This window comes from Sphingomonas sp. Leaf30, from assembly GCF_001422525.1.
GTDB classification, from domain to species: domain Bacteria; phylum Pseudomonadota; class Alphaproteobacteria; order Sphingomonadales; family Sphingomonadaceae; genus Sphingomonas; species Sphingomonas aerolata.
Genome location: NZ_LMKZ01000016.1, coordinates 257,697 through 306,194, shown reverse-complemented (window position 1 = coordinate 306,194; position 48,498 = coordinate 257,697). Strand labels below are relative to the sequence as shown.

Annotated in this window: 30 protein-coding genes and 4 pseudogenes; 9 read left to right on the top strand and 25 right to left on the bottom strand. The window is 64.7% G+C overall.

What is annotated here, in order from left to right; genetic code table 11:
• Positions 1-1,404: 1,404 nt before the first annotated feature.
• Complete coding sequence (locus ASE89_RS21610) at positions 1,405-1,722, top strand: hypothetical protein (RefSeq protein ID WP_031439398.1); 318 nt, start codon at positions 1,405-1,407, stop codon at positions 1,720-1,722.
• Between the two features lie 7 nt (positions 1,723-1,729).
• Here ASE89_RS21610 and ASE89_RS21270 read toward each other — a convergent pair whose 3' ends face one another.
• The 5 genes and pseudogenes from ASE89_RS21270 to ASE89_RS13095 form a co-directional block, all read right to left on the bottom strand.
• On the bottom strand, positions 1,730-2,125 hold the full coding sequence (locus ASE89_RS21270) for a hypothetical protein (RefSeq protein WP_236701782.1): 396 nt from the start codon (positions 2,123-2,125) through the stop codon (positions 1,730-1,732).
• Positions 2,126-2,517: 392 nt separating this feature from the next.
• Complete coding sequence (locus tag ASE89_RS13110) at positions 2,518-3,480, bottom strand: glycoside hydrolase family 43 protein (RefSeq protein ID WP_056678452.1); 963 nt, start codon at positions 3,478-3,480, stop codon at positions 2,518-2,520.
• Positions 3,481-3,742: 262 nt separating this feature from the next.
• Positions 3,743-4,389 (bottom strand): annotated as a pseudogene (locus tag ASE89_RS13105) (IS481 family transposase); the annotation flags it as partial.
• Between the two features lie 163 nt (positions 4,390-4,552).
• Positions 4,553-7,543, bottom strand: a complete 2,991-nt coding sequence (locus ASE89_RS13100) for a TonB-dependent receptor plug domain-containing protein (RefSeq protein WP_443024347.1) — start codon at positions 7,541-7,543, stop codon at positions 4,553-4,555.
• A gap of 131 nt (positions 7,544-7,674) precedes the next feature.
• The gene (locus ASE89_RS13095; protein ID WP_056678448.1) at positions 7,675-10,749 is read right to left on the bottom strand and encodes a glycosyl hydrolase family 28-related protein; all 3,075 of its coding nucleotides are present in this window, start codon (positions 10,747-10,749) and stop codon (positions 7,675-7,677) included.
• Positions 10,750-10,910: 161 nt separating this feature from the next.
• Between ASE89_RS13095 and ASE89_RS13090 the strand changes: the two genes are divergently transcribed.
• Positions 10,911-11,456, top strand: a complete 546-nt coding sequence (locus ASE89_RS13090) for a gluconokinase (protein WP_056678445.1) — start codon at positions 10,911-10,913, stop codon at positions 11,454-11,456.
• Here the strand turns inward: ASE89_RS13090 and ASE89_RS21605 are convergent.
• The 4 genes and pseudogenes from ASE89_RS21605 to ASE89_RS21460 form a co-directional block, all read right to left on the bottom strand.
• A pseudogene (locus tag ASE89_RS21605) lies at positions 11,453-12,137 on the bottom strand (FadR/GntR family transcriptional regulator). The gene ASE89_RS13090 and the pseudogene ASE89_RS21605 overlap by 4 nt on opposite strands.
• A 123-nt stretch (positions 12,138-12,260) precedes the next feature.
• Positions 12,261-12,332 (bottom strand): annotated as a pseudogene (locus tag ASE89_RS21600) (hypothetical protein); the annotation flags it as partial.
• Between the two features lie 109 nt (positions 12,333-12,441).
• Positions 12,442-13,060, bottom strand: a pseudogene (locus ASE89_RS21465) (GntT/GntP/DsdX family permease); the annotation flags it as partial.
• 2 nt (positions 13,061-13,062) lie between these two features.
• Positions 13,063-13,527: a GntT/GntP/DsdX family permease gene (locus tag ASE89_RS21460; RefSeq protein WP_269082966.1), complete on the bottom strand. Its 465-nt coding sequence runs from the start codon at positions 13,525-13,527 to the stop codon at positions 13,063-13,065.
• A gap of 269 nt (positions 13,528-13,796) precedes the next feature.
• Between ASE89_RS21460 and ASE89_RS13075 the strand changes: the two genes are divergently transcribed.
• Both ASE89_RS13075 and ASE89_RS13070 read left to right on the top strand, forming a co-directional pair.
• Complete coding sequence (locus ASE89_RS13075; protein ID WP_056678442.1) at positions 13,797-14,045, top strand: helix-turn-helix domain-containing protein; 249 nt, start codon at positions 13,797-13,799, stop codon at positions 14,043-14,045.
• Between the two features lie 48 nt (positions 14,046-14,093).
• Positions 14,094-17,093 carry a glycosyl hydrolase family 28-related protein gene (locus tag ASE89_RS13070; protein WP_056678440.1) on the top strand — a complete coding sequence of 1,000 codons (3,000 nt, stop codon included), beginning with the start codon at positions 14,094-14,096 and terminating at the stop codon, positions 17,091-17,093.
• Between the two features lie 86 nt (positions 17,094-17,179).
• Here the strand turns inward: ASE89_RS13070 and ASE89_RS13065 are convergent, their stop codons facing one another.
• Positions 17,180-18,154, bottom strand: coding sequence for a hypothetical protein (locus tag ASE89_RS13065; protein WP_236701779.1), 975 nt, complete (start codon positions 18,152-18,154; stop codon positions 17,180-17,182).
• Positions 18,155-18,187: 33 nt separating this feature from the next.
• Here ASE89_RS13065 and ASE89_RS13060 point away from each other — a divergent pair, with 33 nt between their 5' ends.
• Complete coding sequence (locus tag ASE89_RS13060; protein ID WP_056678433.1) at positions 18,188-19,849, top strand: carboxylesterase/lipase family protein; 1,662 nt, start codon at positions 18,188-18,190, stop codon at positions 19,847-19,849.
• A 201-nt stretch (positions 19,850-20,050) separates the two neighbouring features.
• Here ASE89_RS13060 and ASE89_RS13055 read toward each other — a convergent pair whose 3' ends face one another.
• From ASE89_RS13055 to ASE89_RS13040, 4 genes are all read right to left on the bottom strand, one after another.
• Positions 20,051-21,361, bottom strand: coding sequence for a gluconate:H+ symporter (locus ASE89_RS13055; RefSeq protein WP_056678430.1), 1,311 nt, complete (start codon positions 21,359-21,361; stop codon positions 20,051-20,053).
• A 343-nt stretch (positions 21,362-21,704) separates the two neighbouring features.
• Positions 21,705-22,487 (bottom strand): 2-oxo-tetronate isomerase, encoded by a 783-nt coding sequence (otnI, locus tag ASE89_RS13050; protein ID WP_056678427.1) that lies wholly within the window; start codon positions 22,485-22,487, stop codon positions 21,705-21,707.
• A complete protein-coding gene (locus ASE89_RS13045; protein WP_056678425.1) occupies positions 22,484-23,773 on the bottom strand; it encodes a glycerate kinase type-2 family protein in 1,290 nt (429 codons plus the stop codon). The genes otnI and ASE89_RS13045 overlap by 4 nt, the downstream gene beginning before the upstream one ends.
• Positions 23,773-26,016 carry an alpha-amylase family protein gene (locus ASE89_RS13040; RefSeq protein WP_056678421.1) on the bottom strand — a complete coding sequence of 748 codons (2,244 nt, stop codon included), beginning with the start codon at positions 26,014-26,016 and terminating at the stop codon, positions 23,773-23,775. Before ASE89_RS13040 ends, ASE89_RS13045 begins: the two co-directional genes overlap by 1 nt.
• A 248-nt stretch (positions 26,017-26,264) precedes the next feature.
• Between ASE89_RS13040 and ASE89_RS13035 the strand changes: the two genes are divergently transcribed.
• Together ASE89_RS13035 and ASE89_RS13030 are read left to right on the top strand one after the other, a co-directional pair.
• Positions 26,265-27,908, top strand: coding sequence for an L-lactate permease (locus tag ASE89_RS13035; RefSeq protein WP_056678418.1), 1,644 nt, complete (start codon positions 26,265-26,267; stop codon positions 27,906-27,908).
• 35 nt (positions 27,909-27,943) lie between these two features.
• Positions 27,944-28,750, top strand: a complete 807-nt coding sequence (locus ASE89_RS13030) for a 2-keto-4-pentenoate hydratase (protein ID WP_156363486.1) — start codon at positions 27,944-27,946, stop codon at positions 28,748-28,750.
• 138 nt (positions 28,751-28,888) lie between these two features.
• On the opposite strand, the gene ASE89_RS13025 is transcribed toward ASE89_RS13030, so the two are convergent.
• The 4 genes from ASE89_RS13025 to ASE89_RS13010 all read right to left on the bottom strand — a co-directional run bounded on the left by ASE89_RS13025 (position 28,889) and on the right by ASE89_RS13010 (position 35,603).
• Entirely contained in the window at positions 28,889-29,683 is a 795-nt protein-coding gene (locus ASE89_RS13025) for an FCD domain-containing protein (protein ID WP_056678413.1), read from the bottom strand.
• Between the two features lie 70 nt (positions 29,684-29,753).
• Positions 29,754-31,922, bottom strand: a complete 2,169-nt coding sequence (locus ASE89_RS13020) for an alpha-amylase family protein (protein WP_056678410.1) — start codon at positions 31,920-31,922, stop codon at positions 29,754-29,756.
• Between the two features lie 25 nt (positions 31,923-31,947).
• Entirely contained in the window at positions 31,948-32,835 is an 888-nt protein-coding gene (locus ASE89_RS13015) for a 2-hydroxy-3-oxopropionate reductase (protein ID WP_056678406.1), read from the bottom strand.
• 29 nt (positions 32,836-32,864) lie between these two features.
• Entirely contained in the window at positions 32,865-35,603 is a 2,739-nt protein-coding gene (locus ASE89_RS13010; protein WP_236701778.1) for a TonB-dependent receptor plug domain-containing protein, read from the bottom strand.
• Between the two features lie 1,003 nt (positions 35,604-36,606).
• Here ASE89_RS13010 and ASE89_RS13005 point away from each other — a divergent pair.
• Positions 36,607-38,046 carry an MFS transporter gene (locus ASE89_RS13005; protein ID WP_236701777.1) on the top strand — a complete coding sequence of 480 codons (1,440 nt, stop codon included), beginning with the start codon at positions 36,607-36,609 and terminating at the stop codon, positions 38,044-38,046.
• Positions 38,047-38,260: 214 nt separating this feature from the next.
• Here ASE89_RS13005 and ASE89_RS13000 read toward each other — a convergent pair whose 3' ends face one another.
• The 5 genes from ASE89_RS13000 to ASE89_RS12980 form a co-directional block, all read right to left on the bottom strand.
• Positions 38,261-38,443 (bottom strand): hypothetical protein, encoded by a 183-nt coding sequence (locus tag ASE89_RS13000; RefSeq protein WP_056678399.1) that lies wholly within the window; start codon positions 38,441-38,443, stop codon positions 38,261-38,263.
• Complete coding sequence (locus ASE89_RS12995) at positions 38,440-39,543, bottom strand: PepSY-associated TM helix domain-containing protein (protein WP_056678396.1); 1,104 nt, start codon at positions 39,541-39,543, stop codon at positions 38,440-38,442. The genes ASE89_RS13000 and ASE89_RS12995 overlap by 4 nt, the downstream gene beginning before the upstream one ends.
• Positions 39,543-41,654: a TonB-dependent receptor gene (locus ASE89_RS12990; RefSeq protein WP_236701775.1), complete on the bottom strand. Its 2,112-nt coding sequence runs from the start codon at positions 41,652-41,654 to the stop codon at positions 39,543-39,545. The genes ASE89_RS12995 and ASE89_RS12990 overlap by 1 nt, the downstream gene beginning before the upstream one ends.
• A 424-nt stretch (positions 41,655-42,078) precedes the next feature.
• Complete coding sequence (locus ASE89_RS12985; protein ID WP_236701774.1) at positions 42,079-43,740, bottom strand: MFS transporter; 1,662 nt, start codon at positions 43,738-43,740, stop codon at positions 42,079-42,081.
• Positions 43,741-43,799: 59 nt separating this feature from the next.
• Complete coding sequence (locus ASE89_RS12980; RefSeq protein WP_056678386.1) at positions 43,800-44,210, bottom strand: MarR family winged helix-turn-helix transcriptional regulator; 411 nt, start codon at positions 44,208-44,210, stop codon at positions 43,800-43,802.
• A 76-nt stretch (positions 44,211-44,286) separates the two neighbouring features.
• On the opposite strand from ASE89_RS12980, the gene ASE89_RS12975 reads away from it, so the two are divergent.
• Positions 44,287-46,044 (top strand): chloride channel protein, encoded by a 1,758-nt coding sequence (locus ASE89_RS12975; protein ID WP_443024349.1) that lies wholly within the window; start codon positions 44,287-44,289, stop codon positions 46,042-46,044.
• Here the strand turns inward: ASE89_RS12975 and cobA are convergent.
• Both cobA and ASE89_RS21255 read right to left on the bottom strand, forming a co-directional pair.
• Positions 45,989-46,831: a uroporphyrinogen-III C-methyltransferase gene (gene cobA / locus ASE89_RS12970; protein ID WP_082451490.1), complete on the bottom strand. Its 843-nt coding sequence runs from the start codon at positions 46,829-46,831 to the stop codon at positions 45,989-45,991. The two genes, ASE89_RS12975 and cobA, sit on opposite strands and share 56 nt — an antisense overlap.
• On the bottom strand, positions 46,821-48,498 hold a 1,678-nt coding region (locus ASE89_RS21255; protein ID WP_236701773.1), incomplete at its 5' end, for a molybdopterin dinucleotide binding domain-containing protein. The genes cobA and ASE89_RS21255, both read right to left, overlap by 11 nt.

Below are 48,498 nucleotides of genomic sequence, written 5' to 3'. Positions count from 1 at the left end.
CGAAGATTGAATCAGACCGCCGACACCACTGCAAGGCCGACTTTTTCAACACAATCGCCCACTTGCAGACATTCAAGGCGCATGTGAAGTTAGCGTCGATGGAGGGTGTCTGTGAATGTATCGGCCAGTTCTCGAGCAGCTAATCTCGGACGCTGGCGTCCGGCCCTCTGGGCTCTCCTTGGAGGCTTACTCCTCCTTCCGGCCATCGCGATGGTGTTCACTGACGAGGTGCGTTGGACAGGTGCGGATTTCATTGCGGCTGCCTCCATTTTCGCCGTTGTCGGCTGTGCGATTGAGCTAATTGTTCGGTTCGTTGACCAGTCGGTCTTACGGATGGCTCTCGTTTGTGGAGTCATATTAGCTGCGTTGGCGATCTGGGCCGATGGTGCAATCGGCATCCTCTAGCTTGTGTATCCGGACGGCGACTTTCCACCAATTATTGCCGTTCAGCGGTCAGATGTGTGGAAAACCCGGTCGCAAATACGACTGTACGACAAACAGGTGTTTTGCGACGCCTGGGTGAACCGGCTGGGGCTTAGCGCATCTAAGTCCGTTCGATGTACCGCCCTCCGAATGCAGCTTCAGCGGTGCTGTTTGAATGGGTGCCGTATGGTCCTGTTTGGTTAGGGCTTCAGCCGGACTAGGCGAGGAAATTGACTAAAATTCGATACGCCGTTTTTTTACGTAAAACTGACCAGCCTGAGGCGGTGAGCTAAGGGCATACCCTAAAAGCACTGTGATGAAGACGGACGTTTCGCACCGGCTTGGATCTCGGGCAGGGGGGGGAGCGCGCGGTATCCCGTTAAAGTTCGTGCTATCAATGACACCGTTTCTGCAAGGCTGGTCGTGCGACGGCGTCAGCTAGGTGATCATGCCGTCCGAGGCATGTCGGTTAACGACGCCGTCACTGCCCTGACGTCCTGGATGTCCGATGCCTTCGTAACTGCTGCCATCAGATCGACGTCCGTCAGATCGCGGTGATCGATCCACCATTTGGCGTCAGTGACCCGAAGGCATGCGCTACAGTCGGCGTCGCTGTTTGAGTTGGTTAGCGCTGCGAGCCGCTTGGTCCTGATCGTCGACGCCCATCCGATTTGCCGATCGGTCCCCGCTAGCGGCGGAAGAACAAGGTGTGAGACAGCGGCGCTGCTCAACGCTGCCGCAGCGACCTCCTCAGCCCGCTTTTTCGCAACGAAGCAGTCTCGACAGGTAGTCGTCTTCAGCCACTTGGCCTTACGTTCCTGCTGGCTTTCAAAGCCGGTAAGATGATGAGCCTGCTCATGACCGCAGGCATGAATGATCCGCTGTTCCATGGCATGGATGATGCCCGTTCGTGGTTTGTGCGCAACGCCAATGAGTCAGGTTGAATCAGAATCGCGGCCAGTGGCTGACGACTGAACAGGAATGTCCAGCCAACTAAGCTGGCGCAACGCCGTCAGCGTTCACCAGATTTCGGCCAACCAGTGTGCCGATGAGCCGGACGCGCTTTTCTACCAGATCTACGGGGGTACGATGCAATTCCAGCTCGTAGCGGCCACCGACATCGCGGCGAAGATAGAAGGCTCCGCCATCGCGGACCAACGTGCCTATCTCGTTGATCCGCGTACCAATCGCTATCATCGCTATGTCGTCGCTCCGTTGATGATCATGCAAAATTGCGGGCGATCCTTGGGGCAGCCGATGCTCCTTGGTAGTCCCATGATCCTGCTAATTCATTCCTGACCGGTCTCTAAAGACTGATATTCCGCCGCGCCATTTCAACGAATGCCATATCCCCGATTGGTGAGCGGGGCTCGGCTTTAAAGATGTCAGCCAAATCGAGCAGATCCTCGTTGGAAAGGTCCGCGATCGAGGCTTCGATCTCGGCAAGGCGCCGCACGGCGTGATCGCCGCGATCGGCGACCCGCTTCATTCTTGTCTTGAGCATGCCGCCTTTTATCATAAACGTCGCGGGGGCGGCAGGGGCATTTACGGCCGGTTGGCTGAGGTAATTCGGCCAAAAATGCCTGCTATCTGCAGGCGGAAGAAGCTTCTTTGATGGAGAACCGCACCGCGTTCTGGCAGCAGATTCCAAAGCTGCAGGAACGCACAGCTTCAAAGAGCGAACGGCGCCATCGCGGTGCATGCGGACTGCCCGCATTTGCGGTAAAACTGGTGGAGAGCCGCCCGTCCGCTTTCGGGAAGCGAACGGCGTAGGCAGACGTTCGTTCAGACAGCCGGGCAGGAGGCTGCCCCGTCCGTATCTGGTAGAAGCCGGAACGGCCACTTTTGAGCAGCGACCTAAAGTGAGCGGACGTTCGTTGGCGCAGCTCAGGCGGTGGCTATGGCCCCCACGGAACAGCGTCAGCAAATCTTGCAATTACCGTTGTACCGGAAAATGCCTTCGGCCACTCCGTGCCGAAGGCGATATGAGTCATCGCGTCGCCAAGCTGTGCGCGGGTCAAATAAACCAAGCGCCGGTCAAAACAGGCTTAGCAGCTCCACACGCGGTATCACAGCTTAGGCATCCCAGTTCGATCAACTTATCGCGTCGGCGAAGGCGCGGGGCACCCGGATCACCGTGCCGTGGCGCGCGCTGTCCGGAAAGCGGATGCGCGCCGTTTCGTCCTGCCAATTCACAAAGTCTGTAGTCGACGCCGCGCCGAAATGACCCTTTTCGTAGATGTCGTAATAGACGAGGTACCGGTCATTCAGCCGAATGGCGGTAGGGCCTTCGGTCATGGTGCCCGTAAACGGGGCGCTGACCGAACCGAACGGGCCGGTCGGAGAGGCGGCGGTACGGCTTACCAGCCAGCGCCGCTGTTCGACGTCGTGGGTCTCGTCCTTGTAGATCAGCCGATAGCCGCCACCGTCCAACGGGAGCAGGGTGAAGTCGATCGAGTCCGTACCGGGGTCGAACAAAAGCCTGGTCGGCGTGAATCGCCGGAAGTCCCGCGTCCGGGTATAATATGGCCGCAGCTTCAGCCCGTCGAAGCGCGCGCCGGGCGTTGCGCCGAACCTGCCATCGATGCTGCTCGACCACATGATAACGAACTCGCGCGCCGTTGCGTCATAGGTCATTTCGGGCGCCCAGCTGTTCCGGACACCGTGAAACGCGGTCATCACCGGGATGGTCTGCTGCTTCGACCAGCGGACGAGATCGCGCGACGTGGCATGGCCGATGACCGCGCCGAACCAGTCGCTGGTCCAGACGAGATGCCATAGCCCGTCCGGGCCCTGCGACAGGTGCGGATCGCGCATCAGCCTGTCCTGCCCGATGTCGGGTTTGAGGAAGCCGCGCCCGCCGCCCAGCGCGGTGAACACATAGCCATCGTCGCTGCGCGCGAGCTTCAGCCCATCGCGGCCCTCGTCCTTGTCGGTAAAGTAGCTAAGCAGAAAAACGCTATCGTCGGGCTGCCGTGCAAAGACGGGCAGCGTCGTTCCGACCATGCCTATACCCATGCCCGCCAGAACCGTGCGTCGCGTCAGCTCGTACGTCATGTGCTCTCCTTCTTCGTACACCGGGGCGATCTTGCGCCGTAGGCATCACTTCGGTGCGGTCGGATACCCTACCGTCGCGTCGGTACAAGCGCCTTGCGGATCGGCTCTACCCAACGATCCTTGTTGATGTCGTACAGGATGAAGTCGCTGTCGAACTGCTAATAGGCCCAGGGGAAGCCATGCGCCTCGGCTTCGCGGCGGACGGTCGCGGTGTAACGGGCGCGGGCCTGTCGTAGCGCATCTGACGCGACCAGGCGGTGTTACGGTTGCGGGGCTGCTCAGCAAACTGGATGCCCCCTTCGACTTCGCTCAGGACAGGATTGTCGGTCAGGATCGTGTGGATCCGGTACGGCGCCGCTTTCAGCAGGTGCTTAAGGAACTCCACGCCGTTCGCCTGTCAGCCTTGTCGACGAGCTGGGTGACGGCGAACTTGCTGGTGCGGTCGATGCCGACGAACAGGTAGAGCTTGCCTTCGGCGGTCTGAACCTCGGCGATATCCATGTGGAAGAAGCCGATCGGGTAGCGCTTGAAGCGCTGTCGCTTCGGCTTGTCACCCTCAATGTCCGGCAGACGGGATATGCCATGCCGCTGCAGGCAGCGGTGCAGCGCTAACCGTGTCAGATGCGGGATCGAGGGCTGCAACGCATAGAGGCAATCGTCGAGTGGCAGGAGTGTGTGGCGCCGGAATGCGACAACCGCTGCCTCCTCGGCTTGGCTCAAGGGCGTGGAGTGAGGGGCCTTCGGCCCGGTCTTCAAATCCTCAACCGTCGCCCGCTTCCGCCATTTCGCCACCGTCTTTGGGTTGATCCCGAGCTCTCGGCTCAGCGTCGAGAGCGAAGCTTGCGATCGCTGTATTGCTGCTCGGACAGCGTGCGTGGTCGTGGCGCTCCCGTGACGAACTTGTCCCATATGGCGTCCTTCCATTCCAACGAAAGGATCGCACCATCAAACCGTGGAATCAAACACCTAACAGTCGGTATCCGTTGTTCGATGATGCCGGCCACAATATAAAAGGACGGGCAGGCCGGCGTAGTGCCGAACCTGCCTGAGTGCTCCCCGGTAAGGGGGGGCATCAGAAGTTGAAACGAACGCCCGCCCGGTAAATACGGCCAAGCGTTTCGTAAAGAGCCGGATTGACGTCGAGACCGGTGTTAGTCTGCGGCGACGGAGTCGGATCATTGTCGAAGACGTTGTCGACCTTGCCATACAGGCTGATCTTATCGGTAATGTTGAACGCTGCGCCAAGATCCAGGTAGAAATCGCCCTTCATTCGGTTGGTGTTGACGGTATTGAAGTTACCGGTCGAGACCGGGCAATCCGTCTGGCAGACCACGTAGTTATTGTTGAAAACGCCGTCCGAGAACCAACGCTCCTGCACGGTCAGCGTCAAGCGGCCGCTATCGTAGGTCTGCGTCGCCAGCCACTTCCAGTCCGGGATGGCGCCCGTGTTGGCACCGGCATCATCGCGTCTTGCGACACCGGCAATCCCAGCGTCGACGATGAATTCGCGAACATGCGTGCCGAGCGCGCGTATCGTGAAGGCGCCCGGCAGGCCAAGCGGCCGCTTCCACTGGTAGCTTGCCTCGAGGTTGAAGCCGCTCGTCTTCCACGACGCCAGGTTGAACGGCTGAACGTTGACGAAGTTGGTACCTTGCGCGCCATCCAGTTGGAAGCCACCGCAAAAGGCCTGGTTCCCCTCAAAGCAGAAGCGGACGATTTGATCGGGCGAAAGCGTGGACACGACCCCGTTGAGCTTGATCTGATAATAGTCCACCGACAGACTGAGTCCTGGCAGCCACGACGGGCGCGAGTAGACGACGCCGAGTTCGGTATCGCGCGCGGTTTCGGGCCGGAGGTTCGGGTTGCCAACCGTATTCTGGAAGACCTGTACCGCGACGTTGCGGAACGGATCGTTGAAGCTCGGCAGCGTCGTTACGGTCGGTGCGGCGAACAGCTCCGACAGGTTCGGTGCGCGAACGTCGCGGGACGTGACGGCCCGCAGCGTGAGGCCATCGACCGGCGTGCTCCAGGTGCCGCCGACCTTCCACGCCCAGATGGTGCCCGACGTGCTGTAGTCGGTCACGCGAGCGGCGCCGTTCAGGTTGGCGCGACCGAGCCCGTCGCTGTTCCACAGCGGCAGATTGACCTCGAGAAAACCTTCATAGACGTGGTACTCGCCGGTGCCGTTCTTGTAATTGCCGGCGGCCCAATTGCTGCCCTGCGCCGAGTTCAGCAGCGGATCGGCGGGGTATAGCGCGCTGTTCGGGCTGATGTCGGTCATGCCAGCGCCGTACGCGTCGCCGCGTACCTTGTAGTACTCGCGCCGGTACTCACCGCCGAATGCCACGGACAGGGGACCTGCCCACAGGTCGAACGGTTGCCCGGAGAAGTTGAGGCTCGCCACGTCCTGCTTCAGAGTCGTGCGCTGCAGCGGGCCTGCCTGGGGCATGATGTAGTCGAGCGCCGCCTGACTGGGTGCGAAATTGCCGAAGATGTTGATCGGCTGACAGCCGAGGGCACGGGCAGCCGGATCAGCGCAGACGACGGCGCCATTCAGCACCACCGCATTGGTCGCGGCGACGTAGCGCGGCTGAAGCACGATACGATCAACGTCGATGGCGACTTTGGTCGTGCCGTGCTGATAGTAAGCGTCATAGTTCCAGTTGGATTTGCCAAGGTTGAACGCCCCCTTGGCGCCAATGACGAAGCGGTACTGGTCGCGATCGGTCTGGACGAGCTGGTTCGGAAGCTGGCCGTTGCTCGTGCCGAAGTTGAAGGAGGTGATCCCGGCGGCCGAGCACCGATCGCGGATGAGCTGCGGCAGGAACGGGTTGGCGCATTGTACCGTCAGGTTGGGACGGTTGTATCCTGGGCTCGGCTGGTTGTTGGTGCGGACCTGCGCGATGTTGACGGTGCCGTAGATCTCGCTGTTCGGAGCGAATTCGTAACCGATCCGGCCATAGCCGTTGATGCGCTCTAGCTGGGATTTCAGCGACGCGCTCGAACCTGGTGCGCCAGACAAGTCGCCGCCGACACAGAAGGCGTTGCCCGGATAGCAGTTTGATACGCGTCCGTTGCCGAGCGGTCTACCGCCTGACCCGTAGTGGAAGTTGACCGGCGTGCCGTTCGCGTCGAACGCAATGCCCTGGAGCGGACCGTTGTTGATCAGGCCGTACTTCGCATACTGGTACGGCTGCGCGAAATCGGCATAGGTAAATTGCGGTCCAGGTCCGCTGGTGATCCCGGAATTGAGCAGTGTCGAGGCGCGGTGCCAATCGCGGCTGCCGGCGAGATCTGTGCCGTAACTGCCCGGGCCCACGCCGCCTTCATGGTCGTATTCGCCACTAACGATCAGGTGCAGGCGATCGCCGAACAGCGACGTACCATAGGCCGCCTGGACGAGCGCTGTCTCGTCGTCACCATAGTTGGTGATGCTGCCGAGGACGTTGCCCTTGAAGCCCTTGAAGCGGGTATCGGTGATGAAGTTGACCACGCCGCCGACCGCGTCCGAGCCGTAGGACGCCGACGCACCGCCGTTGACGATGTCGACGCGCTTCACAAGAAGCTGCGGGAACATGCTGATGTCTGGCACGCCGGTCACGTTTGCGCCGACGACGCGCTGGCCGTCGAGCAGGGTCAGCGTGCGGATCGGCTGGAGCCCGCGTAGCGAGAAGGAGCTGAGCCCCTGCGTGCCGCTGGAGGTGCTGAAGGTACCGGTTGACGCGCCAGTCGAACCCTGAAGCGACGGCAACTGTTGGATGGTGTTAAATATGTTCGGCTGCGCGTTATTAGCGATCTGTTCCGCACCGATGACGGTAGTGGGCGTCGGTGCATTGAACCCGTTGGCGACGATGCGGCTGCCGGTGACCGTGATCTCGGACGTGTCCTCCGCCTGAGTCTGAACGGGCTCGGCTGGAAGCGTGGCCGGGGCCTGCTGCAGCGCGGCTGTCGCGACCTTCGATGTAGTCTGCGCGAATGCCGGCGACGCGACAAGCGTGAAGGCCAGGGCAAACAGGCTTGGCGCGTTGCCGAGGCGGCAGCGATCAGACGAGAAGCGGTACATCATCCATCCCCCAAGATTTATGCTGATCGGTACGTCGCCTGCACGGGCCCGCACTCTTGGATTGGCGGTAGCGGATAGCCGCCGGGTCGACATCTACGACCTTAGTCGCAGGCATCGCAGGCAAGGTCGTATCAAGGGCGTGCCGCGTACAGCGCGTGATGCGTGAGGATGTACAGCGTCCGTCTGTCCTCCCCGCCGAACAGCAACTGGAGCGGCCGATCGGGCACATCGATCCGGCCGATCTCGCGACCAGCGGCGTCGTACACGAACACGTGTCCGTTCGCGACGTAGACGCGACCGTCGGAACCGGTCGCCACGCTTTCTCCGCCCCGTGGTGCAAAGGGCTTGAGGTCGCGCACTGCTCCGCCCGGCCCGAGCAGCCCGGTGTAAGTGCGGTTCTCCGACGCGTTGGCGATATGGATGCGATCGCCGACGCGACCGGTCACCCAGCCATAGGTGTCGAGCGAGTCGGAGAAACGCCAGCCGAGCTGGTTGGCCGGGCCCTGCTGCCAAACGCGATAGGCGGGCAGGACGAGGCTTCCATTCGGGGAGACATATTCGCGCGGTTTGGGCACCGCCACGTCGCGCGCAAACATTTCCGCCAGCGTCGTGAAGTGGTCGCGCGTCGGATCATATTGGTCGCGGAACTCGCCGTTGTTCCAGACGCTGCCGGGCAGCGCCACCCGCGCCTGCGACCGGCCGGTCACTGCGGTTGGCACGATCGTGCGTACCGCGTTCGGCTTGTCGGGATCGATCGCGTAGACCGTGCCTTCCGGTCCGTCGGATGAGAGCACCATCAGCGTGCCCGACGCGTCCACCGCCAGGTTCACGGCATCAAGCGGCGCATCGGCAATCACCGACAGCCGTTCGCTCTCGCTCCAGCGATGGATGCGCTGATGGTGTCGGTCGATGAAGTAGAGCTTGCCGCCCGCATCTACTGCGCCGCCGCCGATCGAGTAGAAGCCGTCGGCCAATTCGCTGACGGGTGCGATCGATGACGTCGCCGGGGTCGCGGTCGTCGCATCGGTAATGTCGAGCACGGCGAACTCCCGTTCGCGTACGTCGCCGCCGCGCGTGACGTCGGTGATCGCGTTGGCATAGGGGAACTTGCTCGCGCGCAGATAAGTGCCACAGCCGGCCGCATCGCAGGTCGCAAAGCCGCTTTCCGCATTTACGTGGACGTTCCGGAAGCGAATGTCGGTCGAACCGTAAAGCTTTACCGCCGCCGATGCGGGCTGGATCGAGCGCGTGACGCGGTAGCCGTGGAAGTTGGCGAACAGGATGTTGCGCGCGTTGCGCACTTCCAGTGCGATCGCGTTGCGGCTTTCGCCCGCCTCCTCCTCCGTCTGCGGTGCGAAGAACTGCCAGTTCCGGACGCGATCCAGTACGATCTCCGCGCGGACGTGATGCTCGGCAGACATTTCGTAGACGTAGCCGGGCGTGCTGGTGTCGGAAACGTAGAGTCCGGCATTTGCGTAGGTGTTGGGCGTCCACAGCCCGTTGAACGTGCCGCCGCCGCCGTCGGTGACCCACAGGCTGGCGAACTGGCCGTCCCAGCGTTTTCTGACATCGGCGTCGGCGGTGTGGTTGGCGTTGTACGGCTCGAAACGGCTGCCGTCGGCAAGCGTGGTGCCGTGCCCGCCCTGGAACTTCACGTCATCGACCAGCGAGCGTTCCCCCGCACGCCACAGCATGGCGGTCGCGCGCGGATTGATGCCGCCGGTGGACAGCCCGAAGCCGCTGACGATCGCGTCGCCGCCCTTCGCGCTCTCGATCATCGCCTTAGGCGAACCAACGCCGCGATAGTCGGGCAGGTCGTCAGGGAGGCCGATCTGCGTCATGCCGGGATGCAGCCCGATCAGCACGCTGTCAGGCCGTAGCTTCAACGTATTGGTGACGCGGTAGAAGCCGGCGGGGAAGTAGAGCACCCGGTGCCGGTCGATCGCCCGCTGGATCGCGGAGGTGTCGTCGGCGCTGTTGTCGCCCTTCACGCCCAGCGTACGCACGTCGACCCAGGCGGACACGGGCGGTAGTGCGCGGATTGCCGGGTCGCGCCGCTTCGGCAGCCTGGCGATCGCCGCCGCGGTGATGCGTGTCTGGTACGTGCCCGGCTGGTTGAGCCCGGCGACCGTCAGGCCGTAAGTGAACTCCGCCACGCGGTACCGTTGGCCGCGTCCTTCCACCGTGCGTCCGCTATCGCGGAAGCGGGCGAACACGGGCGTGTTGGTGGCCAGCGCGTTGGCGAAGCCGATTTGCGTGAGAACGGAGTTTTCGTTGCTGATGACAACGCCGGCCTCCGAAACATTCTCGAACCGCACATCGCTGCCCCATAGCGATTCGCCGTAACCGCGATCGATGTCGATCCCGACCGGTGTGTTGCGGATCACGGTGTTTACGAGGGTAAGGCGCGCCTCATGCTCACGGATCGCGGCATCGCGCTGTCCGTCGAAGGTAGCGTCGAGCAGGGTGTATTGCCAGGCGGGGGAGGTCTTCTCCGCGAGGATCCCGTAGCGGCCGCCGAAGAAGCGCAAGTTCATGCCGATGTTGCCGACCTGGTATATGCCTGCGAGCGCGGAGCCGAGGCGAAAGTCGATGTGGGCAAGGTAGGTGTGCTGCGCGGTGTGCTGGCGCACGCCGGTCGCGGCCGGATTTCCCTCGCCGATCTCGAAGTCGACATTGGAGAGCGCGGAGTAGAAGGTCCCCGAATTGGCGTCGGCGATGCTGGCATCGAACGGCACGCTGGTGGGAGGCGGAACCGGAACGACCGGCGCGCCCTTGATCGGGTTACCCCAATTGTCGAGCGTGGTGCCGCGCGGGTTATTGCCGGCAAAGAACACCATGCTGCCGACGCCCTGCTGAAAACCGGGGGTCTTCGGCGCCAGCAGCAGCACGGGCCGCGTACGCCCGACCCCGAACAGGCGCACGCCCGGCCAGATGTACAGAGTGCGCGTGATGCGGTGCCGTCCCGCGGGGAGGAAGACGATTCCGCCACCCGGCTTCGCTGCGGCAGCGTCGAGCGCCTGCTGGATCGCCGTGCTGTCGTCGGTTTGGCCGTCGCCGGTTGCCTTGACCGTGATCGCCCGCGGATCGTTCGGTGCCGACTCGAACGCCGACGACGAGCGGACAGGCTGGGCTGTGCCGGGGGTGCCGAGGAGCAGGACGGCGACCACAACACCGCCCCGGATCGTACTTGCCACGTTGCCCATCACTCGTTCCCATTCATCGCACGTAACGACCCTCTTAGCATGGTGCCTTGACCGTGCGACTGCGACAAAGGTCGCGATGGTCACCGCGCGCGGCAGCTTGCACTACCTCGCCGGAACGAGGGCCGAGCCCTGCGATTAGGGCGAAAGCCAGGAAGAAGGACGTGCTACCCCTGTCAATCCCCGCTGCCCTGCCGCGCTGCGCCATCGTCGTCATGGGAGTGAGCGGCTGTGGCAAGTCGACCCTGATGCAGGATCTCGCGGCGCACCTCGCCTGCGCTGCGTTCGAGGGAGACGACTTTCACGGCGCGGCCAACGTGGCGAAGATGCGGGCGGGCCACCCGCTCGACGATTTGGACCGCTGGCCGTGGCTTGACCGGCTCGGCGCAGCGATCGGCGCTGCGGTACGCGACGACGGGCAGGCGGTCGCCGCCTGTTCGGCGTTGAAGCGCAGCTACCGGAGCCGGCTGGAGCATGCCGCGGGCGTGCCGCTGCTGTTCGTGCTGCTCGACGGCGGGCGCGAGGAAATCGCCGGGCGGCTTGCCCGCCGCACGTGCCATTATATGCCCGCAAGCCTCCTCGACAGCCAGTTCGACGCGCTCGAAAGTCCCGGTCCGGACGAGCGCGCGCTGATACTGCCCAGTTCCTGGTCGGTCGAGAAACTGCGCGATGCGGTGCTGCACCGGGCGCGTAGCGACGTCGCTGCCTAGGGCATCAGCCGCTTGCGCCTCTGCCACAGGTGCCAAAGCATCGCCAGCGCCGTGCCGTCACCGCCCTGCGTTCTGATCGCGTCGACGATCGCGTCGTGTTCATCGGTCATCGCCTCGATCACGTGGGGTGGACGCGTGCGGGAAATGTCAACGCCGGCGCGCAGGATATGTATCACCCTGTCCTGCAACTGATCGAAGATCGCGACGAAGGCGTCATTGCCGGTTGCCTCCAGGATCGCACGATGGAGCAGCCAGTCCTCGTCATGCGCAGGCGCTCTGGACAGAAGCGCGCGGCGTAGCGCCGCCATGCGCTCCTCGATCAACGCAAGGTCATCAGTCGAGCGGCGCTACGCCGCCAGCCGCGCGCCCTCGGCTTGCACCAAGAACCGCACTTCGTAGGTGCCGAGCATCGCCGCCGGCCCGTCGAGCGGCATATAGGCACCGAGCCGTTCGGAGGGCGGCGCGTCACGTAGGAGCCTGCACCACAGCGCGCTTCCCGTGATGCCATCGGCGGCGAGCCGCACCAGCGCTCCGCGCACGATGGTGCGCAACATGCCGAACGTTTTCGCCAGCCGCGCCTTCGACGGCAGCCGGTCGCCTTTCGCCGGGCGAAAGATTCGCTTGCGTGATCATTCTGACAATAGCCGTATAGGCGCGATCCGCCAGCCTTTCCCCCTTCACGACCGCTCGTCCGCGGACGTCGCATCGAGACTGAACCCGGTCATATGATGTAACTGAGCCGGCGACCATGACGAGACCGGCGACCGAGATGACCGTTTCGAGCAGCGACCAAGTGCGGAACGTATCGGCGGTGCTGGTGCCCATATCTCCCTTAACCAGCCAAAACCCCGGATCGTTGACGTGGCTGAAGAACACCGATCCCGCACCGATCGCTAGCACGACCAACTCGGGGGGAGGGCTCCGACGCGGCAACGACGCCGGGCATAACGCCGACCGCCGTAATGGTCGCGACCGTTGCCGAGCCGGCGGCAAGCGGGATGCCAACGGCGACAAGCCAACCGAGCAGCATGGGCGAGATCGAGTCCATCATCACAACACGCGCGAGCAGGTTGGAGAGGCCTGCGCTGACCAGCACCTGCCTCAGCGCACCGCCTGCGCCGATCGCCAGCAGAATCGCGCCAGCTGCCCCCATCGTCTCGTGCCAGATCGACTCCTGAGTCGCGGCCTCGCTGATGTGCCGTCCAAACAGCAGGGTCAGCGCGAGCAGGTTGGTGATCAGCAGCGCGAGCGCCGGGTTTGCCACCGCGGCGAGGACAACCGAGCCTTCCAGACCTGGTATCAGCTTGCCCAACTTGCCCGAGGCGATCAGCACGATCGGCAGCAGGACGATGAACAGCGCGCGGCTATGCGACGGGGCGACCAGATCCGTCACCGGATCACTCAGCACCGGTTCTGTCAGACGTATGCCGGGCGCTACAACCCGGGCCAGCACCGGTCCGGCGAGCACCGCGATCGGAATTGCGATCAGCACACCGTACAACATGGAGACCGAGATTCGCGCCCAGCGCCTCGACCGCAAGCAGCGGACCGGGGTGCGGCGGGACGAGCGCGTGTACGACTCCAAGGCTGGCGAGCGCCGGCATGATTAGCGCAGCTTTGCAGCGGCTCGCGCGGCGGGCGTGCTGCCGCTGGTCATTTCCTTCGCGGCGGCGACCACGATCGGCAGCAGCAATACCAACCCGGTTTCAAAGAAAAGCGGCGGGCCGATGACGATCGCGATGCCGAGCGTCGCCCATGGTGCTGCGCGCGGGCCCGTGATGCGGAGCGCGCTGCTTGCCAGCGCGACCGCCACGCCCGACAGGTGGAGCATCGCACTAAGCGACAGGCCGAGCGCGACGACCAGACCGGTGCGGCCGACGATGTCGCCGACACCCTTTTGAACCGCCTTCGTAGTGTCCGCGAGCGGCATCGCGGCGAACAACCCGACGGCGAAAGCGCCGCAAAGCAGTCCTATGAAAGGGTGCAAACGACCGCGCACGATCATCACGATCGCGAGTGCGATACCGGAAATCGCCGCCGCCACCAGTTGCAGATCACTGCCGCCGGTCACCAAGCGCGCCCACAGATGCTCAGCTTTGACACCACTATGCTCCCCCTGGGACACTTGCTGCGCTCTCGTGGCCCAAGTTGTCCAACAGGTCTTGAGAATACACGTGAAAAAAGGCTTGAATATGCCTGTCGTAGCTGGACATACTAGAATCTGTCCAACCGATTCCGGATCAACCGGAGCGTAGTGGACGCCCCCGTCGGCACATACGACGGCACGTCAGGTTTTGAACGACGAGGGAGGATGGGATGATGGGTACCAGTCAGGGAGCAATGGCAGCGCTCGCGGCAACGATGTTGCCAGCGTGTGACGACGGTATGTCGGTGCAGCTGACGCCGAAGCAGGTGAAGGTGCTGCGGGGCGTCCGTTCTGGACAGGCTAACAAGCAGATCGCCTATGACCTCGGCATCGCGGAAGCGACGGTGAAGGCGCACATGACGGCGCTGATGCGCAAGCTGAACGTGCACAACCGCACACAGGTGGCGATCGCGGCGGAATCGTTGATGCTCCGCGGCGCCTGATTTTCCCTACAGCGGTCGTAGCCGCCCATCATATTACGGAGCACTCCCATGAAGGCGTCCGGCCTGCTGTTGATCGCGCTTGTTCTCGCGCCCGTTCCTGCCTTGGCACAATCGACCTCGGTCTTTCTGACCGCTCCCGACGATCCCCGCGCCGTGACGGTAAAGGGCATCGGCGACGGGCGCGCGGACGATACTGCTGCGATCCAGCAGGCAATCGATGCCGTCGCCGCAGACCGGCAGCGGGGGGGAGGCGGCGTCGTCTTTCTACCCTCGGGTCGCTACCGGATTTCGCGAACCGTGTTTCTGCGTTCCGGGGTGCGGATGTTCGGTGTCGGACCGACCCGCCCCGTGCTCATTCTCGCGGACAACACGCCTGGCTTTGCCAAGGGCATTGGTGCGATGCTGAGCTTCACGGGCGAGGACCAGTACCGCGCCGGCAAGCCGCCCGTGCCGCCACCCACCAGCGTGCCCTTCAGCGACACGACCTTCGACGCGACCTCCACCACCTTCTATTCGGCGCTGGCGAACGTCGATTTCGAGATCGGCGACGGGAATGCAGGCGCGGTTGCGGTTCGCTTCCGGGTCGCGCAGCATGGTTTCCTGCGCCACGTCGACTTCCGCCTCGGTTCGGGCTTCGCCGGGATCTACCAGGCGGGAAACGAGGCGGACAACCTGCGCTTCTTTGGCGGTCGCTACGGGATCGTGACCGAGAAGACGTCACCCGCGTGGCAATTCACCTTGATCGATTCGGAGTTCTCCGGCCAGCGCGACGCCGCGATCCGCGAGCATGAAGTTGATTTGACGCTGGTCAACGTAACGATGCGCGACACCCCGGTCGGGATCGAGATCGACCGCGGCTATTCCGATTCGTTGTGGGGCAAGAACGTCCGGTTCGAGAACGTCAGCCGTGCCGGCGTCGTCATCTCCAGCGAACAGAGCGCCTTCACCCAGATCGGCTTCGAAAATGCGGTCGGCGTGAACACGCCGGTGTTCGCACAATTTCGTGAGAGCGGCCGAACGATTTCCGGCAAGGGCGCCGGTTGGCGACTCAGCGACTTCTCCCATGGGCTAAAGGTGTCCCGCATAGGCGAAATGGGCAAGATCGCGACCGACATCACCATGACTCCGCTGGCAGCGCCGCCCCCGCCGATCGCGCCGGCGCTCCCCCTGCTGCCGCCCGTCAGCGAATGGGCGAATGCCCGCACGCTTGGTGCGAAGGGCGACGACCAGACCGATGACACCGCCGCGCTCCAGCGTGCGGTCAATGCGCACCGCGTCGTCTATTTGCCGACCGGCCGATACCGCATCACTGACACGCTGAAACTCAGGCCGGACAGCGTGTTGATCTCGCTGCATCCGAACCAGACCCAGCTCTACCTCCCGGATAACACGCCGCGTTTTGCCGGGGTCGGCGGGGCCAAGGCGATGGTCGAGAGTGCAAAAGGCGGCGACGCAATTGTCTATGGCCTTGGGCTTTACGCCGGGGGCGTGAACCCGCGCGCCTCCAACATCATCTGGCGCGCTGGCGAGCGATCGATGATCAACGACGTTCGAATCCATGGGCCGGTTGTCTACACCAATGGCAAAGCCCATGGCGGCGGGATCGATCCCGAGGCGCGCTGGGACGGGCAACAGGCCAGCATCTCGGTCACTGACGGCGGCGGCGGCACCTTCGCTGCGATCTGGACCCCGAACGGGCTTGCCTCCACCGGCTTCGCCGTGACCGACACCAAGACTCCGGGGCACGTCTACGAGCTCTCGGCGGAGCATCACTTCAAGAACGAGATCGTGCTGCGCAACGTCGAGAATTGGGAGTTCCTGGCGCCGCAGACCGAGCAGGAGGTGCGCGACGGCGTGTACGCGGTCTCCACCGAGTTCCACAATAGCCGCAACATCCTGTTCGCCAACTATCACGGGTATCGCGTTACGCGTACCGCAAAGCCGATGGATACCGCCGTGCGGCTGGTCAATTCGGGCGACATCCGCTTCCGCAACGTCCATGTGAACGCCGAGAGCGCCTATGCGCATTGCGACACCGAAGGGTGCGGCACCTACGTTCGCGCAAGCAAGTATCCGTTCGAAAACGCCATAAAGGACATGACGTCCGGTCAGGAAGTTCGTGAGCGCGAGTTCGCGAAGCTGGACGTGCCCGCCGGCAGCGCGCGCCCGGCGACGGTCACGGGTGTTCCGGTGACGCCCGGCGTGACGAAGCTGGCCGATGGCTTTTACTCGATCGCGGGCGGTGCGGTCGATACGCAAGGCAAGCTCTACTTCATTGACCGGTTCCATCAGCGCATCCACGGTTGGTCGACGTCAGAAGGGCTCACCACCGTCAGCCAGGCGACGCTCGATCCGGTGAACCTGACGGTCGACCGGTCGGGCCGCCTACTCGTGCTGTCGGGCGCCGGGCGCGACGGCACGGTCTACAGCATCGACCCCAAGGCGCCCGACGACGTTCGCACCATCGCCGCCACCGCACCCCGCGCTGGCAGCGCGGTCGCGCTCCCGGTTAACGTCTGGGCAAACGGCGAGTTCGCTGATCGCATCGATCAGAAGACCTACGAATACCCGCGGCTCTCCAGCTTCTTCACCAGTAAGATGGGCGAACCGAAGCGTCAGGCCTATGTCTCGCCCGACGGCTCGGTTGCGATCCCCGCGTTCCGGGTGTGGAACCAGGGTCCAGACGATCACCAGGGCTGGCGCTGGTCCGACACGCTCGACAGCTACGGCCTTGTGACCGCGCACGCGGGCGAGCGCGTTTACCTGACCAACGCGTCGGAGAACCTGACGTACAGCGGCCAGGTGGCGGCAAGCGGAGCGCTTGGCGACCTGCGCATCGTTGCTCCGCGCGGTGGCGAGAGCGTGGCGCGCGGTTCCACGGGCAACCTCTATGTCGCGAATGGGCAGGTGTGGGTCTATGACGCGAACGGCCGGGAAGTGCGGCGCATCGACATTCCCGAGCGGCCGCTACAGGTGCTGATCGGCGGCCCGGACCAGCGCACGCTGTTCATCCTGACCCATCACGCGCTCTACTCGGTTGGCATCTGAGTGGACCGGGCGATGGCTGCCAGCGAACGGCGTGCGGAGGCGGTGACAGGAGCGGTCGTGTGCTTTAGGAAGCGGTTACGCATATGTCAGAAGTTTTTCCGCTCCAGAGTTAGCCGCGGATCGTTGCAGAGGCCGCATGCGGGGCCGGTGAATCGCGCTCCGGCGGCCTTTGTCCCCTTCAGCTTCCAGTCGAGCCATGTCGTCACGACTTCGGCGCCAACGCCGCCATGCGGTTGCATGTAGGTGCCGCCATGACCGACCGGGATGTTCACCATTGCCGCGGGAATGTTCCCCAATCGCCGGTAGTCATCGGTGCCGTTGGGATAGGCAATGTCGGTCGGGCCGCCCAGGATATAAAGGACCGAGCCGTGCAGCGTCTTTAGCAGCGCCTTATCCGATACCACCCCTCTCAACGGGTTGGTCCCCTCGGGGAAAAAGCCGCTGTTCATGATGACCGATGTCGTGACGCGCAGGTCCTGCGCGGCGTTCAGCGCCTGTAGGCCGCCGCAGCTCCAGCCTGACACTGCGATCCTGTCGGTCGCAATCCGGCCCTCAAACGGGCTGCCGGCGCGGCGGTTCTCACGCTGTGCCCAGTCGATCGCGTCGGTGAGCAGGCGAGTTTCAGTTTCGGTCGTCAGCTTCGCACCGGGCTGCGGCGGGGTAGGGACCGCAGGCCGGGCGCCGAGCAGGATCGTACCAGAGGCTATTACCAGATATCCATGTGACGCGATCTCGAGCAGATGGTTGCGCGAACTGGTGCCGTCGGAGCTGCATCCGCCATTGCCGAACACGTAGATGGGCAGCCCGTCCGAGCGCGCCGGTGCAAGATCGGTCGGGCGATAGACGACGTGGTTCGGAAGGTCGTCCCGCGCTTCGAATATCGCCGGATAGGGGCCGCTGCCGCGTTCTACTTCCTGGCTATGGACGATCGAACCGATCGATACCCCTGCAAACGCGAGCAAAAAAGGCACAACACGCATACGATATTCTCCCGACCTTTCGCACATCTTGTATGAGTATTGACGCGGTGGATAGCCGCTTTTACGCTTTGCTTCAGACACGCCCGAAACGAGGCAGCGATAGGAGAGCAGGATATGGCCGGACCGCTAATCGACCGTCGACGTGCATTGATTGCATCGGTGGCGTCAGGCTTCGGACTGGCCCTGCCTATGGCGCAGGCACAAAGCATTGGCACCTTGTCGCGCAGATCTACGCGGGACGGCACGACGCCGCGCAGCGCAATTGCCAAGACGCGATATGGTCCTGTGCGCGGCTATGTCGCTGGCGACGTTTTCACCTTCAAGGGCATTCCTTATGGGCAGGACACCGGCGGCGAAAACCGTTGGTTGCCCGCCAAGCCACCGCAGCCGTGGACCGAGCCGTACAATGCGCTCGTCTATGGCGCGAACAGCCCGCAAACGACGCATAGTTTCCGCGCGGTCGAGCATACGTTCCTGCAGCAATGGGACGACGGCTTCCAGGGCGAGGACATGCTGAAGCTGAACGTCTGGACGCCATCGCTTAGCGGCAATCGCCCGGTGATGGTGTATTTCCATGGCGGCGGCTTCGCTTTCGGATCGTCGTACGAGTTGGCCTCGCACGACGGTGCGCAGATGGCACGGCATCACGACGTGGTGCAGGTGTCGATCAACCATCGGCTAAACGTGCTGGGATTTCTCGATCTCGTCGAGGTGGGTGGATCGGCCTATGAAGAGTCGGTTAATGTCAGCATGACCGATTGCATCGCTGCGTTGCGCTGGGTGCAGGAAAACATTGCTGCATTCGGCGGGGACCCGGACACGGTGATGATCTATGGCCAGTCGGGCGGCGGGTCGAAGGTCACTACACTGCTCGGCATGAAATCGGGCAAGGGGCTGATCCACCGGGCCGCGGCGCAGTCGGGTGGCGGCGGCGCGTTACCGACGGCGGAGCAGTCGCTGGAATATTCGCGGCGACTGGTGAAGCACCTCGGTATCGCGCCAAACGACATCGCTGCGTTGCAGAAAGTGGCATGGGCTGACCTTTCCGCCGCAAGCAGCACCGTGGCCGGTGAAATCAACGAGCCGATGGTGCGTAGCTTGGGCGGGCCGCCGGCAACACCGCGGGTGGGCTGGGGGCCGACGCTCGACGGCAAGGTCATCGAAGTCCGGTCGTTCGCCGATGTCGCGCCCGAGGTCTCGCGCAATGTGCCCATGCTGATCGGCAATACCAGTGAGGAGGGTATGCGATGGGGCTCGAACCCCAGCGAAGCCGAGTGGCGCAAGGACCTGACCGGGCAACTCGGCGCTGCCAAGGCCGACGCACTGATTGCATCAATGAGAAAAGCCCACCCGGAAAAGGCGGTTCGCACACTGTCCTATGGGGTGCAGAGCATCGCCTATCGCAATCGGGTTCAGGATATGGTGCGCCTCAAACACGTGCAGGGCGGCGCCCAGGTCTATCAATATCTGTTCCAGTGGCAGTCGCCACAGCTCGATGGATTGGCGGGAGCGTGGCATACTGCCGACCTCGCCTTTTGCTTCGACAACACCGCGCGCTGTGAACAGGGCACCGGCAATACCCCCGAGGCGCAGCGATTGGCGCGAACCATGGCGGGGGCCTGGGCGACCTTCGCGCGAACGGGCAATCCGAGCCAGCCGGGGCTGAAGTGGAGCCCTAGCGACCCGGTCCGTTGCCAGACGATGGTGTTTGACGACCAATGCCGAATGGTCGACGATCCCGAAGGGGGGTCCCGGAGAATATTGTTAAGCGCGTGAAGCTCAAACCCTGTTTTTCGTGGGGTTGGAGTGCCTGCTCCACTGGCGATCATTGCCGCATTTTGTAGCATGGATGAGCGGCGGGTTCCGAGAAGCGGGAGCGTCCGTCTGAATGTCGCCTATTGGGTCAGAGCGCAATGTGGGCGATGCGCCCGAGACTAAAGGGCCAGGCAAGTCACCTAGGAGCTCATCTCGGAATTATCATACCACCAAGCTGAGCAGCAGCGTGAACAAAAGCCCGAAAACTCCGACCAGCGTTTCCATCGCCGACCAGGATCGGAACGTCTCGGCCAGGCTCAGGCCGAAATATTCCTTGAACATCCAGAAGCCCGAGTCATTGACGTGGCTGAACATCAGGCTGCCCGAGCCGATCGCGAGCACCATCAGGTTGGGATCGACGCCGTGCGCGGCGATCAGCGGCTGGACGATGCCGGCCGCGGTCAGGCCGGCGACCGTGGCGGACCCCAGCGCCACCCGGATCACCATCGCGAGGCCCCAGCCCAGTACCAGCGGCGGCAGGCTCAGTCCGCTCAACCAGCCGGCCAGTGCGACGTCCGCGCCACCATCGACGAACACCTGCTTCAGCGCACCCGCGCCGGCGACGATCAGCAGGATGCCGGCGATGTCCTTCACTGCCTCTCCACTGCCCGTCGACAGCCGCGTCAGCGACGTGCCCCGCGCGACGCCGAGGATCAGCATCGCGGCCAGCACGGAGATCAGCATCGTCACCACCGGGTTGCCGCCGAACGCGACCCAGCCCGTTGCAACCGGCGGGAGCGCGGGCAGCGTCATCAGGACGGTTGCGCCTGCGAGCAGCACGACCGGCAACAGCGCGATCGCGAAGCTGGCGGTCGCGTTCGGCAGTTTCACGACGACCTCCGGCGTATCGGCGGAGGGGCGGGGATGCGCCGTCATGCCGCGCAGGCTGCGGGCGAACAGCGGTCCGGCGATCAGCAGCGTCGGTATCCCGACCGCGAGGCCATAGATCAGCGTCAACCCGATATCCGCGCCGAACATCCCCACCAGTGCGGTCGGCGAGGGATGCGGCGGTAGGAAGCCGTGCGCGATCGACAGTCCGGACAGCATCGGCACGGCGAGATACACGGTCGGCATGCCCGAACGGCGTGCGACCGACAGGATCAGCGGCACCATAAGGACGAAGCCGACATTGTAGAAAAGGGGTATGCCGACGATGAACCCCGCCAGCGCGAGCGCCAGCGTGATCGGCCCGCGCCCGACAGCATGGATCAACGTATCGGCGATGCGCTGCGCGGCGCCGCTGTCCGCGACGATCCTGCCGAACATCGCGCCGAGGCACAGGATTGCGGTCAGCGACCCTAGCATGTCGGCGATTCCGCGGGTCAGCGATCCTGCAACGCGGTCGAGCGGCAGGCCGAGCAGCATCGCCGCCGCCAGTGCCGCGATCAGGAACGCGACGAACGGGTGCAGCTTTACCACCGAGATGAGCAGCACGAGCAGGCCAACGGCAAGCGCCACCGCGAGGATGGTCATGGCGTGTCTCCTGCACGGGCAAAGGGGTTTTCTGCTGGCTCGGGCGACCGTCGCGGTCCTACGGCAGCGGGGGCGGGGCTCTCGTCGACGAGCGCGTACGCGACGATGTCTTCGGCGCCGTAAGCCAGATACTGGTCGTGCGACCATCGCAGGTCGCCGGCGCGCGCGAACTTCCGGGGACCATAGCGGCAGCGGACCGCGACTGCCGCATCATCGGCTACCGGACATCGTCCCCCGTTCCAGGGGTGCCAGGAGTCCGCGATGCCGGCGTCGTCAATGGCCATCCTCCATCCCGCGCGATCGTCGTTGGGCGCTTGTCGGGGCCGACGTGCCGTAAATCAACTCAGCCGAGATACCGTCCGGCCCAGCCCAAGCCGGCGACAGTCGCCGTCGCGGGCGCATATTCGCACCCGATCCATCCCGTGTAGCCGAGCGTGTCGATCTGTTCGAGGAGCCACGGAAAGTTCAGTTCGCCGGTTCCTGGCTCGTGCCGCCCCGGATTGTCGGCGATCTGAATATGGCCGATGCGCGGCAGCAGGCGCTCGATCGCGCGGGCCACGTCGCCCTCCATGATCTGCATGTGATACACGTCGTAGAGTAATTTGACGTTGTCGCGACCCACTGCGTCCATCACGTCCAGAACGGCGGCCGTGGTGTCGTAGAAATAGGTCGGGATATCGATCCGCGTGTTGATCGGCTCGAGCACCAGCGTGATACCGTCGCCCGCGACCATGTCGGCGGCGATCCGGACGTTGTTGATCAGGGTGCGGGTCCAGACCTCCCGGTCCGCGCCGGGGGCGATCTTGCCCGCCATGACGTGGAGTGTCCGGCATCCGGTCGCGCGCGCATAGGCCAGCGCCGTATCGATGCTCTGGCGGAACTCCTCGACGCGTGCCGGGTCGGCCGCGATGCCGCGCTCGCCAGCTGCCCAGTTACCCGGCGGCAGGTTGAACAATGCTACCATCAGGCCGTGTCGCAGAGCAGCTGCCGCCACCGCCTCGGCGGGCTCGCCATAGGGCGACACGCATTCGATCGCCTTGAAACCGGCCTTGGCGGCGGCGGCGAACCGGTCGAGGAACGGCAGGTCGGTGAACAACATGGTCAGGTTGGCGGCGAGGCGGGTCATGCGTGGTCCTCCGATGGCAGCACGAGCACCGCCCTGAAATCATTGACGTTGGTACAGGTGGGGCCGGTGACGAGCAGATCGCCGATCGTCGCGAACAGCGTGCCGCTGTCATGCGCGGCCAGATACGTGTGGGCATCGAGACCGATCGCTGCGCACCGGTCTATCGTATCGGGGGCGATCAGCGCGCCGGCGGCCTTGCTGGCGCCATCCTCGCCGTCGGTGTCGCCTGCCAGCGCCCAGACGCCGGGCAGTCCCTCGATCGAACACGCCAGTGCGAGCGCGAATTCGGTATTGCGTCCGCCTCGCCCAGGGGTCTTTCCCGCCAGCGTCACGGTGGTCTCGCCGCCGGACAACAGGACGGTCGGCGTGGGTACCCCGCGGCGTACGAGCGCGGCCATTTCCTGGCCCAGCGCCTGGCTTTCACCCTCCAGGTCATCGCCGAGCAGGATGGGATGAAGACCCAGCGCTCGGGCAGCGTCCGCGGCTGCGTCGAGGGCGGCAGCCGGCGTTCCGATCAGGCAGGCATCATGGTCGCCGCTGGAGAGTATGGCTCGCTCCACAGTGAGCAGCCGGGCGGAAACCGCCGCCGGAAGCTGGTCGCCGAGCAATGCCACGACATGCCGCAGGTCCATGTCGGCGGTGGGATCGGGGATCGACGGACCCGATGCGATCGCCGCCATGTCGTCGCCGGGAATATCGCTGATCCCGAGCGTCACGACGCGGGCCGGATGTGCCGCGGCCAGCAGCTTGCCGCCCTTGATCGCGGACAGGCGGCGGCGAACGACGTTCATGGTGCGGATGTCGAGCCCGGAGGCGAGCAGTAGGCGGCTGACCTTCTGCTTGTCCGCCAGCGTGATGCCCGGTGCCGGCAGCGCCATGACCGACGATCCACCGCCCGATATCAGCACGAGCACTAGATCCTCAGGCCGCAGCCCGGCGACCGCTGCGAGGATTTCGCGCGCGGCGGCCTCGCTGGCGGTATCGGGTACCGGGTGCGCCGCCTCGCGTACCATGATGCGTCCGGCGGGCATGCCGTAGCCGTACGGCACGACGACGATGCCCGACAGGTCGACGTCGGGCCAGGCCGCATCGACCGCCGCCGCCATCGACGCGGCCGCCTTGCCTGCCCCGACGACGATGCAACGTCCCTGCGGTTTTCGTGGCAGATGTTGCGCCAGCACGCGCGCGGGGTCCGCACTCGCCACCGCCACGTCGAAGAGATGGCGCAGCGCGTCGCGAGCGGTCTGGTCGGTCCACGGGCTCAGCTTGGCGATCGGTTCCGCCATCACGCCAGATCCACCGCGACGACTTCGTGTATCTTGATCTGCGGCACCTCGACGATCAGGCGATCGCCCTCCCGCCGGAACGTCGCGTCGCGTTCGGCTTCGAGCAGGCGCACGCGGCGCGAGGTGGCGCCGCGCGGCAATTGCAAGCTCACCTGATAGGGGCCGGCCGGCAGCACTTCGCGCATATAGCCACGCATCGCCATCGGGTTGGTCAGGTTGACGAGATGCGCCGCCAGCGAACCCCGTTGTCGCCAATAGCTGATGTCGAGCAGTCCGGGGCCCGTCACCGCCATCGGCTGCGGCCCATCCGCGGCCCAGACGACCGCGTTGCGCAACAGCGCGAGATGGTCACCGGTCGAGTTTTCCCAGAACGTCCGATCAAGATCGAACGGAAAATAGACGACCCGGCCTTTGCCGAACCGGCGCGCATACACCATCGGCTCGTCGGTCGTCCGCGTCGCGGTATAGACCTTCTCCATCGGCAGGTCGGGATAGCTCGGGACCAGCGTGAACGCGGCGGGCAGGCTGGCGCCGCTGGGCCGGACGTGCACGCGCTTGGTGCCGGCGATGATGCGCGGCGTATCGTCCAGTCCGACGGTCAGCGGACCCGGTCCTCGCACGGTCAGATAGCTGTTCTGGACGCGGCGATCGATCGTGCCGTCGAAGTCGCAGCCGAACAGGTCGGCGAGGCCGAAGTTCGCGCGGCGCTTGCCCCATTCGTCGTACAGCGCGGTTTCGTGAGTCGCGACGATCGCGCCGCCGCGCGCGACATAGCCGCGTAGCGCCGCGCATTGTGCTGTCGACAGCGCCGCGATGTTGGGCAGCACGATCACCTTGTACCGATCGATCGCCTCGGGCTCGAGCAGCCGTTCGTCGACGAACGCGAAGGGTACGCGCGCTTCCACCAGCGCCTGGTAAAAGCCGTTGGTAGCATCGTCGGAACTGCCGCGCAGCGACTGTGCGTCCTGCGGCCCACCCGAGCCGCCGTCGGCGCGCTGCACCTCCTCGACATAATAGGTGTTGGTCTGCGACGAATGCAGCATCGCGACCTGCGCGAGATTGTCGGTGTTGCGGAAATACGCCTCGTGGCGGGCATGCCAGGCATAGGATTCGGCCACTGCCGGCACCCAGCGCTTGTCGAACACCTCCGCCTTGAATTTGGTCATCCACGGCCGGAAGCCGTGCGCCAGCCCGTCGTGGAGGTAGGCCCGGATCTCGGTCGGCGCTTGCACCGAATCCATGAAGCGATAGGGGGTCGCCGTCTCGCCCACCGCGAAGATGCCGCTCATCGGCCGGTCGGGCATCAGGCAGGCGGTTTCCTTGGCGCTGCGTCCGTTCAGCCATGCCGGCGCGTTGCCGCTGCGCGCCTGGCGATCCGCAAACAACGCGCGCGCGGTGCGGCGCAGGCGACGCGGATCGAGCCGTCCCCAGGTTCCGGGCGTGAAGAACGCCTGCGGATTGACCGCGGTGACGGTCCGTCCCCACAGCGCCAGCTGCTCGTACCGGACCTCGTCGTCCCAGACGAGATAGGCGCGCACCACCGGGTCGCTCACGTCGCGGAGCGCGGTGGGAAGCGCGAAGCCGCTCGCCGCCTTGAATTTGGTCTTGCAGACGGCGCAGTGGCACAGCCCGGCGCCGCCCGCCCAGCGATTGCCGAACAGTCCGTCGACCGGATAGGTGCTGACGATCTCGCGCAGCACTTGCGGCATCCAGTCGAACGTGACCGGGCCATTGGGGCAGGTGAGATACAGATCGCGGTCGGTCGGATGGCGCTTGGGCTGGCCGGCGGCATCGCGCGCCACCCATTCGGGATGCGCGGCCAGCGCGTCGGCGCGCATCGCATGCGGATCGACGCGGCCGAGCACGCGGATGCCCATCGCCTTGCACGCGTGGACCAGATCGCCGAACATGTCGCCGGTGCCCAGATACGGGCTGCGATAATGATAGGGCACCTTGGTCGGGTAGAAGGCGGTAACCCCGCCCGCGCTCAGGCACACGCCCTGCGTGCTGGTGCGTTTGAGGAAATCGAGCCAGAAACCGATGTCGTAGCGACCGGGATCGTCCTCGGTCGCGCAGATCTGGACCCAGCGCATCGGGCCCCATTCCCATCCTTCGCCCGTCGCGGTCTTGGTCGCTTGTCCGAACGCGACTCCAGGGAGGGCCGCCCCGACGCCGAGCGCTGCCGCGCCGATCACGGTACGGCGGTCGATACCGTCCAGGCGCTCCGGCTGATTGCCGACCATTGCATCTCCTCCCATGGCGTATTCTTCTCTTGGATAATCTTTATTACCACGACATGCCGCGGCTCTTCAAGCCGGATTTGACCGACGACCAGCAGGGTAATCGAAATATGCAATTACAACGTTCTCAATTCGATGCCAACGTGGGGTAATACAATCTTGGCTATATATACTATCCAATTGAACTAATGGTCATCGCGCCTTAGGACCATGCGATCGATGCCAGAAGGCACAGTAGGAGAGGAGGACGAATGTTCCGCCAGTTAGTCACCCCGGTCGCTGATAATCTGGCGCTGTCGTTCCTGGCCGCCGCTCTGCCCATCGTGGTCGTGCTCGTACTCCTCGGGATCGTGCGGCGTCCCGCTTGGCAGGCGTCCATCGTCGGCGTCCTGGTCGCGTTGGTCCTGGCGGTGACGGTGTGGCGGTTGCCGGCGGGGTTGGCGCTGAACAGCATCTTCGCGGGCGCGACGTTCGCGGCGTGGCCGGTGATGTGGATCGTGCTCAACGCGCTGCTTCTATACAACATCGCGGTGGTCACCGGCAGTTTCGATGCGTTCCGTGCCTGGATGGTCCAGCATCTGCCCAACGATCGGCGGGTGGCGCTGGTCGTGGTCGGGTTCTCGTTCGGGTGCCTGCTGGAGGGCGTCGCCGGGTTCGGCACCCCGATCGCGATCACCAGCGCGCTTCTGGTCGCGCTCGGCTTTCCCGCGATCGAAGCGATCGTCTTCACCCTCATGTTCAACACCGCACCCGTCGCGTTCGGCGCGCTCGGCTCGCCGATCATCACGCTGGGGGCCGTGACGCAACTGAACGACGTCGCGCTCGGTGCGATGGTGGGCAGGCAGCTGCCGTTGATCGCCCTGTTTCTCCCCTTCTACGTGATCGCGGTCTATGGCGGCATGAAAGCACTCCGCGGCGTATGGCCGGTCCTGCTAGTGGCGGGTGGATCGTTTGCGGTGATGCAGTTCCTATCTGCGAATTTCCTCGGCTATGCGCTGACCGACGTCCTGTCATCGCTGTCGTCGCTGGTCTGCACTTTGGCGTTCGTGAAGGTCTGGCGGATCAAGCCCGATCCCGCGTTCGCGCTTCGCGGCCCCGTTACGGCATCGCCAGACACGGCATCCCCAGAAATGGCATCGAGCGCGACGCCCGCGCCCGCCGTTCCCGGCAACAGTCTGAAGGGCTGGCTGCCGTGGCTGGTGCTGTCGGTCACCGTCATCCTGTGGGTACACTTGAAGGTTAACCTGATCGGCGAAGTCAAGGCGGCGTGGCCGGGGCTGCACGAGGCGATCTTCATCACGACCTATGGCAAGCCCTATGCCGCGATCTGGTCGTTCCAGCCGCTGGCCACCGGCACCGCGATCCTGGTCGCCACGATCATCACCGCGCTGCTGCTTCGGTTGAGGCCTGCGCAGCTGCTGACGGCGATCCGGCAGACGCTCCGCCAAATCCGCTTGCCGCTCGCGACGACGATGACGATCGTCGGCCTCGCCTACCTCATGAACTATTCCGGCATGGCCTATACGCTGGGTGTCGGGGTCGCGTCGGTCGGACCGCTGTTTCCGTTCCTGTCCGCGTTCCTCGGCTGGCTGGCGGTGTTCCTGTCGGGCAGTGACACGTCGGGCAATGCCCTGTTCGGCAACCTTCAGGTCGTCGCCGCACGCCAGCTCGATCTGAACCCGGTGCTGATGGCAGCGACCAACGCGTCGGGCGGCGTGCTCGGCAAGATGATCTCGCCGCAGAACATCTCGACCGGCACCAGCACCACCGACTGTCGCGGACAGGAAGGCGCGATCCTGGCGCGCACCTTCAAGCACAGCGTGTTCCTGACGCTGGTGCTCGGGGTGATCGTCATGCTTCAACAATACGTCTTCCCCGGCATCATCCCGTCATGAGGCGCGGATGGCATTTGCTTGCGTCGGCGGTGACCGTGGCCACGCTGGCGGGGTGCGCGACTGACGGGGCCGATAGTACGTATCTCGGGCCCTTCATTGCCGCCGAGCACGCCGCCACCCCGTTCGATCCGATAACCGCGAGCCGGCCAACGGCGGATTTCGCCAGCGCTTACCGCATCCAACAACGGTACGTCCGCCACCGCCTCCGGGCAGGCGATACCGTGGCAGGATATAAGGGCGGCCTGATGTCGCACGCGTCGCTGAAGGCGCGGAACGTCGCCGAGCCGCTGGTGGCCGTCTTGTTCGGCTCGGGCCGGGCCGACGACGGCGCGACCATTTCGCTGTGCGGATACCGAAAGGCGTCGTTCGAACTGAAGCTGGGCTATCTGCTGCCTTCGTCCTCGGCAGACCGCAGCCGAGGCGTCATGGTTTTGCCGGTGATCGACTTGCCTGACATCGCCTACCGCGATCCCGATCACTACAACGCGATTGACATGGTGGCCGCGAACGTCTCGACGGCGCGCTACGTGCGCGGGGCGATGCGCGATGCCGATAGGGTCGACCTCGACGGTGTGCGTGTTTCGCTGACGCGCGATGGTCAGCCGATCGCGTCCGGGCTCAGCGCCGAGTCGCTCGGCGGCCAGCGGCGGAGCCTGGATACTGTCCTGACGCTCGCGCGAAGGACCGGACGCGATGCACGGCCAGGAGACCTTATCGTGACGGGCAAGATCGGCGATCGAGGCTGGCTGTTACCGGGGCGTTATTCAGCGAATTACGGCCCGCTCGGCATGGTCCGCTTCACCGTTGTTGCATGCGCCGTCCGACCGGCGGTAGCTTCCTGATCCTCCCCCGCAAGGGGGAGGTGGCGCCGCAGGCGTCGGGGGGCGGACACGGAACGCTGGGTGTCGCTTACCGTCCCCTCCCTTAGGCTGACGCCTGCCACCTCCCCCTGCCGGGGGAGGATCGTTCGCATGCCCGCTTCAGGCGTCGCGGCCGCGGGACCTTGGGGGGGCGACGATGTCACTGCGTGCCAGCCGGCGGATGCTGGCCTCCAGGCGACGTTCTGCATCGTAGATCTCGCGCTGGGTGCGCATCGCGGTTGTCATGTGCAGCCGGGACGCCTCGCGCGCGCCGGCGACGTCGCGTGCCATGATCGCGTCGTAGATCGCCTGATGCTCGTGCAGCTGCGAATCCTTCTGCCGGCGATGCTCGTACAGGTTCTTGCGGTTCAAATAGACGTTCGAGCGCAGGATGCCTTCGATGCTCCGCATGAAGTGCAGCATCATCAGGTTATGGCTGGCTTCGTAGATCGTGAAGTGGAACTCCGCATCGGTGCGGGCGATCTCGTCAACGTCTTGCGCCTCGTGTGCGACGACCATCGCCTCGAAACAGGCGCGGATGGCGTCGCGGTCGACATCCGATGCGCGCTCAGCGGCAAAGGCAGCGGCGGCGGCCTCGATCTCGGACCGGAGTTCGAGGCAGTCGATCCGTGCCTCGGGCGTGTCCATCAGTTGCGCGAGCGGATCGCGCAAGCTGCGGCCGATATCCTCGCTGACATGCGCCACGCCCTGGGCATTGGTAGTCAACAGGCCCACCGCGATCAGCTTGTCGAGCGCCTCGCGCAGCGACGGTCGGGACACGTCGAGTTTGGCGGACAGTTCGCGCTCCGACAGCAACCGCTCGCCGGGGCGAAGCGACCCTTCGAGGATCATCTGCTGGACGTGCTCGGCGATCGCGTCCGCGAGCTTTGCCGGCCTGATCGATGGTGCATTCATGAAAGGGGATCCGACATCATGCCATCATATAGCGTGCCCCGTGTCCGTCCGAAAGTACGGGCCGCACCGGTCATACCGGAATCAGCACCGCTTCGAATGCACCGACCGGCGGAAGATCAAACCAGCTTTGACCGGCGTCGCCAGGACGCACGCGGATCGTCTGGCCACCGACCAGCGCACGCGCCTCGCCCGCACGCGACCCGAGCACGCCGATACTTAGGCCGTGCAGCGGTGGCGGCGATACGTACGTGCCGTTGCGCTGCCCGGCATAGTTGACGACGGTGACGAGCGAGGCGCCGTCGTCGCGGCGCATGACCATCAGTTCGGCGGGGCCGGCGCCGGTCAGGGCAAAGCGCTGCGGGGGCACGTAACGCGCGATGATCGCGACGATCAGTTCGCGGTGCGCGGACAGGCCGTCCCGGTAATAGTGCCAGCCCATGAACCACGGGATGTGGACCGTCTGCCCCTTGCCATGCGCGCGCACCGACACGCCCGGATCGGTGCGCGCGGCGACGCCCGGAATGGCATAACTGAATTCGGGCGGGCCAAAGCGCTGGTCAGGGGCAAATCGCATCAGCGTCTCCGCGTCACGCCGCGCTGCGCCACCGAAATAGAGTCCGTCGAGCGGCACGCGACCGGCGGTTTTCAAGACGCTCTCGACGGGATCGAGCGTCCAGCCCGCGATCGTCCGTGCCGCCGCGTAGCGCGCCAGCGGGAACGAGGCGAGGGGCATCTCAGTGCGTGTGTCGCCGCGGTCGTCGAACCCGGCAAACAGGCCGGTAGTGACCAGCACGCCGCCATCCTGCACGAACCGATCGAGCGCCCCCGCTTCGGCATCCGACACGACCATGACGTTGGGCGCGACGATGACGTCGAACTCCTGATGCAGCTTGGCGGCATCATCAGCATTTCGGGGCTGGCGGACGAACCGGAACGGAATGCGCGCATCGACCAGCGCCGTGTAGAGCCCGCGAAACTCGTCGGTCTGGTATTTTGCGTACGGCGTCATCCCGGCCAGCCGACCGGTCGCGCCCGACTGATAGATCCCGACGCGCGCCGACTCCGCCATGCCGGCATAGCTGTCGGCGTTCGCCGCGCGCCATCTGAAGAGGCGGGAAACCGGGGGTAGATACGTGGGATCGTCCTGACCGGCGAGCGTGCCCATCAGGTATAGATCGAGCTTCGCGCCGACGCCCATCTGTTGCGCCATCCGGTTCACGTGACAGGCGGCACTCTCGGTCACTTGACGCCACGGATAGTCAACGTGCGCGGTGGAGGTGGACGACCAGGGCTTGCCAGGGCTGCGCGCGAGCGCGGACCGGCATTGCTCGCCCGACTGATACGCCCATTCCGGCGCGGCACGGTCGACCCGCCGCTGCACCTCGCCGCGGCCGACCTGCTCAACGCTGTCATGCTGGGTGATGGGCACGCCGGGCGCGAGCTGGTTGATGTGCGCCGAGATCCGCTGGCGCAGCGCTTCCGACGTGCGCGCCTGGAACGACAGGTAATCGCGCCAGTTCGGGTCCGCGAACCCTTCGCGCGTGGGCAATTCCTTGCCGTACATCGCGAGGAAACCGCGCCGGCAATTGTCACAGACGCAGATGCCGTGATCGACATTGGCGTAATCCGTCCGCGGATAGCCGGTCATGTTGAAGAAGATGCCGTCCGGTTTGTACCGCGTCAGTCCCTCGGTCAGGATGCGCAGGCTGTAATCGAGCGCCCAGGCGCCGTTCGGGCAGGCCTGATACGTGCCGGCGAATTCGCGCGGCGTGCCGTCGCGGTTGCGCATGAACCAGTCGGGATGCGCGTCATAGACGGGCTTCATTGCCTTGGAGAGATCGAAGCGGCCGATATAGGCCAGTCCCTCCTCTCGCGCCGCGGCAATCATCGCCTCGACGAAATCGCCCTTCATATACGGGTTGCGGCGCTGATAGGGCAGGGCGGTGGGATAGAAGGCGACGATCCCGCCGATGTTGGAGACGATGACGTTGCCGCCGAACTGACGGATCGCGCGCGCGATCGTGCGTGGATCCTCGCGGATATCAATCTCGCGCAAATTGGTCTGGACGATGCGGTAATCCTGCGTCCACCATTTCTTCGGATCGAACCGGGTATCGATACCGGGCCGCCCCTGCGCTAGCAGCGGGCCGGACGTTCCCGCCGCGATGCCGAGCCCTGCCAGCGACAGCGTCTGCAGTACGCCGCGCCGCGATGCTGCCTTGATGTCGAACCCGTCCATCACCGTCTCCCGTAACGCGTCGCGCTCAGACCTTCGCGATCTCGTGATCCGCCAGAACCTCCAGCGCGTGCACTATCGCCGAATGATCCCAGTCGGCGCCGCCGCACGCGACGCAGGCACTGAACAATTGCTGTGCCGAGGCCGTGTTGGGCAAGGCCATTCCGAGCGACCGCGCGGTGTTCAGCGCGAGATTGAGGTCCTTCTGGTGGAGTGCGATGCGGAAGCCTGGCGCGAACGTGCGATCGATCATCCGCTGGCCATGCACCTCCAGAACGCGCGATGCCGCGAACCCGCCCATCAGCGCGCTGCGCACCTTGTCCGGATCGACGCCGGCCTTCGCCGCGAACAGCAGCGCCTCGGCCACCGCCTCGATGTTGAGCGCGACGATGATCTGGTTGGCGACCTTGGTCACCTGGCCCGCGCCGACCGGGCCGACATGGGTGATGTTCTTTCCCATCAATTGGAAGAGCGGTTCGGCGCGCGCGAACGCCGTGTCGGTAGCACCGCACATGATCGTGAGGCTGGCCGCCTTGGCGCCCACCTCGCCCCCCGATACGGGGGCGTCGACGTAATCGCAGCCGAGCGCCCCGATCCGCGCGGCGAACCCGCGCGTCGCGATCGGATCGATCGAGCTCATGTCGATCACGCACCCGCCCGGCCGAAGCCCGGCGGCAATGCCGTCGGCCTCGAACAGCGCAGCCTCGACGTCGCCGGTATCGGGCAGCATCAGGATGACGATGTCCGCCCCGGCGGCGAGTTCGGCGGCGGACTGGCAGACGGTCGCGCCCGCCGCCAGCAGTTCGGCGGGCAGGGGCGAACGATGCTGGACCAGTAGCAGTTCGTGGCCTGCCGCCTGAAGGTGTCCCGCCATCGGCCGGCCCATGATGCCCGCGCCCGCAAATCCGATCTTCATGCTGTTGTCCTCATCGATGCTGCGCGGTTTCAGAACCGCAGGCGTCCGCCAAGACCAAATACCCGACCGCGCAGGTCGTGATATTGCGACAGGGTGGCCAGTGCGACGGTGATGCTTGCCTCCGCCAGCAGGGGCGGTGCAGTGTTGGTCAGGTTCTCGACCTTGGCAAAGACCTGGATGGTCTTAGTGATGTCGTACTGGGCGGAGATGTCGGTATAGACATAGGCGGGGTAGTGGTTTCGGTTCAGGTCGAGCGGACCGAAATTATTGTCGAAGGTGCCCGGGCCGATATAGTTGAACAGGACGCGCAGGTTGAGCGGCCCCTTGTCGTAGGACAAGGTGGTCGAGCCGCGCCATTTCGGCACCGCGAAACCGCCCTGCAACTGTCCCGCCGTATCGACCTGGCCGCTGGCGGTCGTCGAGATCAGGCGATCGACATAGGTGGCCAGCGCACGGGTGGTCAGTTGACCCTGGAACAGGTCGAACCGGTAGCTGGCCTCGAAATCGATCCCCCGGGTCTTGAGCCGCTGCGCGTTGAACGAGTTCGCGTTGACCTGCGTGATTTCACCCGACGCATCGCGGATCACGCCGGTACAGAAAATGTCCTCGCCGCGACCGCACCGATCGACGACTTCCTGCTGGCCGGGCGTGACGATCGCATCGCGCAGGTTGATATCGTAGAAGTCCGCCGAAAGTTGGAGGTTGGGAATGAACGACGGCTGGAGGACGATGCCGCCCGTGAAGGTGTACGCTGTCTCCGGCCCCAGATTAGGATTGCCGCCGATCAGGAAATTGACGTTGGCGGTTCGGTTGGTCAAATAATCGGTCACCGTGCCGATGCGGATATTGGCCTGCGCAAACAGATCGTTGATCTTCGGCGCGCGGAAATCGCGGGAATAGGTGCTGCGCAGGCGGATGCTGTCGTTGATCGCATAGTTCACCCCGGCCTTCCACACCGTGGCGGATCCGACCGTGCTGTAGTCGACGTATCGACCGGCGAAATCGACGTCGAGGCTGCGCGCGAAGCTGGTGTCGCGGGCCAGCGGTATCGAGATTTCGCCGTAACCCTCGTTGACCTCGAGGCTGCCGTAATAGGAGCCGAACGTGCCCTGCCGCCATCCGTTGATGTCGGAGATCGGGTCGGATTTGTTGTCCACCGTGTCGCGCCGATATTCCGCACCGACCGCGACCTTCACCGGCCCCGCCCAGGTGTTGAAGAGCTGCCCAGAAGTGTTGGCGTTGAAGATGATGCTGTCGGAACGCGAATCCTGGCGCGACGTGCCGAGCACATACTTGTTCACCGCCGAGGTCACCGCGCCGATCCCGAAGACGTTGGCTGGGACGCAGCCATTGCCCGGGTTGGTCAGCGTGGACCGGCATACCGGCTGGCCGTTGGGTCCGATGACCGAGTCCAGCGCCAAGGCCCATTTTGCCTGGTTGCGATTGTTGCGGCCGAGCGTCAGCGATCGCGCATAGGTGTAGCTGTTGCCCAGCTCCCATTTCCAGGTATCCGAGAACGACCCGCTCAGTCCGGCGCCGATCCTGAAATAGGTGTTGCTGGTCGAATTCTCGTTCCGGCCCTGTTCGGGATTGTAGCGCCCCATTCGGATCGTCGTCAGATTGTTCGCGATCATTGCGTCGCGGATGTTGGTCGGCAGGAACGCATTGTCGCGCCGGATCGTGATGTCGGCGTTGTTCGTGTTGTAGTTGCCGGTGCTCTGCGCGCGCGTGTTGGCGGCGAGCACGTCGACGCGCGCGGTCATGTCGTTGGGGAAGTCATAGGTCAGCCGGCTGAAACCGCTGAACTGCCGCGACGCGACCTGCAGCGGGGCGAAGTCGGGCTGCGGCATCAGCCCGTCGCCGCCCTGCATCCAGACCGTGCCGACATTGGTGCCCTGCCGGAACAGGCTCTGCGCACCGTTCTCGCCAAACTGGATGTTGCGCAGCGCGCCGGGCGTGGTGATGACGCCGCCGGCGGTCATCTGCGAATAGCGGACGTCCGGCACGATCAGCTGGCGGAATTCGCCGTTTGTCGGGGTATAGGCGGCGTTGGGTATGAACGTCACGCCGCGGCGACCCCAGGGGCGGGCACCCTGATAGACGATGTCGGGCTGCTCGAAATAGGAGGCGGCGACCACGAAATGGCCCCGGCCGTCATCGAACTTGCCGCCATAGAGGCCGCTCAGCGAATATTGCGGAAGGTCGCCATAGGTCGAGATGTTAAACTGGCCGTCGATCTTGCCACCGACGATCTTGTCGTTGAGGACGACGTTGACGACGCCGGTGATCGCATCCGACCCATAGACCGACGAGGCGCCCGACGTCACGATATCCAACTGCGACACGAGCGGCGCAGGGATGATGTTTATGTCGAACCCGTTCGCGATCGGGCTGCTGTCGAGCACGCGTTGCCCGTCGATCAGCAACAGCGTGCGGGTGGAGCCGAGAGCGCGCATGTTGAACGTCGCGAGACCGAGGTTGCGACCGCTGCCGTTATTACGGTTGGGACGTAGAGCCGGCACGTCGCGCAGGAGATCGACCACGTTGGTCGCCGCTTTCTGCTCGAGTTGCTTCTCCGTGAAGGTCGTGATTGGGGTGGGCGTCTGGAATGTTGATCGTGGAATGCGGCTGCCAGTGACGATGATGTCTTCGACCGGCGTCCTCTCCGTCCCGTCGACAGGCAAGGTAGCGACAGCGGGCGAATTGACTTCGGTTTGGGCTTGTGTGGTTGCAGGTGCAGGTGCGTTGACCTGAGCTTGCGCATCCACCGGTTGACACAGTGCAATGGCGCTGACGCCGATCACAAAAGACGTCAGGCGAGCCTTGGTGTCCAATTTTCCTCTCCCCGTGATGCTCTGAGCACCTTTCGATTGTGGGTTATGGATAAATTATATTACCAAGCATGGCAACGGAATATTATTATTACCCAAGTTCAAGGCCGCGCGTCTGCTTCAGCACGCCCCGGCGTTCCGGTAGGTTGGTCGCCCGCGACGTTATTCCGCTTCAAGACCGCCAGCTTCCTTTGGATGATGGCCCTGAGCCGCAGCGATCGGGATCGCCGTTGTTGAGATGGGTGGCACTAGGCGAGAGTCAGGGCGTGGAATTGTCGAAATGACCGCTTGCTTGGCGGCGCTGGTACCGACGTCTGTGATCGCCGTTGTGTAGACAGCAGCGTCCAGCGCAATGTTCTAGGTAGTGTAGCTGGTTGCCCGGTCGGAAGGGCTGCGTGCTCGATCCGGGCTATAGCGAAAAGGCTTTTGCAGGTCTCATCACAGCCATCCGAAACAATTCGTGATGCAATGAGGAACCGGTGTTGTTCGTCATGACCGGCGGCTTGCCCAGCCTGTTTGCATACGTGCCGGCGTTCCGGTGCGATCAGTCTCGCTGACCCTTAGACAACGTTGAGCTTCTGACCTGGGCGAATGTCCGAACTTCGGAAGCGGTAAGGGCAGGCTGAACGTCCGGTTATGGGTCTCGTAAGTCGAAGGGTCCGGCAATTGCACCGTGAGCCGGACGCTCAGGTTTGGCGATCCGTGCGCTCGAAAGCCGCCATTCGGCAGGCCATCAGCCGGATCAGTGCCCCGGCAGCGGGTGCTCGGCTTGCAGCAGGCGAACCGTGCGGCGTATGCCATCGCTACTGGTGGGGGTGAATGGATGGCGAACGGCAGAAGAAGCCGCGGAAACTCGGTTGTCGGAGAGCGCTGGCCGCTCTTCTGGACAGGCTGTGCGGCAATCAGCGTTGGGGTTGCCCTTCACTTACCGATGCTCGCGATGGCCCATACGATGGGCAATCACCTGTCGGGTATGCCTATGGACGGATGGATGTACATGGGCATGGCGCTGATCGGCATCGGCGTGCCGGCTGCTATATTTGGCGCTTTACCCAAGAAACGGCCTGATCACAGGGCAGGCGCTGGCGCCGCATTTGAAGCGCCCGATGATACCCCTCTGACGCGCTCGCATGCGGCCGTTCTGCTGGTGCTTACCCTCGGCCTGATTATCGACACGATGAAGCCAGCAACGCTTGGCTTTGTGCTTCCCGGTATGCGTGGGGAGTACGGTCTTGCAAAGTCTACCGTTGCTCTGCTGCCGTTCGTTGCCCTAACCGGAACCACGGTCGGCTCCTTCCTGTGGGGGTGGCTTGCGGACGTTTACGGTCGGCGTGTGTCGATCCTGTTGTCCACGATCCTGTTCGTCTCGACCTCCATCTGCGGAGCTATGCCTTCCTACAGCTGGAACCTAGTCATGTGCTTTCTGATGGGGTGCTCGGCTGGCGGCATGCTGCCTGTCGTCTACACGCTGTTGGCTGAGATCATGCCTCCGCGGTACAGAAGTTGGGTCCTTGTGCCGGTTGGCGGTACGGGACTGGTCGGCGGCTACCTGGCAGCTAGCGGTGCCGCGCATCTGTTCGAGCCTCTGTTCGGCTGGCGTAGCTTGTGGCTGCAGGGCTTTCCCACCGGTTTGTTGCTGCTTGCGATGGCAAGGTGGATTCCGGAATCCCCGCGCTTTCTGATGGAACGTGGCATGGACGCGGAGCTGGCTGACATGGCTCGCAAGTTCGGCATCGTCAGGCGTGCTCCACAAGCAGCGCCAGCGGACGCTGGCAGCGCAGCGGCTCACCACCGCGAGTTGACCATCGCCCTGGTGATCACGGCCCTGTCTTGGAGCTTCGTCAACTTCGGCTTGCTGCTATGGCTGCCTTCCGATCTCCAGGATCGAGGCTTTAGTGCTGAGATTGCGAGCGGCATCATCGCCAGCTCAGCACTCGTTGCCCTGCCCACGATCATGATCGCGGCCTTCCTTTACAGCCGGTGGAGCAGCAAGCGCACCCTGATCGGCACTGTGCTTCTCACACTTGCCGGGCTTGCTGGAGCCCTACTGCCGGCGCCTACGCTGGCTTGGCCACCACTGCTGATCGCTGTGATCGCGCTGCTGGTGGTTGGCACAAACGGATTGATCGCCGTGCTGCTTCCCTACGCAGCCGAAAACTACGCATTGCGCGTCCGTGGACGTGCCACCGGGCTTATCGCGGGCAGTAGCAAATTTGGTGGCGTTGCTGTCCAGCTAGGAGCCTTCGCTGGGCTGATCCCGACGATGGGGGGCGCGGCAGTTGCGCTGATCATACCAATGACGCTGTCAGCGGTACTGATCGGACGCTTAGGTAGAGAGACGCGCGGCCGCAGCTTACGGGAGCTAGAAGCGGCGGCTTAGCTGCCGGCAGAACATAGGCCGTGCGGAGCGTCGCCTATCGGCACCTCCCTCTTTGAAAGCGCACTGTCTGCTATCCTGACCCGCTGCGCCGGTCCCTGATTTGGGCCTACTTAGCTGCCGTTCAACCAGATTAACGAATGGCTGCAATTGGGAGGCAGGGAAGGGAGCTCGAACGTCCGTTTGTGGGTCAGAAAGCTGAGGCGTGTTCATCGGGTCATGAGCGGACAGCGAGGCGTCGGGTTCGTAGTGCCCAACCTATGGCGACGAGCGGTGCGGCAAGGCCCAGCCAAGCGACGACGTCCACAGCACCGTCGCCGAGCAGACCAACGATCAACGCGACAATCGTCGCGATGGCCAGAAGGATCGGAATGCCGAACGTCCCCGCGACCCGTCTCATGCCGGTACCTTTCGTCGGCCAAGCCAGAGGTAGACGCCGCTGCCGAGTACTATGATTGCGATCATGTCGAAGATCGCCCAGAGCACCTTCATGGGCATGGCCCCGTAATCGCCGAAGTGGAGCGGCTGCGATAGGCGAAGCGCTAGCATATACCACGGCATCGACCGCATGGCGGTCAATTCACCGGTGCGGGCATCGACTAGCGCGGGGGTGAGCAGCTGCCGCGTCGCCGGAGTCGCGCCCTTCAACCACACGGCATAGTGATGCTCGCTGCTGAACCGCGTACCCGGGAACGCCACGAACTGCGGCTCGGTGCCAGGCGCCGCGGCGCGCGCGGTGCGCATGGCTCGGTCGAGCGAGCCCCAAGCGGCGACCGGCAGCGGTGGCTGGCCTTGGTAGGGCCTGGTCAGCGCGGCGAGCTGGTCAACGCGCCAGACAGCGGTCAGCGTATCCGACAGTGTGTTGACCACGCCGGTCAGCCCGACCACGCCGACCCACATCGCCGTAGCGATGCCGAGCAGGTTGTGGAGGTCGAGCCAGCGGACGCGGCGGCTACGGTTCGTGCGGACCTCACCGAAGGCCAGTTTGCGCATGAAAGGCGCGTAAACGACGATCCCAGACACGATCGACGCACAGAAGAGCAATCCCATGAAGCCGAGGAAGAGCTTGCCCGGCAACCCGGCGAACATGTCGACATGGAGGCGCAGGATCACCGCCATAATGCCGGCATCCTCGTCCAACGCGCCCACTGGCTTGGCCGTGCGGCGATCGATGGCCGTGATGTGGAGGGCGCCTCGTCCAGGCTGCGCCAACTTCCCCGTGGTGACGTTGGTGACCGGGCGGTCGTCGTCAAAGCTCATGAACAACGGACGCTCGCCGGGGTACATGGCCACGGCGGTACGCACGAAGTCGTCGAGCGGAAGCGTCGGTGCATCCTTCGGCAACGCCGCAAGTGGCGGACGGTCGTCGAACGCCGCATCGATCTCGTCATGGAAGATCAGCGGCAGGCCGGTCAGGCACAACATCAGCAGGAACAGCGTGCAGACCAGACTCGTCCACTTGTGAACCCAGCACCATGTCCTGACCGTTGCCGTACGCATCAATACTCGACCGTGATCGACGCCTTGACGGTTCGCGGCTGGCCCTGAAGCAGATAGCCGCCGAACGCCGATGTCCAATAGCGGCGGTTGTCGATGTTTTCGGCGCTCACCCGGAGGGTGATCGGGTGCTCGTTCGCGACCAGGATGTAGCGCAAGCCGAGGTCGAAGCGCGTCCAGTCGTCCACCCGCTGGAGGTTGGTCGCGTCGAGATACTGACGTCCGGTTTGCACGACGCGCCCGGTCAGCGTTGCGCCGCGAAGGAAGGGCGGCACCACCTCCAGGCCGAGGTTCACCTGATAATCCGGCACGCCGATCGCGTCGTTACCGTCCGTCAGGCCACCTGCGGTGCGGCGAAGCGTGGCGTCGGTGATCGTGCCACCCCCGATCACACGCAGCCAGTCGGTCGGCTCGCCGTTGAAGCCCAGCTCGATGCCCTGGTTGCGCTGGCGACCATCGACCACGAAGGTCGTGGCGGTGGGACGCGTCGGTATAGGTGTAGCGATGCTGTAGCCGTTCGGTTGCGTCGTCCGGTAGAGCGCGAGCGTCGCGGTCAGACGCCGGATCTCCCACTTGGCGCCGACCTCGTACTGCATCGTGCGATAGGGCGCGAAGATCTCACCGGGGTTGAGGATGGTGCCATTGATGGGTGCGGTGGAGCCCTGGACAAGGCCCTCGATCCGGTTGCCGTAGAGCGAGAAGGTCGCGGTCGGCCGCACCACCACGCCGAGCACGGGGGTGGTCGCCGACCGGTCGTAGCGGGTCGCCCGAGCGAAGGTGGCGCGGTTGAAGCCCTCGACGGTCAGCTTCTGCTGGCGGACCCCGCCCGTGACCAGCACCCGATCGTCGAACAGGCCGACCGTGTCGGAGGCGAAGAGGCTGCCGAACTCCGTGTTGGAGACGCGCGGTGGATCCGAGAGATTGCCGCCGGTACCTGTACCCGGCAGGTTGGCCGGCTGCGGCACTGCGACGGGCGCGTAGATGTTTGTCGAGGTGGTCGTCGCGAAGCCGCCGGTCGCCGTACGATAGCCGCCCGATGCGAAGGCGTTGCGGTTCTCGGCAAGCACGAGCGTGCCGCCGACGCTGATCGCGTGCGTCGTACCGCCGAGCGCGAACTTGCCGCGTACTCCCAGCTGGCCGCTCTCGTTGTTGTCCTCGCGCGGGACGAACAGTCTTGCCTGGGTGGCGGCACCGGTCGCAGAGTTGGTGACGGTCGGAGTTGCGTAGTCGCCGTCCTCACGGCCATCGCGCAGGCCGCCGGCGAGATAGACCGTCCAGTCGGGGGCCACGTCGACTTCGGCACGGGCGAGAACGTAGACGTCGCGCAGCTTGGTGAACGCCCACGGCTGCGCGTAGTTGGCATCCGCTCCGGGCACTCGCGGGATCGCGAGACCGGTGTTGGCGAGCCGCACCTGCGGCCGGGGCGAATAGACGCGCTGGTCCTCGTAGCCGAAGTCCAGGAAGAAGCGTCCCGGCCCGGAGCGGAAGTCGAGGTCGGCCCCGACGACGCGGACGCTGCGGCGCTCGTCGTCCACCGCCGTGTCCCCGTCGCGGTAGACGCCGTTGACCCGGAAGCCGAAGGCGTCGCCTGCGCCGAAGCGCGTGCCGAGGTCGATCGCTCCGCCGAATAGGTGGTCGCCCGCGTAGCTGGCGGTCGCGCGCATCAGTGTCTTCTCGGCGCGCTTCGGGATTAGGTTGATGCCCCCGCCCAGTCCCGATCCGCCCGGCGCCGCGCCGAAGAGGAAGGCGCTGGAGCCGTTCAACACCTGGACCCGATCGTAGAGTTCGGGAGAGACCAGTTGGCGCGGGGTGATCCCGTAGAGGCCGTCGAGCGCGACGTCGTCGCCGGCCAGCGGGAAGCCGCGGATCACGAACAGCTCCGACTGATTGCCGAACCCCTGCGTGATGCGGACCGAGGGATCGTTCTCCAGCACCTCGCCCAGCGTCTCCGCCTGCTGATCGAGAATCAGCTGCGCGGTGTAGTTGCGGACGTTGAACGGCGTCTCGAGCGCGGAACGGTCGCCAAGCGCTCCAAGCGAGCCCTCGCTCGTCACCTGCGGCCGCTGCTGCTGCGCGGTGACCACGATCTCCTCGTCTGTCGGAGGCGTCTGCACGCGCTCCTGCGCATGCGACACCGTCGCGATCGAAGCGATTGCAACCGTAGAAATGGTCCACGCAAATTTCATCACCGTCACCCCCACTTGACGGCACGCTCATAGGCTATTGCGTTGCGTTCGCAATACGCTCGTTGTTGGGAAGATACTTTGTTGGAACCAAGCGCTTGCCCCCGGCTGGTCCGAATTGGTAGGTGGGCACGTACGTCGCAGCGCAACCAACGTTGTTGGGCGGCGATGAATAAACGACCGAACCTGAGAAGCTGCACAACGCTGTCGAGTGACCGATTGTGGGTCTCCGAAGCCGGATTGGCGGTAGGGCTGGCAGTTCGTAGATGCTGTTGGCGAGATCAGGGCCGCATAAGAAGTTGAGCTTCTAACGCCTGCCAAGTGCGAATAACCCGTCGGTCAAACGTGGGGATCATCAGTCACTATCGTTGTCTTTGCGCAACGGTTCGTACGCCCCGATCGTCTGCTGAACGACGTCGACGTCCCGTCCTTTCGTTTCGCGACCCAGCCAAGCCACGAGCACGAAAGAGGCGGCCGTCGGTACCAGGATCAACCCCGCTACTGTCGCCAGCGGCGGGACCGCGCCCGCAATTGCCAACCCTTGCGCACCCAGGCCACCAGCTTTGGAACACGCCGCGACCCATCCCGTGGCGCGCCCCCGTATGCGCGCCGGGAAACTCTCGGCGACGTAGGGCAACAAGATGGCGATGATGGCGTTCACGCCGACGATCAGTGCGGCGACCGGCAGTACGGGGCTAACGATGCCGGACTGGCGCTCGACCCATAATACCCCGACGAGTCCCAAGACGAGCATCGAGAGGGCTGCGAGAAGCGCACCCTTGCTGCTCCAGCGGCTGTAGAGCAGCGCCGCGACAAAGATTGTGGGCACCGCGATCAGCGATGCCTTGGCGAGCAGGCCGCTGGCCACGCCGACGCTATACCCGCGAGCGACCAGGTCGGCGGGCAGCCAGAGCAATAGGCCGAAATTCGCGCAGCCCCAGGCTAGCGCGGCAATGCTGAACGCGACGAGGGCCCCGGCGTTGCGCAAGGTCGGCAGTGGCGCAATGCTAACAGCATCCTCGAAAACTGCGTCCTGCCTCGTCACCCGCCCACCACCAAAGCGCGCGAGTACCATCTCCGCCTCGTGCGTGCGTCCTTGGACGACCAAAAAACGTGGCGATTCCGGTATTAGCCGGCCGAGAAGGATCAGCAGCAGCCCGGTCGGCAGATTGGCCAGCCACAGGATGCGCCAGCCGAAGATCGGCTGGAGCAGCGCCGAAAGACCGCTGGCCGCGAAATAGCCGCCCGCCGCGCCTAGGCCGCCGATGAGCACGAGGCTCCAGCCGCGGTGTCGGTTCGGCATCATCTCGGCGAGAAGCGCATAGGTGACCGGCAGCATTCCGCCCGCCGCCGCGCCCATCATGAAACACATTCCGATGTTCCAGGCGAGGCTCGGCATCGCGCCGCAGATCGACGTGCCAACGAACATCACCGCCGAGAGCAGGATGGATGCCTTGCGCCCGTATATGTCCGCGACGAAGCCCCACAATATCGATCCCGCGACGGTTCCCGACAGCGCTGCGAACGGCACCAGCGAGGCGGTCGCACGCGACACGCCGTATTCGCTGGTCATCCCCGAAAGAGTGAAGCCAAGCGCGGCGGGCTTCATGACATCGATCACCAGAGCGACGATCAAGGCGCCCATCATGACCCAGTGCGACGCGCGCAGTGGCGCATCCTGCAGCCCGGTGACCGTCATATGCGTCAGTCGTCGCCGCAATCGCATCGCATCGCCCGGCAGCAATCCGTAGGCGGCGAGCACGGTCCCACCGACGATCAGCGCCATGCCGGCCAGCATCCCGACGTCCATCGGCATCCCAGCCATTCGGTAGCCCATGCTTCGGGCCATCAGGAACATCGGCAGATGCAGGGCGACCCCGATCGTCACCGCGATACAGCCGAGCACGAAGGCCCACAGGCCCGGCCTACCGGTCGACATCGTTTGCATCCCCCTGATTTTCCCGCCGAGTTCATCGCTGCGGTCTTTGGCGCAACGACTACCGATACGCGTATGCATGCCTTGCCATTTTAGATCGTATCGCGACAGATGTTTCCAGTCTGGTCCGGACGCATGCCTTACCCGAACTGATCCAGCATCTCCGTGAGCATCGGCCGGAGACGGGCGATCTCGTCGCGATGGACCGACGACAGGCCCGCGAGCATCGTCTCGCCCTCGGGCGTCAACCGCAGCAGCGAGCGGCGCTTATCGCCGTCGGAATGATAGCGAACGACGAGATTCGACGCCTCCAGACGATCGATGAGCCCCGAGGCGCTGTGGGGCTTGAGGACGAGCCGCGTCGCGACATAGCCGATCGTGACGTCGTCGACCGGTGCCGCCCGGATCGCAAGCAGCGCCTGATGCTGTTGCGGCGCCAGCCCGGCCGCGGCCGCCGCGGTCTCGCTGAACGTCGTGAACAGCCGCAGCGCATGACGAAAATCCGCCAGCGCCAGATAATCGGAATCTTTCAGTGTGTCCGTATCGCTCATCGCAAGTCAGCCCGTGGTTGAACTATATCGTAATACGATATAAATAGTGTACCTTCCCTGGAGGCAAAAGACTCTCATCATGATCGCAGCGACACGGGCAACCGAAAACCACCGGCTCGCGGACCATAGCGCCGACCGGCGGATGCTGATGCTGGCAGCGATGGCGATCGTCGTCGGGACCGGCGGTGCGCTTGCGGCATGGGTGCTCATCAAACTGATCGCGCTCGCGACCAATCTCTTCTGGTTCGGTCGCGTGTCTGCACAGTCGGTGGCGATCGTCGACACGCTCGTCGGGCCCTGGATGGTCGCCATTCCCGTTATCGGCGGTCTCATCATCGGCGTGATGGCGCGCTATGGTTCCGACAAGATCCGCGGGCATGGCATACCCGAGGCGATCGAGACAATCCTGTTCGGCGAAAGCCGGATGTCGCCGAAGGTCGCGCTGTTGAAACCGCTGTCGGCGGCGGTCTCGATCGGCAGCGGCGGGCCGTTCGGCGCGGAAGGGCCGATCATCATGACCGGCGGGGCGATCGGATCGCTGTTCGCGCAACGCTTTTCCATGAGTGCGGCCGAGCGCAAGACGCTGCTCGTCGCGGGCGCGGCTGCGGGCATGACCGCGATCTTCGGGACGCCGCTCGCCGCGATCCTGCTGGCGGTCGAGGTGCTGCTGTTCGAATGGAAGCCGCGCAGTTTCGTGCCCGTCGTGGTCGCCGTGCTGATCGCGTTCGCGTGGCGGCCGTTGCTGCTCGACAGCGGCGCGATGTTCCCGTTCGCCGGCGTGACCCCGTCCGGCGGCTGGCCGATCGCGATGGCCGCGGCAGTCGGCGTCGCCACCGGCGTGCTGGCGGCAGCGCTGTCGGTCGCGTTGTATGCGGTGGAGGACGCGTTCCACCGCCTGCCGGTGCACTGGATGTGGTGGCCCGCGATCGGCGGGGTCGTAGTCGGGCTGGGCGGACTGGTCGACGCGCATGTCCTGGGGGCGGGCTATCCGAATATCCAGGCGTTGCTCGACGGATCTCTCGCGGTGCGCGTCATCCTCGCGCTTCTGGTCGTGAAGGCGATCGTGTGGCTGGTCGCCCTCGGATCGGGCACGTCGGGCGGCATCCTCGCGCCGTTGCTGATCCTGGGTGGTGCCGCGGGGGCGCTGATCGGCCAGGTCCTGCCCGGCGGTCCCGGGTTCTGGGCGATGATCGGCATGGCCGGGATCATGAGCGGGGCGATGCGCGCGCCGATCACCGGGGCGCTGTTCGCAGCCGAACTGACGCGGCATTTCGATGCCTTGCCGCTCACCATCGCCGCGGCGGCGGCGGCCTATGCGGTCAGCGTCTTGCTGATGCGGCGGTCGATCCTGACCGAGAAGATCGCGCGTCGCGGCCGGCATATCCTCCAGGAATATAGCGTCGATCCGCTCGACCTGATGCAGGCGGACCAGTTGATGTCACGCGCGCCCGCGACGCTGCCGGGTTCGATGACGACCGCAGACGCGGCGACCTTCTTCGCGGATCGCGCCGAGCATCGGAGCTATCCGGTGATCGACGATGCGGGCAAGGTGCTTGGGCTGGTGTCGCGGACGGACGCGCTACGCTGGCAGACGATCCACCCGGGTACCGACATTTCGCTGACCGAAACTTTGTCGGATGCATCGCTGCTCGTCGCATATCCCGATACGCCGATCGGAGTCGTGGCCGACATGATGGTTGAATCCGGCATTGGACGCGTGCCGATCGTCGCGCGCGATACGCGCCAGGTCGTCGGCATCCTCTCGCGTCAGGATCTGCTCAAGGCTCGCCGCACGCAGCGTCAATCGGAAACCGGACGGGCCGGTTCGCGCTAACGGTCTTAACCCCAAGTTGCGCGTCTGCGCCGTCGTTTGCACCGCATGCTACCGATGATACCGCGACCGCTTCGCCGATCAGCAACAGGGACGGATCGTTGTCGCTGATCGTCTCGACGAGGAACGCGAGCGCAGTTAACCGCCCGCGGAGAATGCGTTCGTTGGGGAGCGAAACGTTGACCGCGACCATCACCGGCGTGTCGGGCGCACGGCCGGCGGCGATCAGCTTGCGCGAGACTTCGCCGGCGGCGGCGCGGCCCATATAGACGGCGAGCGTCGCATCGGGCGCGGCGAGCGCGGTCCAGTCGAGATCCAGCGCTTCGCCGGCGCGGGCGTGCGCAGTGAGGAAGGTGAGCTTCCGCGCGAGACCGCGTAACGTCAGCGACGCGCCACCCGAGGCTGCGGCGGCGCTCGCGGCTGTGATGCCGGGACAGATGCGTACAGTGACGCCGTTGGCCTCGAGGTGGTCGAGTTCTTCGGTCAAGCGGCCGAAGATCGACGGGTCGCCGCCCTTGAGCCTGACGACGCGCTTGCCCGCGAGTGCTGCCCTGGCGAGCAGGACGTTGATCGAGACCTGGTCCTTCGAATGCCGGCCCGATCTTTTGCCGACGCTGACCATCTCGGTCCCGTCTGGAATGAGCGCGAGCACGCCCGGCCCGACCAGTGCGTCGTGGAAGACGATGTCGGCCGCCGCGAGCAAGCGCTCGGCTTTGCGCGTGAGAAGGTCGGGATCGCCGGGGCCCGCACCGACCAGCCAGACCGAACCGGCGGGGAAATCATGCGACATTGGTTGATCCTTGCGTGACGAGGAGTTTGGCGAGGGCAGGGCGGCACGATCCGCAATTGGTGCCGGCTTTCAGTGCGGCCCCGATCGCAGGGACGTCGGCGAGATGCTGGTCGGCGATCGCGGCGAGGATGGTCTTGAGCCTGACGTCGAAGCACGCGCAGACGATCGGGCCACGGTCGACCTGAGGGCCCGGCGCGCGGCCGGCGAGCAGGGTGGGCGCGGCGACGCCCTCGCTCAGTTGCGCGACGAGCCAGTCGCGGGGCGGGAGCGTGCCGTCTCGGGTGACAAACAGGACGCCGGCCAGCCTGCCGCTGTCGAGGATCGCGATCCGGCGTGAGCCCCGCGCGGCATCGACCGCTTCGATCCGCTGGCCCTTCGGCAAAAGCGCGTCGAGCGCAGCGGCGTCGCCGTTGCCCGCCATGTCCCATGCCGTTCCGCACGGCACCGCAACGCGCGTCGCCCACAGGCAGTCGGGGCGGCTCTCCAGTTCACCGCAGACGACGACAAAGCCGCGCCACTTGGTCGCGACGGATTCGATCCGGACAGGGGTCGATTTGAACCCCGGCTGGCCCGATATCGGATCGGCAAGCGGGCGAGGCAGCAGCCCGGCGCGGCCGCCGGTCGCGGTGTGGTCGGTCCAGTGGATCGGGACGAACAGCTCGCCGACCCGCTGCGTCGCGACGACGCTTGCGCGGAACAGCGTGTCGCCCTGCGGCGTCGTCACGCGTGCCAGCCCACCATCGACGATCCCGAGACGCGCCGCATCGTCGGGGTGGATCTCGACCAGCGGCTCCTCGCGGTGGCGCGCGAGCTTGGGCGACAGACCGGTGCGCGTCATGGTGTGCCACTGGTCGCGGTATCGCCCGGTGTTGAGCGTCATCGGCCATTTTACGAGCGGCGCGGCAACCGGCTTCTGCACGACCGGAACAAGGCGCGCGCGCCCGTCCGGCGTCGAGAAACGGCCATCGGCGAACGGCGTGCCGCCCCAGCGGAACGGGGCCATCGCGTCATAGTCCGCATTGCCCTTGGCCGCATGGCCGGGCAGCGCGAACAGCCGTGTGCCGTCGTTCTCATACCCGGACAGCCGGCAATGCTCGCGCCAGATCTCGGCAGGACGATCGTAGGAGAATGCGGTCTTCCAGCCCATCCGCCGACCGACTTCGGAGACGATCCACCAGTCGGGCTTGGCCTCGCCGGGCGCCGCCATGAACGCGCGTTGGCGGCTGATCGTGCGGTCCGAATTGGTGACGGTGCCGTCCTTCTCGCCCCATCCCGCGGCGGGCAGGCGGACATGCGCGTGGACCGAAGTGTCGGTCGTCTCGATCACGTCGGACACGACGACGAACGGGCAACCGGCCAGCGCCTCGCGCACGCGACCGGCGTCGGGCATCGACACTGCGGGGTTGGTCGCCATCACCCACAACGCCTTGATCCGGCCGTTGCCGAGTTCGCGGAACAGGTCGACCGCCTTTAGCCCCGGCTTGGTTGCCATGTTTGGCGCGGCCCAGAACCGGCCGACACGCGCGACGTTCTCGGGCGCGAAATCCATGTGCGCGGCGAGTGAAGACGCGAGCCCACCGACCTCGCGCCCGCCCATCGCGTTGGGCTGGCCGGTGATCGAGAAGGGGGCGGCACCCGGCTTGCCGATGCGGCCGGTGGCGAGATGG

Excerpts from the sequence above, each read along its gene's own strand:
- ASE89_RS13040 (WP_056678421.1), bottom strand. The coding sequence starts at position 26,016 with ATGGTCGGCAATCAGCCGGAGCGCCTGGACGGTATCGACCGCCGTACC.
- ASE89_RS13070 (WP_056678440.1), top strand. The coding sequence starts at position 14,094 with ATGAAGGCGTCCGGCCTGCTGTTGATCGCGCTTGTTCTCGCGCCCGTT.
- ASE89_RS13035 (WP_056678418.1), top strand. The coding sequence starts at position 26,265 with ATGTTCCGCCAGTTAGTCACCCCGGTCGCTGATAATCTGGCGCTGTCG.
- ASE89_RS13000 (WP_056678399.1), bottom strand. The coding sequence starts at position 38,443 with ATGAGACGGGTCGCGGGGACGTTCGGCATTCCGATCCTTCTGGCCATC.
- ASE89_RS13015 (WP_056678406.1), bottom strand. The coding sequence starts at position 32,835 with ATGAAGATCGGATTTGCGGGCGCGGGCATCATGGGCCGGCCGATGGCG.
- ASE89_RS13055 (WP_056678430.1), bottom strand. The coding sequence starts at position 21,361 with ATGACCATCCTCGCGGTGGCGCTTGCCGTTGGCCTGCTCGTGCTGCTC.
- ASE89_RS12995 (WP_056678396.1), bottom strand. The coding sequence starts at position 39,543 with ATGCGTACGGCAACGGTCAGGACATGGTGCTGGGTTCACAAGTGGACG.
- ASE89_RS13005 (WP_236701777.1), top strand. The coding sequence starts at position 36,607 with ATGGCCCATACGATGGGCAATCACCTGTCGGGTATGCCTATGGACGGA.
- ASE89_RS13060 (WP_056678433.1), top strand. The coding sequence starts at position 18,188 with ATGGCCGGACCGCTAATCGACCGTCGACGTGCATTGATTGCATCGGTG.
- ASE89_RS12980 (WP_056678386.1), bottom strand. The coding sequence starts at position 44,210 with ATGAGCGATACGGACACACTGAAAGATTCCGATTATCTGGCGCTGGCG.
- cobA (WP_082451490.1), bottom strand. The coding sequence starts at position 46,831 with ATGTCGCATGATTTCCCCGCCGGTTCGGTCTGGCTGGTCGGTGCGGGC.
- ASE89_RS13075 (WP_056678442.1), top strand. The coding sequence starts at position 13,797 with ATGGCAGCGCTCGCGGCAACGATGTTGCCAGCGTGTGACGACGGTATG.
- ASE89_RS13110 (WP_056678452.1), bottom strand. The coding sequence starts at position 3,480 with ATGACGTACGAGCTGACGCGACGCACGGTTCTGGCGGGCATGGGTATA.
- ASE89_RS21270 (WP_236701782.1), bottom strand. The coding sequence starts at position 2,125 with ATGCACCGCGATGGCGCCGTTCGCTCTTTGAAGCTGTGCGTTCCTGCA.
- ASE89_RS13025 (WP_056678413.1), bottom strand. The coding sequence starts at position 29,683 with ATGAATGCACCATCGATCAGGCCGGCAAAGCTCGCGGACGCGATCGCC.
- ASE89_RS13095 (WP_056678448.1), bottom strand. The coding sequence starts at position 10,749 with ATGGGCAACGTGGCAAGTACGATCCGGGGCGGTGTTGTGGTCGCCGTC.
- ASE89_RS13045 (WP_056678425.1), bottom strand. The coding sequence starts at position 23,773 with ATGGCGGAACCGATCGCCAAGCTGAGCCCGTGGACCGACCAGACCGCT.
- otnI (WP_056678427.1), bottom strand. The coding sequence starts at position 22,487 with ATGACCCGCCTCGCCGCCAACCTGACCATGTTGTTCACCGACCTGCCG.
- ASE89_RS13100 (WP_443024347.1), bottom strand. The coding sequence starts at position 7,543 with ATGTACCGCTTCTCGTCTGATCGCTGCCGCCTCGGCAACGCGCCAAGC.
- ASE89_RS13020 (WP_056678410.1), bottom strand. The coding sequence starts at position 31,922 with ATGGACGGGTTCGACATCAAGGCAGCATCGCGGCGCGGCGTACTGCAG.
- ASE89_RS21610 (WP_031439398.1), top strand. The coding sequence starts at position 1,405 with ATGTCCAGCCAACTAAGCTGGCGCAACGCCGTCAGCGTTCACCAGATT.
- ASE89_RS12985 (WP_236701774.1), bottom strand. The coding sequence starts at position 43,740 with ATGCATACGCGTATCGGTAGTCGTTGCGCCAAAGACCGCAGCGATGAA.